The organism is Streptomyces altiplanensis (genome assembly GCF_053591575.1).
Genome location: NZ_JBSFUB010000034.1, coordinates 1 through 55,455, shown reverse-complemented (window position 1 = coordinate 55,455; position 55,455 = coordinate 1). Strand labels below are relative to the sequence as shown.

The following is a 55,455-nucleotide window of genomic DNA, read 5'->3' as shown; positions in this document are numbered from 1 at the left end:
CTTTCCGTGTCGGACGAGGTGCGCGCCCTCGCCCCCGGGCTCCACCCGCCTCGCCGTCGAGTCCCACGGCCTGGCGCGCGGCGTACACGGACGGCCTTCGGCACCAGGCCGTCCCGCAGCCGCACATCCGCCGAAGCGTTCGCCGAGCGCGCCCTGTCGGACGCCGGACTGCCGCGGACCAACCGGCTCGTGGAGGTCCGGCGTGACGACGAAGGCGTCACGTGCCGGCGCTGGAACGGGCGTCAGGGTGTCCGTACGCGGCTGACCGAGGAGTCCGTCAGCGCCGTCTTCCTGCCGGAGGGGAGGGCATGGCTCCGGTGACGCTCGGAGGGCTCGGGGCCGCGGAGGCCGAGCTCTCCGAGCCGCTGGAGAAGCTGAGCCCCGGGGCGCGGAACACGGTCCGCTCCCCGGAGTGAGAACCGCGGGATGCGGTCAGCCGGCCTCGCGCACCTGCGCCGCGGTCGGCGCCGTACCTCCGAGGTGTGCCGGGACCCACCAGGTGTCCTCGGCGTTCTTCGGGTGCACGGGGTACGCGCGCTGGGCGGCTTCGAGCAGTTCCTGCACCCGGCCGCGCAGCCGGCGCGTGATCGCGCCCGCGAACTCGTCCACGGGCGCGTCCATCGGCTCGCCGACCCGGATCGTCACGGGGATGTGGTTGCGGCCGAAATTACGCGGCCTGCCCTTGGTCCAGATCCGCTGGGTGCCCCACAGGGCCATGGGGATCAACGGAACGCCGGCCTCCTGGGCCATGCGGGCAGCGCCCGACTTGAAGCTCTTGAGCGTGAACGACTCGGAGATCGTCGCCTCGGGGAAGACTCCGATGATCTCGCCCGAACGCAGCGAGTCGAGGGCGTGCGCGTACGCCGCCTCGCCGCGCTTGCGGTCCACCGGGATGTGCTTCATGCCGCGCATCAGCGGTCCGGAGATCTTGTGGCGGAAGACCGAGTCCTTCGCCATGAAGCGCACCAGGCGCTTCTGCGGCAGCGCGCCGAGACCCGAGAAGATGAAGTCCAGATAGCTGATGTGATTGCTCACCAGCACGGCGCCACCGGTGCGGGGGATGTTCTCAGAACCCTGCGTGTCGATCTTCAGGTCCAGCGCCTTGAACAGGGTACGTGCGGCACCGATGACCGGTCGATAGACGAGTTCTGCCATGTCAGGGGGGACCCTTCTGTGCCCGGGGGGCTCTCCCCGGCGGAAGCTACGCAGCCGTAGGTTTAGCGGCGTTGGGCAGATCGTGCCCCATGAACGGCCGAGTAGCCAGTCCTGGAGTCCTTCATGCGCGAGATTCTCGTCACGTACGGAAACATGAGGAATCGTCTTCCCGTGGTGAACGCTGGATACGGAGACGCGGGAAGAGACCGAGATCGACGGAGGCGAAGGTGCCGGGGCACGACGGCGGTACACGACTGGGCGCGGCCGAACTGGGTGCGGAGCCGGGGGAGCGCGCGACGCTCGTCCAGTTCTCCAGCGCGTTCTGCCAGCCCTGCCGCGCGACGCGCAGAACGCTCGCCGAAGTGGCGGGCATGGTCGAGGGCGTTACCCATGTGGAGATCGACGCGGAGGCGCGACTCGATCTCGTACGCGAACTCGGCATCCGCGCCACGCCCACCGTGCTCGTGCTCGACCGGGACGGACGGATCGTGCGCAGGGCCTCGGGGCAGCCGCGCCGGGCCGATGTCATCGCCGCGCTCGGCCGCGCCGTATGACCTCCTCCCGCCCGCACCCACCGCAGAAGGACACCAAGGACAACTCCATGACGGCTTCACCCGGACTCGGCATTCCACTCCCGACGCAGACCCGTGAGGTCCCGGCGCAGGCTCGTGAGGCCTCCTCCGACCTGCTCCGTTCGGTCTTCCGGCGCCACGCCGCCGGCGTCGCGGTGATCACCGCACAGGGATCCCGTCCCGTCGGCTTCACCGCCACCTCCCTGAACTCGGTGGCCGCCGAACCGCCCCTGATCTCCTTCGGCGTGGGCACCGGCTCGTCCAGCTGGCCGGTGCTGGCCGAGGCCGAGCACATCGGCGTCCACATACTCGCCGAGGACCAGCGGGAGCTGGCGGCCACGTTCGCCCGCAGCGGCGCCGACCGTTTCGCGCCGCCCACCCGGTGGCGTACGGGGCCCGAGGGAGTGCCCGTGCTCGACGGTGTACTGGCGTGGCTGGTGTGCCGGGTGGTGGCCCGTGTGCCGGCGGGGGACCATCGAGTCGTACTCGGACAGGTCGTCGCCGGGGACCCCTCGGGCAGCGGTCGGCCGCTGCTCTACCACCAGGGACGTTTCAACGCCCTGAGGGACTGAGGGTTCCCGCATCCGCCGATTACGCAGCGTTGGCAAGGTCACAGTTCAAAGCGCTTGCTCAGTGGGCAGGCAGTGGATGTACTGACGAGTAATATTCCAGTCGGAGCGGGGGTCCACCCCGACCGGAATCCGCCCCTTCAGGCGCCTATGCTGCCTGCAACGAGGCAGTCAAGAAATAGACGATGCAGTAGGAGAGCCGGCGTGAGCTTGAGGATCGTTGTCTGTGTGAAGTACGTGCCCGACGCCACCGGCGACCGGCACTTCGCCGATGACCTGACCGTCGACCGCGACGACGTCGACGGCCTGCTGTCGGAGCTCGACGAGTACGCCGTCGAACAGGCGCTGCAGATCGCCGACGAGGCGGACGACGCGGAGATCACCGTGCTGACGGTCGGTCCCGAGGACGCCAAGGACGCCCTGCGCAAGGCGCTGTCCATGGGCGCCGACAAGGCCGTCCACATCGAGGACGACGACCTGCACGGCACCGACGTCATGGGCACCTCGCTCGTGCTCGCCAAGGCCGTCGAGCAGACCGGTTACGACCTGGTCATCACCGGCATGGCGTCGACCGACGGCACCATGGGCGTCCTCCCGGCGATCCTGGCCGAGCGCCTGGGCGTCCCGCAGGTCACGCTGCTCTCCGAGGTCTCCGTCGAGGACGGTGTTGTCAAGGGCCGCCGCGACGGCGACAGCGCGAGCGAGCAGCTCGAGGCGTCCCTGCCGGCCGTCGTGTCCGTGACGGACCAGTCGGGCGAGGCCCGCTACCCGTCCTTCAAGGGCATCATGGCCGCCAAGAAGAAGCCGGTTCAGTCCCTGGACCTGGACGACCTCGGCATCGACGCCGACGAGGTCGGCCTCGAGGGCTCCTGGACCCAGGTCGACTCCGCCACCGAGCGCCCGGCGCGCACCGCGGGCACGATCGTCAAGGACGAGGGCGAGGGCGGCAAGCAGCTGGCCGAGTTCCTCGCGGGCCAGAAGTTCATCTAAGTCCGCGCGCCCTTCGAACGCCCCCAGATTCTTCGCACTCGCCACTCGCAGGAGAGCATTCCCATGGCTGAAGTTCTCGTCTACGTCGACCACGTGGACGGCGCCGTCCGCAAGCCCACCCTTGAGCTGCTGACGCTCGCCCGCCGCATCGGCGAGCCCGTCGCCGTCGCCCTCGGCAACGGCGCCGAGGCCACCGCCGCGGTGCTCGCCGAGCACGGCGCCGTCAAGGTCCTGACCGCCGACGCCCCCGAGTTCGCCGACTACCTCGTCGTACCGAAGGTGGACGCGCTCCAGGCCGCGTACGAGGCGGTGTCCGCCGGAGGCTCCCTGGCCGCCGTGCTCGTGCCGTCCTCCGCCGAGGCCAAGGAGATCGCCGCCCGCCTCGCGGTCCGCATCGGCTCCGGCATCATCACCGACGCCGTCGACCTGGAGGCCGGCCAGGAGGGCCCGGTGGCCACGCAGGCCGTGTTCGCCGCCTCGTACACCACCAAGTCCCGTGTCTCCAAGGGCACCCCGGTCATCACCGTCAAGCCGAACTCGGCGCCGGTCGAGGCCGCCCCGGCCGCGGGCACCGTCGAGGCGCTCACGGTCTCCTTCGGTGAGAAGTCGACCGGCACCAAGGTCGTCTCGCGCACCCCGCGCGAGTCCACCGGCCGCCCCGAGCTGACCGAGGCCGCGATCGTGGTCTCCGGCGGCCGCGGTGTCAACGGCGCCGAGAACTTCCAGGTCATCGAGGAGCTGGCCGACTCGCTCGGCGCCGCCGTCGGTGCCTCGCGCGCCGCCGTCGACGCCGGCTGGTACCCGCACTCCAACCAGGTCGGCCAGACCGGCAAGTCGGTCTCCCCGCAGCTGTACATCGCGTCCGGCATCTCCGGCGCGATCCAGCACCGGGCCGGCATGCAGACCTCGAAGACGATCGTCGCCATCAACAAGGACGCCGAGGCCCCGATCTTCGACCTCGTCGACTACGGCGTGGTCGGCGACCTCTTCACGGTCGTCCCGCAGCTGACCGAAGAGGTCAAGGCCCGCAAGGGCTGACCTGCGCAAGTCTTACCGCGCCGCAAAGCGCCGGGGCCGTGTGGTGATCTTCACCGCGCGGCCCCGGCCGCTTTCCGGAGACCATTGACGCAGGTCATGACCGGCCATTAACTTCGCTATGCGGATTGTTGATTCCGTGAAGCGGAAAACTGGAGGGTTGGAATGGGTCAGCAGGAGAAGGTGGCGACAAGCCTCGCGGGCGCGGTCAGCGAGGGCATCAGCGCCTCCCTCGTACCGGTCGACGAGGAGCTTGCCCGCCGTTACCCGGGAGACCCAGGCACCCGCCAGCCCGTACACACGGTCTACGTACCCGGCGACGTCTTCGCCGCCGACACCGTGCGCTCGTGGGGCGACCGGGCGCTCAAGGCGCTCGACGAGCACGCCCCGGACGCCGCCTCCTTCGCCGCGGTCCTCGGCCTCTCCGACGACCTCGCCGAGCCGGTCTACGGCCGCGTACGGGCCAAGCTGGAGCGCGAGCCCGTCGAGGACCTGCGGGTCGACTTCGAGGACGGCTACGGCGGCCGCACCGACGCCGACGAGGACGCGCACGCCGCCCGCGCCGCCCGGCTGATCAGCGAGGCGTACGCCGACGGCACGGCCGCCCCGTACATGGGCATCCGCATGAAGTGCATGGAGGCCGCCGTACGCGACCGCGGCATCCGCACCCTCGACATCTTCCTCACCGGCCTGATGGAGGCCGGCGGTCTGCCCGACGGGCTCGTCCTGACGCTGCCCAAGGTCACGTACCCCGAGCAGGTCACCGCGATGGTGCGCCTCCTGGAGGAGTTCGAGAAGGCGCGCGGCCTGGACGCGGGCCGGATCGGCTTCGAGATCCAGATCGAGACCAGCCAGTCCATCCTGGCCGCCGACGGCACCGCCGCCGTGGCCCGGATGATCGAAGCCGCCGAGGGCCGCGCCACCGGCCTGCACTACGGCACCTTCGACTACAGCGCCTGCCTCGGCGTCAGCGCCGCCTACCAGGCCAGCGACCACCCGGCCGCCGACCACGCGAAGGCGATCATGCAGGTCGCCGCCGCCGGCACCGGCGTACGCGTCTCGGACGGCTCCACCAACGTCCTCCCCGTCGGCCCCACCGCGCACGTCCACGAGGCCTGGCGGCTCCACTACGGGCTCACCCGCCGCGCCCTGGCCCGCGCCTACTACCAGGGCTGGGACATGCACCCGGCGCACATCCCGACCCGTTACGCCGCCGTGTTCGCCTTCTACCGCGAGGGCTACGAGCAGGCCGCCGCGCGCCTCGCCGCGTACGTCAACCAGGCCGGCGGCGACGTGATGGACGAGCCCGCGACCGCCAAGGCGCTCAGCGGCTACCTGCTGCGCGGCATCGACTGCGGCGCCCTCGACACCGCCGAGGTCGCCCGGCTCACCGGCCTCACCCGCGCGGACCTCGACGGCTTCGCGTCGCCGCGCCGCGGCGACCTCACGGCCACGGCCCAGTGACCAGGAGCTGATTCAGGGCCTGATCCGCTGGACCGTCCACCGCACGACCCCGACGGGCGGCGCCGGATGCCGGGCCGCTTCCTCCGCCGTGCCGAGCTGTCTGCGGGGCCCCGTACTCTGTACCCCGTCTCAGTCGGAACAGAGGAACGGGGCAGCGGTGGCTACGGGGGAGAACGAGCGGTTGGCCGGCCGCTACCGGGTGGTCGAGCAGCTCGGCAGAGGCGGCATGGGCGTCGTCTGGCGCGCCGTCGACGAGGTGCTCGGCCGCGAGGTCGCGGTCAAGGAACTGCGTACGTACAACGACTCGTCGGCGCCGGAACTGGACGGCCTGCGGATCCGGATGCAGCGCGAGGCGCGGGCCGCCGCGCGCGTACGCCACCCCGGAGTCATCGCCGTCCACGACGTCACCGAGCACGACGGCCGCCCGGTCATCGTCATGGAACTCGTCGACGGGCCCTCCCTGGACGACGTACTGAGTGAGCGGGGCCTCCTGGGTCCCCGCGAAGCCGCGTCCATCGGCGCCAGGGTGCTGGAGGCGCTGGGCGCCGCACACGCTGTCGGAGTGCTGCACCGCGACGTCAAACCGGGCAATGTGCTGCTCGACCGCACCAGCGGGCGGGTGGTGCTCACCGACTTCGGGATCGCGGCCATGGACGACCCGGGCGACGGCTCCACAGCCCACCTCACCCGCAGCGGCGAACTGGTCGGCTCCCTCGACTACTTGGCGCCCGAGCGCGCCCAGGGTCAGCAGCCGGGTCCCGCGTCCGACGTCTGGGCGCTCGGTGCGACGCTGTACGCGGCGGTGGAGGGCGGTTCTCCGTTCCGCCGTACCTCGACCTGGTCGACGCTGACCGCGATCGTCCAGGAACCGCTGCCGGAGCCGCGGCGGGCCGGGCCGCTCGGGCCCGTACTCCAGCGGCTGATGAGCAAGGACCCGGCGCGGCGTCCCGACGCCCGGGAGGCGGCCCGGCTGCTCGCGGCGGTCGCCGCCGGCGAGGACCCGTCGGCCACGACGGCGTTGCGCGGCGGTGTTGGTGCCGGGGACAGTGGTGCACAGGCCGGCTCTGGTGCGCAGGCCGGCTTCGCGCAGGGCGCCTCTCCCGCGCCCCGCGCCCCTGACGGCTCCTGCGGTCCGCCCCGGGAAATGACGGTGCACGACGCGCTTGCGCACCGGCCGGAGGGGTTCGGCCCCGTGGCCGGTCCGCCGCCCGCCGGGCCCGGCCCCGCGCCGGGGGACAAGTCCGGGCGCGGCAGGGCTGTTCTGGTGGCGGCGGGCGTCGCGGCCGTCCTGCTGGCCGGCGGCGGTGTGACGTACGTCCTCACCGACCGTACGGAGTCGGTGCCCGCAGGGCAGGCGAAGGTGGCGGGGGAGGGAAGCGCCTCGCCCGGCAGCCTCGGCCGGATGCCCGCGGGGGACGAGCCTTCCGCCACGAAGAAGCCGGCCGGCTCCGGATCCGCCGGGCAGGAGGCCGAGAAGAGCCCGCGACCGGACGCGAAGGCGCCCGCAGGCGATGACGACGGCGACGACGGCAAGGACTCCGGCGGCTCGGGCGACGGCAAGGGCACCGGTTCGGACGACGGCAAGGACGGCGGCGATTCCGGTACGTCGGATTCCGCCGACGGCGCCGACACCTCGGGCGGCCCGGGCCGCCCGGACGGTACGACGACCGGCGGCTCCGGCGACGACGGCTCGACGACCACGGCCGGCGGCGGGAACGGCCCGGACGAACCGGCTCAGGAGCCCGCCTGCCACAGCATCGGCGCGGGCAAGTACAACTGCACGGTCTGGCAGACCGCGAAGTCCTACACGGCGTCCGGCGCCGAGGCCGGTGTGCTGAACGCGGGCACCAACTACTTCTACTGCCAGCAGAACCTCGGCCGCAGGGAGACCTCGGGCCAGTGGACGAACGTCTGGTGGGCCAGGACCGACGACGACAGCGGAAACACCGGTGTCTTCGTCAGCGACGTCTACATCAAGGGCGGCGAGAACGACAAGCCCGTGCCCGGTCTGCCGGTCTGCTGAGGCCGCGCCGGACCGGACCTGCCGGACCGGACCTGCCGGACCGGACCTGCCGGACCGGGCCCGCCGGACCGGGTCCTGGTCCGGCCCGTCGGGTGGCCGGACAGGGCTCAGGGCGTCCACGGCGGGAGCTCGCCCGAGCCGCGCGCGATGAGGCGCGTCGGGAGTTCCACGCGCGCGGGCGGGTCGTCCGCGCCGTCGAGGCGGCGGAAGAGGCGGTCGGCCGCGGCGCGGCCCAGCGTGGCGGCGTCCTGCGCGACGACGGTGAGGCCGGGCCGGAGCAGGTCGGCGAGTTCGATGTCGTCGAACCCGACCAGGGCGACCGGGTGCTCCCGGTCGGCGAGGGCCCGTACCGCCGTCACCGTCACCCGGTTGTTGCCCGCGAAGATCGCGGTGACGGGCTCGGGGGCGTCCAGCATCGTGGTGACCGCGTCCCGCACCCGCTCGGGAGCCGTGGAACCGAGCGACACCCAGGCGTCGTCGGCCGGCAGCCCGGCTTCCTCCATCGCGGCGTAGTAGCCGCGGAGCCGCTCGTTGGCCGTGTGGATGCGCGGCTGGTCGCCGATGAAGCCGATACGGCGGTGGCCGTGCCCGATCAGATGGGCCACACCCTCGCGCGCGCCGCCGAAACTGTCGGAGAGCACCACGTCCGCGTCTATCTTCCCGGCGGGGCGGTCCACGAAGACGGTGGCGACGCCCGCCGCGATCTCCGGCTCCAGGTAGCGGTGGTCGTCCCCGGCCGGGATCACGATGAGACCGTCGACGCGCCGGGCGCAGAGCGCGAGTACCAGTTCCTGTTCGCGGGCGGGGTCCCCGGCGCTCGATCCGTTGATGAGGAGGGCGCCGTGGGCGCGGGCCACTTCCTCCACGGCGCGGTTCAGCGGCCCGTAGAACGGGTCCGCGAGGTCTTCGAGGACGAGGCCGATGCTGGCGGTGCGGCCCTTGCGCAGGACGCGCGCGCTGTCGTTGCGGCGGAAGCCCAGCGCCTCGATCGCCTCCTGGACACGCTGTTCGGTGTCGGGTGTGACGCCCGCTTCGCCGTTCACGACGCGGGAGACCGTCTTGAGGCCGACCCCGGCGCGGGCGGCGACGTCCTTCATGGTCGGCCGATTGCCGTAGCGGGGTTCGGGGCGGCGGCTTTCGGTCTCGGCCACGGTGCGCTGTCCTGTCCTCGTCGGTGCGGTGTCCGGCATGCGGGGCGTGCTCGCCGGTGTGCGAAGGGTGTGGCGTCGAGCATAGGGCCTGGACAACGTTGTCATGTGAATGGAGACTTGCCCTGACCTGCTGCCACCCCCTGCCCGCTGGAGATCAGACACCCATGCACACCGACCTCGTCGCCGCTCTCGACATCGGCGGCACCAAGATCGCCGGAGCGCTGGTGGACGGTGACGGCCGGATTCTCCTGCGCGCGCAGCGGCCGACGCCCGCGCGTGAGGACGCCGAGAGCGTGATGCGTGCGGTCGGCGGGGTGTTCGGCGAGCTGACCGCCTCCCCGTTGTGGGAGCGCGCCACGGCCGTCGGCATCGGCAGCGCGGGACCGGTGGACGCCTCCGCCGGTACGGTCAGTCCGGTCAACGTCCCGGGGTGGCGCGACTTCCCGCTGGTCGAGCGGGTACGCCGGGCGGCAGGAGGCCGGCCGGTCACCCTGGTCGGCGACGGCGTGGCGATGACGGCCGCCGAGCACTGGCAGGGCGCGGCCCGCGGGTACGACAACGCGCTGTGCCTGGTCGTCTCCACGGGTGTCGGCGGCGGCCTGGTCCTGGACGGGCGGCTGCATCCGGGCCCGACGGGCAACGCGGGCCACATCGGCCACATCAGCGTCGATCTGGACGGCGACCTGTGCCCGTGCGGGTCGCGCGGCTGTGTCGAGCGGATCGCCAGCGGCCCCAACATCGCGCGCCGGGCGCTCGACCAGGGCTGGCGGCCGGGCCCGGACGGCGACACCACCGCCGCCGCGGTGGCCGCCGCCGCCCGGGCCGGAGACCCGGTCGCCGTCGCGTCGTACCGGCGGGCGGCCCAGGCCCTGGCCGCCGGAATCGCCGCGACCGCGACGCTGGCCGAGATCGAGATCGCCGTCGTCGGCGGGGGAGTGGCGGGCGCGGGCGACGTGCTCTTCGCACCCCTGCGCAGCGCTCTGCGTACGTACGCCACGCTCTCCTTCGTGCAGCGGCTGAGGGTCGCTCCGGCCCTGACCGGAACCGACGCGGGCCTGGTGGGCGCGGCGGCCGCCGCCTCGCTCGGCGGACGGCCGGGCGAGGCGGCGGCGTACGCCGGCTGACGGGGACGACCGCCCGGCCGGTCAAGACGCCGCCCGGCCAGGACGACCGCCCGGCCGGTCAAGACGCCGCCCGGCCGGGACGACCGCCCGGCCGCTCAAGGCGCCGCCCGGCCCGTGTCCGGACCCACCGGCCGTTGTAGCTTGGGCCGGTGAACGGTGACCACGAGCGGGACACAGCGCTGGTGCAAGCGGTACGGCTGCGGGAGGAGGGCCGGGCCGCCGAGGCCCGCGGCCGGCTGGTGACGCTGGCCGAGCGGTATCCGCGGGACGCCCGGATCGCCTACCAGACCGCGTGGGCGCACGACGTGCTCGGCCTGGAGAGCGAGGCCGTCCCGTACTACGAACGCGCGCTGGACCTCCCCGGCCTGCCGCAGGAGGACCGCCACGGCGCCTTCCTGGGTCTGGGCAGCACCTACCGCGTGCTGGGCCGCTACGAACCGGCCCTGCGCACCCTGCGCCGCGGTCTGGCGGAGTTCCCGCACGACGCGGCCCTGGAGTCCTTCCTCGCCATGGCCCTGTACAACACCGGCGAGGGCCGCGAAGCCGTACGGACGCTGCTCAAGGCCCTGGCGGCCACCAGCGGCGACCCACGCGTGCGGAGCTACCGCCGCGCGATCGAGCACTACGCCGACGACCTCGACGCCACGGAGTAGCCGGCCGCCCCGGCTTCCGCCGCCCGCTCCGCCACGACCACCAGGAAGGCGTCCGACTCCAGGTCCATCACGACCTCCGCCGGGCATCCCTCCGCGCGTCGTGCCAGGGCGAACTCCTCGGCCGGCCGGCTGCCGCGCGGGCCTCCGGCCGGGAACTGTTCCAACACCATGCGACTCATGCCGCACCCCGCTCCCATGCCTGTTGAACTCCTGCTCCCGTTGCCCCAACGAGACTCCGCACAGGTGCGTCACGGTTCCCCGTTCGGGCCGGGCCTTCTCCTGTACGGTCCGACGCCACCCGTGCCCCGTGCGGTTGCCTCCGGCATGCGACAGCAACGGCACGGTTGTGTGCCCAAACGGTCGCGGGCACGATGCGGTGACCCGGGGTTTCCGTGGCAGTGTGTCGCGGACGAACCACTGGGGGCTACGGAAGAGGGGGAACCGTGATCGTCTGGATCAACGGTGCGTTCAGTGCGGGCAAGACCAGCGCCGCGCGCGAACTGATCGATCTGATCCCGAACAGCACCTTCTACGACCCCGAACTGATCGGCGGGGGACTGCGTTACCTGCTGCCCCAGAAGCGGCTCGCGGAGGTCGGCGACTACCAGGACCTCCCCATCTGGCGCCGTCTGGTCGTCGACACCGCGGCCGCGCTGCTCGCCGAAGTGGGCGGCACGCTGGTGGTGCCCATGACGCTCCTGCGCCAGGAGTACCGCGACGAGATCTTCGGCGGTCTCGCCGCGCGGCGCATCCCGGTGTGCCATGTGCTGCTGTCGGCAGACGAAACGATCCTGCGCGCGCGGATCGCCGCCCGCGAGGAGTGGGCGGACGATCCCGAAGGGAGCGAGCGCGTACGGCAGTGGGCGTACGAGCACATCGAGCCGTACCGCGCCGCGCTCTCCTGGCTCGCCGGTGACGCCCATGTCATCGACACCAGTGGACTGACCGCCGCCGAGACCGCCGTACGGATCGCCGACGCCGTACGGACCGGGGCCGCCGGGAACTGCGAGATCGTGCAGACCCCCGCGCCCACCGCCGAAACCCTCGCCGCGGGCGTGCTGCTCTTCGACGAGGCGGACCGGGTGCTGCTCGTCGATCCCACCTACAAGCCGGGATGGGAGTTCCCCGGCGGTGTCGTGGAGCGGGGGGAGGCGCCCGCACGCGCCGGCATACGCGAGGTCAAGGAGGAGATAGGGATAGAACTCGTCGACGTGCCCAAGCTGCTGGTCGTCGACTGGGAGCCGCCGCGGCCACCCGCCTTCGGCGGTCTGCGGCTGATCTTCGACGGTGGCACGCTCGACAGCGCGGCGGCCGGGCGGCTGGTGCTGCCCGGCTCCGAACTGCGCGGCTGGCGCTTCGTCACCGAGGAGGAGGCCGCCGGTCTGCTGCCCCCCAACCGTTACGAGCGGCTGCGCTGGGCACTGCGGGCCCGCGAGAGGTCAGCCGTGCTCAACCTGGAGGCCGGAGTCCCGGTCGGCTGATGCCCGCAGAACGGCAGCCGTGCCGTGCGTCAGCGGGTCGCCGTGGCCGAAGCAGGCGACGGCGGGGGCGAGCGCCGCCAGGCGGCGGAAGGACTCCAGGGCCCGCTCGCGGTCGGTGTTGAACACGCCCAGCATGACCTGGCCGACGCCGGCGACGCAGTCGCCCGTGAACAGCACGCCGTGGTGCGGGAGATGGACGGCCATGCTGCCGTCCGTGTGGCCGGGGGCGTGAACGGCCCGCGCGCCGTCGCCGAAGCCCAGCAGGTCGCCGTCCTCGGCCTCCCGGTCCACCCGGGTGGCCGGGGCCGGCTCCACCGTCAGCCCGTGGGCGTACAGCGGACGCTCCCAGTCCAGCAGCACGGGCTCGGGCACCGGCTGCTCGCCGCGGATCACGGGCGCGTCGAGGCGGTGCGCCACCACCTCGGCGCCGTACCGCCGCGCCAGTTCCCCGGCGGCGCCGACGTGGTCGCGGTGGCAGTGGGTGAGGACGATCCGGCGGATGTTCTCCGGGCGCAGGCCCAGGCCCCGTACCGCCTCTTCGATGTCCGCCGCCGCGTCCTTGTGGCCCGCGTCGATCAGGGTCAGTTCCCCACCGTCGCGCCAGAGGTACGCCTGGCCGATGGGGAAGCGGAACATGTGCAGGCGGCCGGGGAGTATCTCGACAAGGTCCATGCGGCGAACGTACGACGGGCCGGCCGTCCGCCGCACGGGTCTACGCTGTCGGCGATCTCCGCTCCACGCGTAACCGGTCCGGTCAACCCTGCTTCGAGCGCGCGTAGTTGACGAGGAACAGCGCCTCGGCGACGGACATCCGCTCCAGTTCCCCGGGCGAGACGCTCTCGTTCACCGCGTGGATCTGCGCCTCGGGCTCGCTGAGGCCGATGAGCAGGATCTCGGCCTTCGGGTAGAGGGCGGAGAGCGTGTTGCACAGCGGGATCGAGCCGCCCATGCCGGACGTCTGCATCTCCTCGCCCGGATACGCCACGCGCATCGCCTCCGCCATCGAGGTGTACGCCGGGCTGCTGACGTCCGCCTTGAACGGCTGGCCCTGGCCCACCTGCTCCACCGAGACCCGCGCGCCCCACGGCGTGTGCGCCAGGAGGTGCGCGGTCAGCAGCTTCGTCGCCTCGGCGGCGTCCTGCCCCGGCGGCACCCGCAGGCTGATCTGCGCCCGCGCGCTCGCCTGGAGGGACGGCGTCGCGCCGACCACCGGCGGGCAGTCGATGCCGATGACGGTGACGGCGGGACGGGCCCAGATGCGGTCGGCGACCGAGCCGTGGCCGATCAGCCCGACACCGTCGAGGACGCGCGCGTCCTTGCGGAACTCCTCCTCGGGGTACTCCAGGCCGTCCCACGAGGAGTCGGCGGTCAGCCCGTCCACCGTCGTGGAGCCGTCCTCCGCGCGCAGCGAGGCCAGCAGCTGGATGAGCGCGGCCAGCGCGTCCGGGGCGGCGCCGCCGAACTGTCCCGAGTGCAGGTTGCCCTCAAGGGTGTCGATCCGCACGCGCAGCATGGTCATGCCGCGCAGCGTCGCGGTGACCGTCGGCAGGCCGACGCGGAAGTTGCCGGTGTCGCCGATGACGATGGTGTCGGCGGCCAGCAGCTCGGGGTGCGCCTCGGCGTACTGCTCCAGGCCGCCCGTGCCCTGCTCCTCCGAGCCCTCCGCGATGACCTTCACCGAGACCGGGACGCCGCCGTTCGCCTTGAGGGCGCGCAGCGCGAGCAGGTGCATGATGAGGCCGCCCTTGCAGTCGGCCGCGCCGCGCCCGTACCAGCGGCCGTCGCGCTCGGTCAGCTCGAAGGGCGGGGAGACCCAGGCGGACTCGTCCAGCGGCGGCTGCACGTCGTAGTGCGCGTACAGCAGAACGGTCGGAGCGCCTGCCGGGCCCGGCAGGAAACCGTAGACCGACTGGGTGCCGTCGGGGGTGTCGAGCAGCGCGACGTCCTCGAAGCCCTCGGAGCGCAGTGAGTCGGCGACCCAGACCGCGGCCGCCTCGCACTCGCTCTTCGGGAACTGCGCGGGATCCGCCACCGACTGGAAGGCCACCAGCTCGGCCAGCTCCGTCTTCGCGCGGGGCATCAGTGAGGCGATGGTCTCGGCGATCGGATTCGCGTTCATGGGCACGCTCCTCGTGGGTGCGACGTTGTTGTACGTATATGCGTTCGTACGGGGTATGCCGACAAAAGCACGCCCGATCCTCCCACAGCGAGATCGGCGGCTCCTGCGCCGTAGGATGCGTCAGCAGTACGGACCACTGGGCGGATCAGGAGCAGAAGCACATCGTGAGCAGCGAGAACGCAGACGCCGGACGTGAGCGCGAAGAGCCGGTGTGGGACGTCGTGGTGGTCGGTGCGGGGCCCGCCGGGTCGTCGGCGGCCTATGCGGCCGCGGTCGCGGGGCGGCGCGTACTCCTTCTGGAGAAGGCGGAGCTGCCCCGTTACAAGACCTGTGGCGGCGGCATCATCGGACCGTCGCGCGACGCGCTGCCACCCGGCTTCGAACTCCCGTTCAAGGACCGCGTGCATGCCGTGACGTTCTCGCTGGGCGGGAAGCTGACGCGGACACGCCGTTCGAAGCAGATGCTCTTCGGTCTCATCAACCGGCCGGAGTTCGACGCCGGGCTGGTCGAGGAGGCGCGGAAGGCGGGCGCCGTGGTCCGTACCGGAGCGTCGGTCGCGCGCGTCGAGCAGCACGGCTCGGCCGTGCCGGACCGGCGTACGGTGGCCGTCGTCCTGGCGGACGGCGAGACGGTGCTCGCCCGTTCGGTGGTCGGCGCGGACGGCAGCGCCGGCCGGATAGGGGCGCATGTCGGGGTCAAGCTCGACCAGGTGGATCTCGGCCTGGAGGCGGAGATCCCGGTGCCCGCGACGGTCGCCGAGGACTGGGCGGGGCGGGTGCTCATCGACTGGGGGCCGCTCCCGGGGAGTTACGGCTGGGTGTTCCCCAAGGGGGAGACGCTGACGGTCGGCGTGATCTCGGCGCGCGGTGACGGCGCCGCCACCAAGCGGTACCTGGAGGACTTCATCGCCCGCCTCGGGCTGGCCGGCTTCGAACCCGCGGTGTCCTCCGGGCACCTGACGCGGTGCCGCAGCGACGATTCGCCGCTTTCGCGCGGCCGGGTGCTGGTGTGCGGGGACGCGGCGGGGCTGCTGGAGCCGTGGACCCGTGAGGGCATCTCCTTCGCGCTGCGGTCGGGGCGGCTCGCGGGGGAGTGGGCGGTGCGGATCGCGGAGTCGCAGGACGCCGTGGACGCCCGCCGCCAGGCGCTGAACTACGCCTTCGCCATCAAGGCGGGGCTGGGTGTGGAGATGGGTGTCGGGCGGCGGATGCTCGCGCTGTTCGAGCGGCGGCCGGGGCTGCTGCACGCGGCCATAACCGGGTTCAGGCCGGCCTGGAAGATGTTCGCGGGGATCACGCGCGGCTCGACGACGCTGGCCGAGATGGTGCGTACGCGCCCCGTCGTCCAGCGCGCGCTGAGTGCGCTGGACCGGCCGTGAACCGCAGGCCGCAGGCCATGGGGGCGCGGCCCGGCGGTCAGGCCGCAGGCGCCGTCCCCTTCGCCGCGCCCGGCAGCAGCGACGGATCCTGACCCAGCACCGCTGGTGCGGGGAGCGCAGGGCCGGGCCCGCTTCGGCCTGCGGGAGGCTCCGGCGGCGGCCCCCGACGGCCAGGTACTCCGCGGGGAGTACGTGTGATCACGCCGCCCGGCTGACGCCCCGGCCGCCGCCCGCCGTCTAGCGTGGCCGGTATGGAAGCGCAGCGGGAACGGTGGCGCGGCGGTCCCCCCTGGCGGCGGGGCGGGCCGCGGCGCCGGCAGCCCTGGGTGACGTGGCGGGCGGACGGCCGGCTGCCGTGGGCCTCGACGCTGGCCGTGACCGTGTTCGTCCAGGCCGGGTCCGGGTTCGCGGCCCAGGGGCAGCCCGGCCTGCCCCCGCTCGACGTCTTCGCCCGGCTCCTGCTGTTCGCGGGAGCGGCGCTTCTCCTGCTGCGTCACCGGTGTCCCGTGCTCGTGGCGTTCGGCGCGTCGGCGGCCGCGATGGTCTATCTGGGCGCGGGCTATCCGTACGGACCGGTCTTCGTCCCCGTCGTCATGGGCTGCTTCTCCGCCGTCGTCGCCGGTCACCGGCGGGCCGCCTGGGCGGCGCTCGGGATGCTCTGGGCGGGTCACGTCCTCGTCTCCCACTGGCTCTACCAGTGGCTGCCGCCCGCCGGGGACGACGCCGCGCCCTGGGGCCAGGAACTGGTCGTCGCCGCCTGGGTGGTGGCCATCGTCACCGCCTCGGAACTCGTACGTGTACGCAGGGAGCAGTGGGCCCGCGAGCGCGTCGAGCGCCAGGCCGCCGAGAAGCGGCGCGCCGACGAGGAACGGCTGCGCATCGCCCGCGAACTCCACGACGTACTCGCCCACAGCATCTCGGTCATCAACGTCCAGGCGGGCGTGGGCCTGGCCCTGCTCGACTCCGATCCCGAGCAGGCCCGCAGTGCCCTGACCACCATCAAGGCCGCCAGCAAGGAGGCGCTCGGCGAGGTCCGGCAGGTCCTCGACACGCTCCGCGCGCCGGGCGCCGCACCGCGCTCCCCGGCGCCCGGACTCGACCGGCTGCCCGAACTCGTGGAGCAGGCCTCGGGAGCCGGCCTCACCGTGGAGATCACGACCGAAGGGATACCGGCCGCCCTGCCGCCCGGCACCGATCTGGCCGCCTTCCGGATCGTCCAGGAGGCCCTGACCAATGTCGTCAGGCACTCCGGCTCCCGTACCGCCCGGGTCACCCTCGGCTACGCGCCCGGCCGCCTCGGCCTGCGCGTCGACGACGAGGGTCCGGCCACCGGCGGCGGCGCGGGCGGCAGCGGCAACGGTCTGGTGGGCATGCGCGAGCGCGCGGCCTCCCTCGGTGGCACGATCGAGGCCGGGCCGCGCCCGGACGGCGGCTTCCGGGTGGAGGCCACCCTCCCGTTCGCCGCCGCGCGGCACCCGCGGTCTCCGCAGCACCCGCAGCATCCGCAGAAGGAGAGCTCGTGATCCGCGTACTGCTCGCCGACGACCAGGCACTGGTACGGGCCGGCTTCCGGGCCCTGCTCGCCGCACAGCCCGACATCGAGGTCGTGGGGGAGGCGGCCGACGGCGAGGAAACGGTGCGCCTGGTCCGCGAACTGCGTCCCGGCGTCGTACTGATGGACATCCGCATGCCGCTGCTCGACGGGCTCGCCGCCACCCGTGGGATCACCGGCGACGCGTCGCTGGACGGCGTAAAGGTGATCATGCTGACCACCTTCGAGCTCGACGAGTACGTCTTCGAGGCGATCCGCAGCGGGGCCTCGGGATTCCTCGTCAAGGACACCGAGCCGGAGGAGCTGCTGCGGGCGGTACGGGCGGTGGTGCACGGGGACGCGCTGCTGTCGCCCGGTGTGACGCGCAGGCTGATCGCGGAGTTCGCGGCCCGTTCCAGGGAACCGTCCGGGAGCGAGGCGCTGGGGCAGCTCACCGAACGGGAGCGGGAGGTGATGGCCCTGGCGGGCATCGGGCTGTCCAACGAGGAGATCGCCCGCCGTCTCGTCGTCAGCCCGCTCACCGCGAAGACACACGTCAGCCGCGCCATGGTGAAGCTCGGCGCCCGCGACCGGGCCCAACTGGTCGTACTGGCCTACGAGTCGGGGCTGGTACGGCCGGGCTGGCTGGGCTGAGTCCCGGGCGCGCCCCGGTAGCCCCACAGCACATGCACGACCCGCAGGACGAAGACGGCCACCGCCAGGGCGCCCCCGGCGACCAGCATGACCCTGCTCACGGCGGGGGAGGCGCCGAGGAGGTACCAGGGGCCGGTGACGGCCGCGAAGGCGACGCCCGCCAGGACGGCCGCGCTTAGCAGGGCGTACCCGATCTCGACCGTCATCGCGTCGCGCTGTGCCTGCGTCCTCGGCGTCATGTCCCGAAGTCTCACAGCGTGCGCGGCCGGCGGGCAAGAGGCACCCGTCGGCCGCGCACGGTGGAGAGGCCGGCGGCGGCGCCGGCGGGTGGACGGCGAGGGCGTGGCGCGCACCGCGGCCCGGAGCTCTCGTCCCGCACCCGCCGGAGCCGGAGCGCGCTCTCCCGGCCGACCGGGCGGCTGGAGAAGGACGGGCCGGCCCGTCGCGGGATGCGCGGCGGGGACCGCGGGGGAGTGCGGGCGGTGCCCACCGACGCGGGCCGGGCGCGCCACGCCGGGCCGGGGGCGCGGTCAGACGGCTGACTTCTCCTGCCACAGGCGCGCGAGCGCGTCGTCACCGGACACGGTGAGCACGGAGAGCGGCAGCCGGTTCCAGAGGGCCAGGCAGAGCTGTCCGGCGGGCCCGCTCAGCTCGCAGTCGGCGGGCCCTTCGCCGCCCCGCTCCGTGCGCGGCGGGCCGCCGGAGAGCCGCACCGTCCACACGTCGCCCGAGTCCGTCGCCCGTACGCGCAGAACGCGCGGCTCGTCGGTGCGCACCTGGCTGCGGTCGCGGGCATGGAATCCGCGGAGCAGCTCGTCGACGCCGTCCGCCGCGAACTCCGGCCCCAGCGGGGACAGTGCGGTGCCCAGTGCCGACTCCGCGTCCGCGCGGTGGACCGCCGTCTCGTGCGCCTGGCGCCGGGCCCAGAAGGCGAGCGGCGACGGCGCGGGCAGGAAGGTCCAGCACTCCAGGTCCTTGGGGGCCGTGTTCAGCGCGGCCACCAGCAGGCCGTGTCCCTCCCGGAACCAGTGCAGCAGTGCCTCCCCGTCCGGGCCGGGCCCGCTTTCCAGGGGGCGGCGCTCCGTATGGCCCGCTACGACATAGGACGTCGCCCACCGGTGGACCGCGCCCGTGTGCCGCAGCAGGTCCCGCACCTGCCAGTCGGGGCAGGTGGGCACGAGGGCGTCCGGACCCGCCTGTTCGGCGGCGGCGGCCATCAACCGGCCTTGCTGGTCAAGCGTCTTGATGAACTCGGCGGCCTCCATGCGGCAGATTGTGCCAGCTGCCGCATGGAAGTCAGGCGCCCTGTGGTCGGACGGGGCGCGAGACGCCGCGGAGCAGCCGGAGGAACCAGCCGAGTGCGAACGACTGGATGAGCACGGAGACCGGCAGGGCGACGTACAGGAACCACGCGGACTCGCTCACGGTCCCCCCGAAGAGGTCGCCGCCGATGAAGAAGGCGAAGACCGTGGGCGCGCTGAGCAGGAACAGCCACACTCCGGCGAACGAGGCGTCCTCGTGGGTGACGAAGAGGGTGTCGGCCGTGACGAACACCGCGGTCGCCGCGACCAGGCCGAGGTAGACCAGCGAGGCGGGGTTGCGGAACGTCAGGTGTGCGGCGGTGTGCAGCTGTCGAGTGGCCATGGCGGTCTCTCCGTCCGGTGGGTTGCCCCCAGGGTGCGCCCGCGGAGCCGGGCCCGCCTGAGTACGCCTACTCAGACGGGGCCGCCCGGGGACGCATTCCGTGCCGAGTACCCCAGGAGCGCGGAGACGGCGGCCAGTACGGCCACTGTCGTCAGGGCGACGGGAAGGGAGAACCAGTCGGCGAGGAAACCGATGACCGGCGGTCCGACGAGCATGCCGCCGTAACCGAGCGTGGACGCCGCCGCGACACCGCTCGGTCCGGCCAGCTCGCCCGCCCTGGCGACGGCCACGGGGAAGATGTTCGCGAGGCCGAGCCCGGTCACGGCGAAGCCGAGGAGCACCAGCCAGGTGGCGGGCGCGAGCGCGCCGAGGAGCATGCCCGCAGCGGCGAGCGCCCCGCCCGCCACCAGGGTGCGGGTCTGGCCGAGCCGTTCGAGCAGTGTGGTGCCGCTGAGCCGGCCCGCCGCCATGGCCAGCGCGAAGAGGGAGTATCCGGCGGCGGCGACGCCCGGGTGGGCGTGGAGGTCCTGCTGGAGGTGGAGGGTGCCCCACTCCGCGAGCGCCCCTTCGCCGTACGCCGTGCACAGCGCGATCACTCCGAAGAGCGCGACGGCCTTTCGGGCCGTTCCCCGGAGCGGTCGCGGGCCGTTCTCCGGCTGTCCCTGGAGGCGTTCCGGAGAAGGCACCCGGTTGCGCAGCAGTGCGGGAGCGGCCAGGGCGGTCACGACGAGCCCGGTGCCGGTCAGGCCCAGCAGATGGGCGGTGGGGGAGAGGTGGGCGGCGACCAGGCCGCCCAGCCCGGCCCCGGTCATGCCGCCGAGGCTGAAGGCGGCGTGGAAACTCGGCATCACCGGGCGCCGCATGGCCGCGACCAGATCGACCGCGGCACTGTTCATCGCGACGTTGATGCCACCGTACGAGGCACCGAAGACCAGCAGCACCAGACCGAGCGCGAGCGTCGAGTGCGTCTGCGCGGGCAGCGCGATGCTCAGGGACAGCAGCACGCCGCAGGCCACGGTCACCGGGTGGCTGCCGAAGCGCCGGCAGAGCCGCCCGGTGAGCATCATCGTGATCACCGCGCCCCCGGACACCCCCAGGAGGGCGAGGCCGAGGTCGCTCGCGGAGGCCCCCGTCTGCTCCTTGATGGCGGGGATGCGGACCACCCAGCCGGCGAAGAGGAAGCCGTCGAGGGCGAAGAAAACGGTCAGCGCGATACGGAGGCGGGACAGGGAGGCTGCGGCGGTGTTCCCGCCCCGGCCTCCGGGAGCGGCCGTCCCTGGTTTGTTTAGTTGCGGCACAAAGTCAGCATAGGGGCCGCGCCCCGATCCGTACAAGGCGGGCGACGGCGCCGCGGACCGGCGGAGCCGGGCCCGGACGATCTTTTCCGGCATGGGAGACTCGCCCCCATGAACGGGAAGGCGACCACCATCAGAACGAGGCTGGAGAGGGGCCGGAGCGCGCTCGGGCCCGCCCTGGAACTGGTGCACACAGGACGGGCGCCGACCCGTGCCGTCCTCACCGCCGAACTCGGCGTCACCAGGGCCACCGCCGGCGCGGTCGCCGCCGAACTGGAGTCCCTGGGGCTGATCCAGGTCGACTCCCGGCCGGGTGCGGCGGCCGGCTCGCAGGGCCGCCCCTCGCACCGGCTGGCCGTCAACGACTCGGGCCCCGTCGTCCTCGCCGCGCAGATCCACGCCGACGGCTACCGCGCGGCGCTCGTCGGCCTCGGCGGCCGGACCGTCGCGACCGCGCCCGGCTGCGAGACGGTCTCCGCCGACCCGGCGCAGGTCATCGGGGCGGCGGTCGAGGCCGGCGCCGGACTGCTGCGCGAGAGCGGCCGTCGCTGCGTCGGCGCGGGCCTCGCCGTGCCGTCCGCCGTCGCCGAACCGGAGGGCACCGCCCTCAACCCGCTGCACCTCGCGTGGCCCGCGGGCTCCCCGGTCCGCGACATCTTCGCCGAACAGGTACGCGCGGCGGGCATCACGGGCCCCGCCTTCGCCGGCAACGACGTCAATCTCGCCGCACTCGCCGAACACCGCCACGGAGCGGGACGCGGCGCCCAGCACCTCCTCTGCGTCGCCACCGGCCACCGGGGCGTCGGCGGCGCACTGGTCGTCGACGGCCGCCTGCACACCGGCAGTTCGGGCCTCGCCCTCGAAGTCGGCCACCTCACGGTCAACCCCGACGGCCGCCCCTGCTACTGCGGCGGCCGCGGCTGCCTCGACGTCGAGACCGACCCGCTGGCCTTCCTCACCGCGGCCGGCCGCCCCCCGGGACCCGAGGTCTCGCTGCTCCAGCAGTCCCGCGAACTGCTGCGCGGGAAGTACGACGACCCCACGATCCGCAGGGCCGGCGAGGAGCTCGTCGACCGCCTCGGCCTCGGCCTCGCCGGACTCGTCAACATCCTCAACCCCGACCGCATCATCCTCGGCGGCCTCCACCGCGAACTGTTCGACGCCGACCCGGAACGGCTGCGCGCCGTGGTCGCCGACCGCAGTCTCTGGGGACGCAGCGGCGGCGTACCCATCCTGCCGTGCACGCTCGACCACAACAGCCTCGTGGGAGCGGCCGAGCTGGCGTGGCAGCCGGTGCTCGACGACCCGCTCGCCGCGCTCGCGAGCGCGAAGGGAACGGCGTGACCGGCCGCTATCCGCCCATCGACCCCTACGACCAGGGCATGCTCGACGTCGGCCACGGCAACCTCGTCCACTGGGAGGTCTGCGGCAACCCCGGGGGCAAGCCCGCGCTCGTCGTCCACGGCGGCCCCGGCTCCGGCTGCGCCCCCGGCGTACGCCGCTACTTCGACCCGGAGCGCTACCGGACCGTCCTCTTCGACCAGCGCGGATGCGGCCGCAGCACGCCGCACGCGAGCGACCCCGCCACCGACCTCACCCACAACACCACCCACCAGCTGGTCCGCGACATGGAACGGCTGAGGGAACACCTGGGCATCGACCGCTGGCTGCTCTTCGGCGGATCCTGGGGTTCCACGCTGATCCTCGCCTACGCCGAGGCCCATCCGGACCGCGTCTCGGAGATCGTCATCTCCGGTGTCACCACGACCCGCCGCTCGGAGATCGACTGGCTCTACCGGGGCGTCGCACGGTTCTTCCCCGAGGCGTGGGAGCGGCTGCGGGCGGGCGTTCCCGGGGACGCCCGCGACGGCGACCTCGTCGCGGCGTACGCACGGCTCGTCTCGGACCCCGACCCGGACGTACGGGCCAGGGCGACCGCCGACTGGTGCGCCTGGGAGGACGCGGTGCTCTCCCTGGAACCGGGCGGCGACGCCAACCCCTACGGCGGTCTCCCCGACACCGCCCGCACCGCGCTGGTGCGCCTCGCCTCCCACTACTTCGCCCACGGCGCCTGGCTGGACGAAGGACAGCTGCTGCGCGACGCGGGACGGCTGGCCGGCATCCCGGGCGTACTGCTCCACGGCCGCCACGACCTCAGCAGCCCGCACGGCACCGCCTGGGAACTCGCCCAGGTCTGGCCGGACGCGGAGCTGACCGTCGTCGACGACGCGGGGCACAAGGGCAGCGAGACGATGCGGGCACTGGTGATCGGCGCACTCGACCGGTTCGCGGGACGCCGGATCAGCCGCTGAGCCGCTCCACCCCGAACGCGCGCGCCGCGTTTGACCGACCGCCCGGCCGCCCGACCGCCCGACCGGCGGAAGGCGTTGAGCCGGGCTCGCGCCTCCTCCGTGTCGTCGAGTTCCCGGCCGGGCAGCCGAGGCGTACGCAGAAAGAGGTGGTCATGGGCGTCGCAGACGCCCAGCCCGGTCGCGGGAACCTCCCCGAGGACGGTACGGACGAAGCTCACCACTGCCTGCCCCGGCCGAGTCCGGCGCGCTCCGGAGCGGACAGGTGCAGCACCTGGAAGGGGTCGCCGGCCTCCTTCGGGGCGTCCTGCGTCCAGAGCGCGAAGTGCAGCATCTCCCAGTGCCGGGGGTCGACGGCCACGGCGGCCGCCACCGCACCGTCCGTGCGCGCCAGCCGCCGGTGCGCCGTCAGGGCCCGCTCGACGGCTTCGGCCGGCTTGTCGTTGTCGGGCAGCCGCACCCGTCGGCGGGTGGCGGTCCGCGCAGCGGCCCCCGCCGCTGGCCCCTCCTCGTACGCGAGACCTGTCCAGTGCTGCACCTCCGGCCGTCCGAAGTCGTTGACGACGCCCTCGAACCCGCGGCCCCACAGGAAGGAGTTCATGCCCGCCGGAGTGCTCCAGAGGTAGAACGGCGCGTACTGGTTCACCGGGGAGTCCTTTCCGCGCTCCCGTATCAGGTACGCCTTGAGGCCGAGTCCCGGGAAGTCGTCGAGGAGGTGGCCCTTCGTCGCGACGCGCTCGCGGACGATGCCCATGTCGTAGTCGGCGGGGAGGGTGATCTCGTACTGCATGGCGTGCATCGCGGACTCCTCAGGCAGTCGGGCCGGTGGCGGCGAGGAGGGCGAGCAGGCCCCGGACCCCGGCGTCGAATACGGCCGTCGAGCCCGAGGCGCGGGCCAGCACGTAGCCGCCCTGTACGGTCGCGACGATCGTGGCCGCGACGTCGGCGGGCTCGACGCCCGCACCGAACTCGCCGGCCGCCACACCCTCTTCGACGATTCCGGCGAGCCGCCCGCGCAGCCAGTCGAGGGTCTCGTCGACCGGCGCCCGCAGCGCGTCGTCGGCGATGACGTCCGGATCCATCGTCAGCCGCCCGACGGGGCAGCCGCGCAGCACGTCGCGCTCGCGCAGCAGATACGCCGAGATCCGCCCGTACGCCGGCCCGTCACCGCCCAGCACCCTCTCTGCAGCGGCCCGCATCTCCTCGGCCGTACGCCGGATCGCGGCCAGCGCCAGGTCCGGCTTGCCCGTGAAGTGGTGGTACATGCTGCCCTGGCCCGCACCCGCGCGCTGTTGGATCGCCTTGGGGCTCGTTCCCACGTAGCCGCGTTCCCACAGCAGGTCGCGGGTGGCTTCGACGAGTCTCTCCGGTGTGCTCATGACCTCACTGTACATACCAGTAGGTACAGAAAGTGGGTCGCAGGCGGAAGGAGCCGCGAAATCCCTGCCTGCTCCCCGCGTGGTACACGCACTGCCGCCGGCCGTACGACGACCGGGACCCCCTCACGGAGCGACGCTCGTAGCGCCGCACGACGAGACGCACAGCGAGGAGCTGACCCGGTATGAACACCCTGGCGCACGAAGGACCCGGCCCGTGGGTCCTCCTCTTCCCGCTGTTCTGGGCGGCCGTCGTCCTCGGCGTCGTGACCGTGCTGCGCCGCACCGGCGTACGGCGCGGAGGGACCGGGCGGCGCGGACCCGGGCAGGAGCGGGCGTCGTACGGCGAGAGCTCGCCGATCGCGATGCTCGGCCGCCGCTTCGCCTCCGGTGAGATCGACGAGGAGGAGTACTGGCGCCGGCTCTCCGTCCTGGACGAGCAGTTCGGCCGTACCGCGCCGAAGGGCGGCGCCGCATGACCGTCGCCGGGCGGCGCGCCCGGCCGTACCGCGTGGCATCGTCACGCGGTACGGCCGGTGCCCCGCCGCGGCGGGGCGCCTGCCGGTCAGCCCACCGCGGCGGACCGGACGGCGGGTACCTGCGTCGAAGGGACGGCTTCGGGACCGGTCCCGATGTGCGGGAACGGCCCGTCGGCCGTCGCCCCGCGCACGGGACGCTCCGGCAGTGCCGCGGCGGGGAACGGCGTGGGCAGCGTGAACCACACGACCTTCCCGGCGTCGCCCCGCGGGCGCACACCCCAGCTTTCGCTGACCGCCTCGATCAGCGCGAGACCGCGCCCGCTCGTCTCGGACGCGCCGGCCTCACGGACCGTGGGCGGGCGCGGATCGTGGTCGTGGACGGACACCGTCAGGCGGTCGAGCAGCAGCTCGATCTCCACGGTGCACGTCTTGTCCGGCTCTGCGTGCCGGTGGACGTTGGCCAGCAGTTCGGTGACGCCGAGCGCCGCCGGTTCTATCAAGGAATCGAGATGCCAGTAGCGCAATTGCGCCGATACGATTCTGCGGACCTGACCGATCCGCGACGGCAGGGCCTGGAGCTCCACCGTGCAGTGCCTGCTTGGCTCGCTGATCACGGCTGCGACTCCCCGAATAGGTCCGGAAGAAGACGGAGAACGGATCCAGCAGTGGCTGTCTGCTGTCTGGTCCGGCGGGGCTGGTTCTCAGCGTAACCGCCGCTGCACCCTGAGTGATGTGAGACCAGGGTCACCCAGGTGGTGCCGCCGCGCAACTCGCATGCCATCAGTCCCGCGAGTCCCGTACGCCGCGTGCGTTCCGCGCGCCGCGGACCGCCTCCAGGAACTGCCCGGCCAGCTCCTCGCCGTCCTTGGCGTGGCCCTGCTGCCCCATGGTGAGCCGGTACCGGGTGCCGTTGACCCTCGCCACCGTGCTGTCGTCCCCGGCGTACCAGGGCTTCTCCGCGGTCACGGAGCCCAGCGGCGCGCTGTCGATCTCCCGTCCGTTGCTCGTCAGCAGGACCAGCCTGCCGTCCTGGACCAGTACCTGGCCGGCCTTGGTCAGTGAGCGGGGCCAACGCCCTATCCGTACGCCCGTAGCGTTGAACTCGGGCTCCGCCATGTCACTTCGCCCCCTTCGCACGGTTTCCTGATGGGCAGTCTGCACAAACCCGGGCCCGCGCACCAGAGTCCCTCGGCGACCGGCCGGCGGGGCGCGAGGCCGTGGGCCACTTCCGTGCCGTACCGCCCGGCCCCGCCCCACAAGCCATCCCTATGGCTGCCCAAAGTCAACGTTTGTGCAGGTGAGAGGCATAAAGTGGCAGCTGGGGGACCGGAGTTCCCGGAGCGGAAACCAGCTGCCCCGGGGGACGCTACGACAAGGAAGTGGCCCACATGAGCACCGCTGACCAGGCACGTACCGGCAACGCCGTGGCGACCATCGACGTGGACCGCAGCGATCCGGAGTACCGGGCCTGGCTGAAGGAGGCCGTCCGCAAGGTCCAGGCGGACGCCAACCGCTCCGCGGACACGCACCTGCTGCGCTTCCCGCTGCCCCAGGAGTGGGAGATCGACCTGTACCTCAAGGACGAGTCGACCCACCCGACCGGCAGCCTCAAGCACCGGCTCGCCCGCTCGCTCTTCCTCTACGGCCTGTGCAACGGCTGGATCAGGCCCGGCAAGCCCGTGATCGAGGCGTCGAGCGGCTCGACCGCCGTCTCGGAGGCGTACTTCGCGAAGCTGATCGGCGTGCCCTTCGTCGCGGTGATGCCCCGCACCACCAGCCCCGAGAAGATCCGGCTGATCGAGTTCCACGGCGGGCAGTGCCACTTCGTCGACGACTCGCGGAAGATGTACGAGGAGTCGGCCGCCCTCGCGGCCAGGACCGGCGGCCACTACATGGACCAGTTCACCTATGCGGAACGGGCCACCGACTGGCGAGGCAACAACAACATCGCCGAATCCGTCTACCAGCAGATGAGGCTGGAGCGGTATCCGGAACCGGCCTGGATCGTCGCGACGGCCGGGACGGGCGGCACCTCGGCGACCATCGCGCGCTACGTCCATTACATGCAGTACGACACCCGTATCTGCGTACCCGATCCGGAGAACTCCTGCTTCTTCGACGGCTGGACCAACGGCGACCCGCTCGCCACGAGCGACTGCGGTTCGCGCATCGAGGGCATCGGCAGGCCCCGCATGGAGCCGAGCTTCGTGCCCGGCGCCGTCGACCGCATGATGAAGGTCCCGGACGCGGCGAGCGTGGCGGCCGTACGGGCACTGGACGGGGCCATCGGCCGCAAGGCGGGCGGTTCCACCGGCACCGGACTGTGGAGCGCGCTGAAGATCGTCGCGGGAATGGTCGCCGAGGGGCGCAAGGGCAGTGTCGTCACGCTGATCTGCGACCCCGGCGACCGCTACCTCGACAAGTACTACTCGGACGCCTGGCTCGCCGAACAGGGCCTGGACATCGCTCCGTACAGCGCCGCGATCGACCAGTTCCTGGCCACCGGCACCTGGCCGTGCTGAACGTTCCGGTCCAGGCCCGGCCCCAGGTCCGGGCGCACGCTCCGGCCGCCGGCGGTCCCTCAGTCGCCCGCGGTGTCCGGGGACTCGCCCGCGACCACCAGGCCCGGGAGATGCTCCGCGATCTCCTCACGGGCCCGGGCGGGCAGGCCGCCGTCCGTCACCAGGGTGTCGACCTCTTCGAGCGTCGCGAACGAACTCAGCCCCACCGTGCCCCACTTGGTGTGGTCCGCGACCACGACCACCCGGCGCGCGGACCGCACCAGCCGCCGGTTCGTCTCCGCCTCCGCCAGATTCGGCGTGGAGAGCCCCGCCTCGGCCGAGATCCCGTGCACCCCGAGGAAGAGCACGTCGAAGTGGAGCGAGCGGATCGCCTGGTCGGCGACCGGGCCCACCAGTGAGTCCGACGGCGTCCGTACGCCGCCGGTGAGCACCACCGTGGCCGAGCCGGGGCGCGGCCCGCTCCCGCCGCCCGCGCGCTGAGCGGTGTGGAACACATCGGCGACCCGCACCGAGTTGGTCACCACCGTCAGATCCGGCACCTCCAGCAGGTGCCGGGCCAGCGCGTACGTCGTCGTACCGCCGGACAGCGCGATCGCGCTGCCGGGCACCGCCATCGCGGCGGCCGTCCGCGCGATGGCCTCCTTGGCGTTCGGCTCCAGGCCCGACTTGGCCTCGAAGCCCGGCTCGTGCGTACTCGCCTCGACCACCGGCACCGCACCGCCGTGCACCTTCTCGACCACGCCCTGCCGCGCCAGCGCGTCCAGGTCCCGGCGGACCGTCATGTCGGAGACGTTGAGCTTCCTGGTCAGCTCTTGGACCCGGACACCGCCGCGCCGCCTGACCTCGTCGAGGATCAAGGCACGGCGCTGCTCCGCGAGCAGGTTCTGACTGTCGGTCACGGTCGGTCCGGTCCCTTCGTACGGCAGTACAGGCATGAGGGCCGTTCATCCTCGCACGGGTGCGCGGCGGCCGGACCTCGGGGAGATTCGGTGAGATTCGGCGAGACCGGTGCGGCGGCCGCCCATGATCCGGGATCCTTGAACGCCGCGCCACGCCGCACTGTGCGCGGAAGACGATCCTCCCGATCCTCCCACCACGAGAGCGAGCCACAGAAGTGCCCCGTGTCACACCGACACCGACACCGCCTCGCGACGACAGCGGAGCCGCGCTCGAACTCCTGGTCCACGGAGTCGGCGGCACCACCCCCCAGGAGATGCTCGGCGACCCGCGTACGGTCCGTGTCACCGGCGACGAGACCGCCGCCGTGTACCGCCGTACCGAGGACGCCGAAGCGGAACTGCGCCCGGGAGATCCGGACGGCGGCCCCCGCGACCGGCCGGTCCCCGAGGCGTACGTCTGGTGCAACCTCACCTCCGGCAACGGCGCCCGCGCGCTGTGGCTGCTCCTGCTGCCCTTCATGGTCGCCAACCTCACCCACTGGATGCAGCCCACCACCCGCGGCCTCACCAGGACCGTGCGCATGTACGGCGTGCTCGTGCGGCTCCTGGCCCTCAGCCTCACCGTGCTGCTGATCGCCGCGGCCTGCGAGGTGGCGCTCGACCTCACCGCATGGCAGTGCGCGGGCTCCTCCCGCTGCTCCGGCGACAAGTCGTGGCTCGGTTTCCTGTCCCCCGAGCGGGGCGGCTGGTGGGCCCAGCCGGGCCGGCGCCTCGCCCTGGCCGCCGTCGTACCCGCCGCGCTGACCGGCCTCCTCTGGTACCTGTCCCACCGCACCTGGAGCGCGTACGAGTCCCAGCGCCCCCTGCCCGCCGGCGCCGAGCACGACCTCGACGAGCCGACGGCCCGCCCCGTCCTCGGCATGCCCGGCTTCTGGTACGGCCGCCGCCTCGTCGCCCGGCTCCGCGCCGCCCACACCGCCGCCGGTTTCCTCACCGTCGCCGCCGCCCTCGCCGTGGCCGGGGCCCGCCACGACCGCCGGGCCTCCGGCCCGCTCCTGGAAGCGACCGGCCGGGCGCTCGAACTGGCCCTGCTCGCGGGGGCCGCCGTGGTGGTCTGGGTGGTCTGCCGCAGGGGCCGCTGCGAAAGCCGCCTCGACCTGAAACTCGACCGGGCCGCCGTCACCCTGCTGCCCGGCTCCGCGCTCGTCCTGCTGGCCCTGACCGTGCTGTACACCGCCTGGTCCCGCCCCGGCTGGGTCTCCGAGGGCCGGCTCCCCGGCGACCGTGCCTTCGGCATCATCGTCCTCGCCCAGGGCGCACTGATCGTCGTGCTCGCCGCCGTCGCGCTCACCATGTTCCGGCGGGCGCCCGACGCCCGTACGGTGATGCGCGGACTCGGCGGCCCCGCCGTCGCCATGCTCGCCTGCGCGCTCGGCGGCGTCATGACCGGCGGCGTCGCCCAGCGCGTCGCCGACTGGCTCGACGGGGCGGGCACACCGGGGGAGTCCGGCGGCGTCATCGTGGGCCCCCCCGTGCTGCTGACCTGGCAGGCCTCCGTCATCCCGCCCCTGCTGGTGCTCCTGCTGGTACTCGGCGCCTTCCTCGCCGTGCGCACCCGGCGCGCCCGGCGGGCGATGTCCGACGAGATCGAGGCGGAGTACCCGGACGCCGAACCCGACTCCGTGCGCACCCGCCGCATCGCCCGCACCCGCGCCATGGCCGCGCTCACCGACCGGGCCCCCGCGATCCTCGGTGTCGTCTCGGGCGCCACCCTGCTGCTGGGAGCCGCCGCGCTCGTCGGCGCCTGGGCGACCGGGAAGGTGCCGGGCAGGGCCGCGGCGGGCGCCCCCGACTTCGTCGCGTCGGCGGCGCAGGCCGCGCAGGCACTCGGCTCCTGGCTGATCGGCGTCGGCTTCATACTGTTCGTCACCTGGGGCCGCCGCGCCTACCGCGACCCCGCGGCCCGCCGCACCATCGGCATCCTCTGGGACGTCGGCACCTTCTGGCCGCGCGCCGCCCACCCCTTCGCGCCGCCCTGCTACGCCGAGCGGGCCGTCCCCGACCTGACCTGGCGCATGGCCGGCTGGACCGACCGCACCGGCGGGCGGCTCGTCATCTCCGGCCACTCGCAGGGCAGCGTGCTGGCGGCGGCCGCCGTCTGGCAACTGCCGCTGCGCGCCAGGCGCCGGGTCGCGCTGCTCACGTACGGATCACCGCTGGAGCGGCTGTACGGGCGCTGGTTCCCGGCGTTCTTCGGCACCGCCTGCCTGGAGGCCCTGAGCGGCGAGGTGCACTGCTGGCGCAACCTGTGGCGCCGTACCGACCCCATCGGCGGCCCGGTACGCGTCAAGGGGGGCGACCGGGGGCCCGAAGTGGACCGGGCCGCGCTCCAGGACCCGCTCGCTTACGGACGCACCAGGGAACAGCCGTTGCCCGCTCCCGTGCTGGGACATTCCGACTACCAGGCGGATCCCGAGTTCGACCGGGAGAGGGCCGCGCTGCTCGACCGGCTGCCGCCGTCCGCGGTGCCCCGGCAGCGGCCGGACGCCCCGCTGGATCAGGGAAGTTCCGGCAGGTCCTCGGGGTAGAGGAGGGTCAGGTCGTCCGTGTTCATCTCGGTGAGCCGGGCGACCCGCCCCGCATGCCGCTCCACCATCGACTCGAAGGTCTGGCGCGCGGTGCGGCCGTTGCCGAACGCGGGCCCCTTGGGCAGCGCCGTGAAGTACTTGAGGAGCGCTTCGCCCGTTCCCGTACCGAGCCGGTACTCGTGCTCCTCGGCCTGCTGCTCGACGATCCGCAGCAGCTCCTCCGGTTCGTAGTCGGAGAAGGTGATCGTGCGTGAGAAACGGGACGCCACACCGGGGTTGACGTTCAGGAAGCGCTCCATCTCCGCCGTGTACCCGGCGACGATCACGACGACCGCCTCCCGGTGGTCCTCCATCAGCTTCACCAGCGTGTCGATGGCCTCCTTGCCGAAGTCGCGCCCGGAGTCCTCGGGGGACAGCGCGTACGCCTCGTCGATGAACAGCACACCGCCGCGCGCCCGGTCGAACGCCTCCTGGGTGCGGATCGCCGTCGAGCCGATGTGCTCTCCCACCAGGTCCACCCGCGACACCTCGACGAGATGACCGCGCTCCAGCACCGCGAGCGAGGCCAGGATCTCGCCGTACAGCCGCGCGACCGTGGTCTTCCCGGTGCCGGGGGAGCCGGTGAAGACCAGATGGCGGCGGACCGAGGCGGCCTTGAGCCCGGCCTCCTGACGGCGCCGGCCGATCTCGATCATGTCGGTGAGGGCGCGCACCTCGCGCTTGACGCTCTCCAGGCCCACCAGCGCGTCCAATTCACCGAGCACCGCCTTCGGCGTACGGACCGGCTCCGCGTCCGCGAGAGGGGCGGCCACGGGCTCTGTGGCGCGCTGCCCGGGGACCGCGCCGAGCAGCCCGGTGGTCTGCGTCGCGGTCAGCACGGCGGGGACCTCCGGGGCCGGGGCCCGTACGCCGCTCTCGTCGCTGGTGCAGTCCTCGACGAGCGGGCCGTCCTCGGCGAACTCGTAACCGCCGCGCGCGCAGCGCTCCGTGCGGCAGCGGGTCAGCGTCGTACGGCAGCCGTCGATCACGTGGAAGCCGTAGCCGCTGCTCCCCGTCACCCGGCAGCCGTGGAAGGTGCCGCGGCCCTCCGCGGAGACGTAGAAACCCGCTTCGGCGGGCGAGGTGACCGTGCAGCGCTCCACGCGCGGGTCGGCGCCCTTGGTGACGATGACACCGGTCTGCGCCCCGTCGATGGTGCAGCCGGAGAGCGTTCCGCCACTGCCGTGGTCGCGGAACCACGCGCCGGTCGCCGTCTCACGGATCCGGCAGTCGTCGAGCTGCGCGGTCGCGCCGTCGCTCACCGAGACCGCCGTGTTGCGGACCTGGGACAGGTCACTGTCGACGACATCGACGCGCGAGCCGCGGTCGAGGACGAAGAGCGCGTCGGGGACGTCGTGCACCCGGCAGGCCTCCAGGACGGCGGTCGCGCCGTCGCTGATCCAGACGGCCGGGTAGTCGCCCGTACTGTCGTGGATCTCGCACTGGTTGGCGTCCACGCGTGTGCCGGGGTCCCAGACGGACAGCCCGTTGCGGCCGAACCGGCGCACCGTGGAGCGGGTGAGCGTGAGGACCGCGCGCGAACGCAGGTCGATCGCGTTCTCCGGGATGTCGTGGATGTCGCAGTCGGAGAGCGTCAGCACGGCGTCGGTGTCGAGGGTGACGCCGTCGGCCGAAGTGCGGTGCACCGTGCAGTCGGTCAGATGGGCCGATCCCCGGGCGGCGACCTGTACGCCGCTGCCCTTGACCTCGTACACCTCGCATCCGACGGCCTCCAGGCCGCTGCCCTCGCCGTTCACGGACAGGCCCGAGCCCGAGGTGTGGTGGATGCGGCAGCGCTCCAGACGCGGGTGCGCGCCGCCGCGCACCGAGACGCCCGACTGGCCGGCCGCGACCACCTCACACTCCTCGAACAGCCCGCCCGCGCCCTCCAGTACGCCGATGCCGACGCCCGCCGGGTTGTCCACGGTGCAGCGGCGCACGGTCGGCCGGGCCGCGCCGCGCACCTCTATGCCGACGGCGGAGCGGGTCACGATGCGCAGGCCGACGAGCTCGGGGGTGCCGTCCTCGACGAGCAGGGCGGGGGAGGCCGTGTCCTGCCCCTCGACGTGCAGGTCCTGGAGGACGGCGGAGGCGCGCACGGTCAGTGCCACACCGTCCACGGGGGCGATACGGACCGAACCGACCGTTCCCTCGGGGCCGCGCAGGGTCACGGCGCGCTGGACGACGAGGTTCTCCCGGTACGTGCCGGGAGCGACGGTGAGCACGTCACCGTCCCCCGCGGCCTCCAGGGCTGCGGCGAGGGAGGCGTATTCGCCTGTGCGGCGCCGCCACCGCGATGTGCCGGTGTGCGTCACCTGGACCGTGCCCTGTGCCATGGCGTTGCTGTGCCCCCACCTTGTGCTGACGATCTGGCCGCTCCACCGTAGCGCGCGGGAGGGCGGCGAGTTGACCGGTCAGCCGTGGTTCAGCTGCCCGTACCCGTACGTCCCCAGTCGGGACCGGCCCCGGCCCACGCCCGGTCGAGCCGGGTGTACCGACGCAGCATGAGCCGCCATACGAACAGGCGCCTGCCGCCCTCGAAGAACGCCGCTGCCGCCGCCGCCGCGCCGATGCCCGCGAGGGTGGCGTGGGTGGAGGCCGTGACGCCGTCCATGGGGCGCCCGACCACCCTGCCCTGTTCGTCCGTCCAGACCGGGAAGCGGTCGCCCGGCTGTACGGCCGGCCGGGAGGTGGACACGGTCCCGGTGTGACGACTGCCGTCGGGCGCCGTCCAGTCGGCCACCACCCGGGTGTGGGCCGCGCGCTCCGAGGAGATCTCGGGGTCGGCGACGACGGCCGGGCCGGGCGCGGTCCGGACGACGAGGGCCGTCGTCCGGTGGCGCTGCTCGTGCTGCACGCGCACCGACTCCCGCAGTGCCGCATGGGTGAGCGTGCCGCAGAGCCAGCCCGCGGCGGGCGCGACGAAGACGATCAGCAGCACGGTGGCGAGGGCCACCCATGCCTCGACGAGATCGGTCGTACGGCACAGCGGATTGCCCCGCCAGCGCCACACACCGGCTGCCGCCCGCACAGTCCCGCACCCCCTTCCCCTTCCGTGCCCGCCCCTTCAACGCGCCTGTCGATCCGGCGGGTTCCCACGGCCACGAGGTCCTACCCGAGCTTCTGCCCGAGGATCCTGACGGGATCACCGACCCGGAGGGTCCCGGTACCTTCCGGCACGAGATTCTGCCCGAAGATCAGCTGGTCGCCCGAGCGGCGGTGCCTGGCGAGCGTACGCAGGGGCTCCTTGCCGCGCTCCGCCGTCCGCTGGTCCGTGGTGGTGACGACACAGCGGCCGCACGGCTTGGCGACGCGGAAGGTGACCTCGCCGATCGCGATCCGCTGCCAGCCGTCCTCCGCCCAGGGGGCGGTGCCGTCCAGGACGACGTTCGGCCGGAAACGGCTCATCGGGAGCGGTCCCTCGTCGGGGTGGTCGCCCTGCGCGATGAGGGAGTTGAGGGCGTCGAGGGAGGCCAGAGTGGTGACCAGCAGGGGAAAGCCGTCGGCGAAGCTCACGGTCTCGCCGGGCTTTGCGTAGCCGGGGTCGACGGGGCGGCGGCGTGCCGGGTCGTCGAGATGGACAAGACGCACTTCGGTGCCCAGGTAGTCGCTGAACCAGGCGTGTGCCCCCGCGTCCGCCTCGACCGCCTCGACCTTGTCCTTCCAGATGTGCACCACCGTGGTGGCCGCCGGCCCGGGCACGGCGACACTCAGCGCCTCGCGGCCGGGCGCGGACAGCCGTATCCCGCCGTCGGGCAGGAGCTCGGCCCGCGCCAGGGCGAGATGTGGCTGCGGACGCTGCGTGACCACCTTGCCGGCCGGGTCGACCAGCATCCATCTGCGGTCCCCGGCCGGACCCCACGGCTCGACCTTCACTTCGTTCGGCGCACACCCTGCCACCGACTTGACCGGGTAGACATGGACCGCATGGAGAAGTGAATTCGGCATGCGGCCAATCCTGCCAGCCGGGTCGGACAGTCGTGCGGCCGGTCAGTACCCCCGGCTCTGGTACTGGTGGTTGTACGGGTCGTCGTACGGCGTGGCCGCGGGCACCGGGCGCGCCGCCGCGGGGCGCATGGCCTCGTACCCGGTGGCGGCGGGCTGGCGCGGCGGCTGCTGCTGGTACTGCTGCTGGTACTGCTGCGGACCCGGGTAACCACGGGGGCCCGTGGCCTGCTGCGGGATGTACGGCGCGGGCGCGTGCTGGAGCGGCGCCGGCTGGGGCGCGGCCTGCTGCGGGTAGCCGTACGAAGGGGCGGGAGTGTAGTGGGAAGGTGCCGAAGGAAGCGCGGGAAGCGCCGCCGGGAGAGCCGGCAGATAGCTGTTTCCGGTGTCGTACGCGGAAGGCACCCGGATGGGAGCGATCTGGGGCGTGCCCCGCTCTGCGACGAGGGAGTCGTAGATCGGAGTGTCCGTGAAGGACGGGGCGGAGGAGTAACCGCCGCCGTAGGTGGCGCGGGGGGAGGTCATGACACCTAAGTTAAGCCGAAGATGTTCTGGTTGGGGAGCCAGATAAGAGGGTTGTTTTACGAGTTGTGAGTGATGACGGATCCCCAATACGAGCGAACTTGGGAAAAACGGTCGCCGCGCGGTGTTGGGATCATGTAAAGGGTGCACTGGCCATGGGTTACCCGGGGTTGCCAGGTGATCTTCGGGTCGCCGCCGGAGGGCCTGTGGAGCGCAGAGGAATAGGTTGACCGTACGTAAATCCTCAGACACTCGGACCCGCGACGGGGGCGATCATGTCCATGCTTAAAGGAACCAATGTGCCGGTGCCGGCACAGGCTGTGCGCGTCGAATTGGGATGGCGTTCAGGCCCCGGAACACCGGACGTCGACGCTTCGGCCCTCCTGCTGGTGTCGGGAAAGGTCCGCTCCGACGCGGACTTCGTCTTTTACAACGAACCCGCCCACGTCTCGGGCGCGGTCCGGCACGAAGGGAAGAGGGCGTCCGGGCACAGCGTGACGGACACGCTCTCCGTCGATCTCGCGCGCGTGGAGGCCGCGGTGGAGACCGTGGTGGTGGCGGCCTCGGCGGACGGCGGCAACTTCGGACAGGTGCCGGGACTGTACGTACGTGTGCTGGACGCCGCGAACGGCACCGAGATCGCGCGTTTCGACAGCCAGGACGCGAGCGTCGAAACGGCTTTCGTCCTCGGTGAGCTCTACCGGCGGCAGGGTGCCTGGAAGTTCCGCGCCGTGGGACAGGGCTACGGCAGCGGCCTGGAGGGTCTGGCGAGGGACTTCGGCATCAGCGTCGACGAACCCCAGCAGCAGGCCCCGGCCTCGGTCCCGGCCCCGGCTCCGATCGCGGCTCCGGCCCCGGCGGCCCCGCCCTCCGCTCCTGTACGCCTCACCAAAGTCACGCTGACCAAGGAAGCCCCGACCGTCTCCCTCACCAAGCAGGGCGGTACCACGGGCACGATGCGCGTGAACCTCAACTGGGAGGTGCGCAAGCAGTTCAAGGGATGGGGCGCCAAGCTCGGCAGGGCCATCGCCCTGCACGGCGACCTCGACCTCGACCTGTGCGCCCTCTACGAGCTCACCGACGGCCGCAAGGGAGTCGTCCAGGCCCTCGGCAACGCCTTCGGCTCGTTGCACCAGCCGCCGTACATCCACCTGGACGGCGACGACCGCACCGGGTCCGTGAGGACGGGCGAGAACCTGACCGTCAACCTCGACCACAAGGACGAGCTCCACCGCGTCATCATCTTCGTCGCCGTCTACGAAGGGGCGCGTTCCTTCGCCGACCTGCACGCCACGGTCACGCTCACACCGCAGCACGGCGCCCCCGTCGACTTCTCGCTCGACGAGTGCACCGTGCCGTCCACGGTCGCCGCGCTCGCCCTCATCACCAACGAGGGCGGCGATCTGACCGTGCGCCGCGAAGCGCGCTACCTCGTACCGGAGCGCGGCGTCAGCCCGCAGCGCACCATCGACCACGCCTACGGATGGGGCATGAACTGGACGCCCGGCAGGAAGTGACGGTCCCGGAGCCTGCGCGGGTCCCGGGGACTGCACGGGTCCCGGCGGCCGGCGAGGCCCGGCGACCGGCGCGGGGACCGGTCAGCGCTCCGGTGCGGTCTCGGGACGGGGGTACGTACGCCCCTTCCAGGCCGCGCCCCGCCCCCGGTAATGCTGCACGGCGGAGTCGACGGTCATCAGCAGATAGAGGACCGCGGTGAACGGCAGCGCCGGGGCGAGCCACAGCGGCTGCCGGTGGTAGCGCAGTACAGGAAGGTACGTGGCGGTCATCACCGCCCAGGCCAGGCCGCCGGCCCAGGCCGCCACACCGTCGACCGACAGCAGGCCGGCGCACAGCGTGAGCGGGGGAGCGAGATACACCAGCGCGAGCCCCGCGACCGTTCCCGCGAGCAGCGACGGGCTGTGCCGCAGCTGGGCGTACGCACTGCGGGAGACCATCCGCCACAGATCACCCAGGCGCGGATACGGGCGCACGCTGTCCACCCGCTCGGCGAGCCCCAGCCAGATCCTGCCCCCACCGCGCTGCACGGCTCCGGCGAGCGACACGTCGTCGATCACCGCCTGCCGGATCGAGTCGGGCACGCGCGCGCGTGCCGCGGCCCCGGTCCGCAGCAGCACACAGCCGCCCGCGGCGGCCGCCGTCCGCGCCCCCGCCCTGTTGACCCACCGGAACGGATAGAGCTGCGCGAAGAAGTAGACGAACGCGGGAACGACCAGCCGCTCCCACCCACTGACGACGCGCAGCCGCGCCATCTGGGAGACCAGGTCGAGACCGTTGGCGCCGGCCGCGGCCACCAGTTCGCGCAGACTGCCCGGGGCGTGTGCGATGTCGGCGTCCGTGAGGAGCAGGTACTCGGGTTCGCTGCCGGGTTCCCGCGCGCTGGCCAGCGCGATGCCGTGCCGCAGGGCCCAGAGCTTTCCGGTCCAGCCCGGCTCCGGGGCGCCGGGTGAGACCACGGTCAGCGGCAGTCCGCCGTGCAGGCCGGCCAGCTCCCGCGCCAGTGCTCCCGTACCGTCCTCACTGCCGTCGTCGACGAGAAAGACCTCCGCGCGTCCCGGATAGTCCTGCGCGAGGAGCGACGGCAGGCTCACGGGCAGCACTTCGGCCTCGTCGCGCGCCGGTACGACGACGGCGACATCCGGCCATCCGTCGGGCTCCTCGCGCCGCGGCAGCCGCTGGTCCGTACGCCAGAAGAAACCCCGGCCCAGCAGCAGCCACAGCCACGCGGCCAGCGATCCCACGGCGATCCAGGCAATGGCGCTCATCCGCCGAGTCTGCCCCACCCCGGAGCCGCCGCGAGGGCGGTCGACTATGGTGACCGGGTGAAGATCGCGCTCATGGACTCGGGAATCGGCCTGCTCGCGGCGGCCGCCGCGGTACGTCGGCTGCGGCCCGACGCCGATCTGGTCCTCTCCTCCGACCCCGACGGCATGCCCTGGGGGCCGCGTACGCCGGCCGATGTCACCGAACACGCGCTCGCCGTGGCGCGGGCCGCCGCCGCACACCGGCCCGACGCGCTGATCGTGGCCTGCAACACCGCTTCCGTGCACGCTCTGCCCGCCCTCCGCGCGGAGCTGGAGCCCGGCATCCCGGTCATCGGCACCGTGCCCGCGATCAAGCCGGCCGCCGCGGGCGGCGGCCCCGTCGCCATCTGGGCCACCCCCGCCACGACCGGCAGCCCCTACCAGCGCGGCCTCATCCGTGAGTTCGCCGACGGCGTCGACGTCACCGAAGTGCCCTGCCCGGGTCTCGCCGACGCCGTGCAGCAGGCCGACGAAGAGGCCGTCGACCGGGCCGTCGCCGCGGCCGCCGCCCTCACCCCCCGCGAGGTAAGGGCCGTCGTCCTGGGCTGCACCCATTACGAACTGGTCGCCGAACGCATCCGTACCGCCGTCCGGCCGCACGGTCTGCCGCCCGTCGTGCTCCACGGGTCCGCCGAAGCCGTGGCCGCCCAGGCGCTGCGCCGCATCGGCGCGCAGCCCGCCCCCGCGGCCGCGCCGGGCGCCGGCCTCACCGTGCTGCTCAGCGGCCGGCACTCCGCGCTGCCCGGCCCCGCCCTCGCGTACGCCGAAGGCCGTCTGCTCGACACGGTCGACGCCGCGCGCTGACCACCGCCGGGCCGGGCCGGTCCGGCGCTGCCCCGAACGCGGAACGTGAGTACGCTGCTCGTATGAGTGACCACTCCTCCGGCAAGGCGCGCAGGACAGAGCCCACTCCCGTGATATGGAGCGGCCGTGCGACCAACCGCGCGCAGTGGCTGCTCGCGGTCGCCGGCGGCGGCTGCCTCGCGCTCGGTGTCCAGCTGGCCTTCGGCTCTCCCTGGAGCGTTCCGCTGCTGATGTCGGTCGTGGGCTGCCTGGCGGCCGGCCTGCTCATCCTGTTCGGGACCGTCGCTTTCGTCCATGTGGCGGTCAAGGTCGACAGCGAGACGTTCGAGGTGCGCTGCGGCCACATGGGCCTGCCCCGTCGGCGTATCCCGCTCGCCCATGTGGTGGGCGCGGAATTCGATCCGAGTGTCACGCCACGGCAGTGGGGCGGCTGGGGCTACCGCTGGCGCCCCGAGAAGGGGATGGCCGTGATCGTCCGCAGGGGCGAGGGAGTCGTCCTGCGCCTCGGTGACGGCCGGATCTTCACGGTGACCGTCGACGACGCGGAAACGGCGGTACGCGTCATCCGCGCGTGCCTGCGCGCCGCCGCGACCAGCAAGACCCCGTAACCGGGGCCCGTAACCGGGGGAGGAACCCCCGGGCGGGCTCTACGGCTGACGGCTGCGTGCCCGCGTCTTCGCGCCCACAGCGGCCGCGCCGTCCTCCGCGCCGTCCTCAGCGGAGTCCCCCGTTGCGCCCGCCGCGCCGTCGTCCAGCTGCCGCGCCGTGGCCAGCCCCGCCAGCAGCCCCGCGCCCGCCGTCACCGCCGTGAAGCTGAGCGCGTTGCCGGTGCCCGCGAGGGCCGCCAGTGCGGTGAGCGCGGCCGCCGCGGTCAGCACGACCGGCGTGGACCGCGGCGAGCACCACAGCCCGTACAGCATCCAGCCGAAGGCGGCGCCCAGCAGCACGACCCCCGGCACGCCCTGCTCGGCGGCCTGCTGCAACGGCGCCGAACGGGGTGTGCCGTCGGAGTGCGGCATCTGCCGGGCGGTGGGGCTGAGCCTGCCGAACCGGTCGGGGCCCGCGCCGCGCACCGGATGCTCCTTGGCCAGATCCATCGCGTCCCGCCACAGCAGCACCCGGTCCACCGTCAGCCGGCTCTCCAGCGAGACCGTGAGACCGTCCGGCAACGCGCCCTCGGCCACCGCCCACGAACCGCCCGTCACGAGCCCCGCGACCAGGGCGAGACCCGCCAGCCCCACCGCCCGGCGGCGTATCCGGGCCGCTGCCAGGGAGCACAGCAGCACGCCGAGCGCCGCCGCGAACCCGGCGGCCGAACCGAGGACCAGCGCCGTACCGGCCACACCGAGCGCCGGCAGCCACAGCGCGAGCCGCGGCGGACACGGCCGCGCCGCCCATGCCGCACAGCCGGCCGCCCCCGAGGCCAGCGCCAGCAGTGCGGCGGTCGCGCCCGGGCTCCCCGGGCCCTGGCCGGCGGCCGCACCCGACAAGTCGCCCGGCAAGCCCTGGTCCGGGCGCAGGGCGACGGCCAGGGCGAGCGCGGCGAGGGCCGCGGCCGAGGCGGCGGCGACCGGAAGCAGCGAGCCGCAGATACGGCCGCACGCGTAACCCCCGGCGACGGCGAGCACGGCCAGCAGGACGCCTTCGGGCCTGGCCTCCCGGCCCGTCGCGGTGATCAGCGACCAGACGGCGCAGCCACCGAGGATCACGACGCCGGCGGCGTCGGTGAGGGCGCCGCGTTCGCGCGCGGCGGACGGTACAGCCGGTGCAGCCATCCCGTCGACCCCCCGACGACAAGAGACGGATCCCGTCGGCCACGGCCCGAACCGGCCAGGTGCCAGGGACTGGCGCACACGGTAACGGCAGGGGCGGTGATGTGTGTACGGGTTGCGCAGGAATGTTGCCTCAGTCGCCGGGACCGCCCTCTCCGGACCCCGCCCGGCCACCGTAGACTCCGCTGCGTGAGCGCCACCCCCACCGCCGTGGACCAGCCCGCAGAACAGCTGGCCCCGCACTCCGACGCCCCCTCGCGCGGGAGAAGCATGCTGACCCGGCTCGCGGCCCCCGTGGCCGCCGTACTCTCCGGTCTGCTGCTGTACGCCAGCTTCCCGCCCCGCCCGCTGTGGTGGCTGGTGCTGCCGGGCTTCGCCCTGCTCGGGTGGTGTCTGCACGGGCGGCGGGCCCGGGCCGCCTTCGGCCTCGGCCTCCTCGCCGGTCTCGGCTTCCTGCTGCCGCTGCTCAGCTGGACGGGAGAAGAAGTGGGCCCGGTGCCGTGGCTCGCGCTCGCCGCCGCCGAGGCCCTGTTCGTCGCCGCGTGCTGCGCCGGTATCGCCGTGGTGACCCGGCTGCCGCTCTGGCCGGTGTGGGGCGCCGCCGTGTGGGTCCTCGGCGAGGCGGCACGCGCGCGCGTACCGTTCGGCGGTTTCCCCTGGGGCAAGATCGCCTTCGGCCAGGCGGACAGCGTCTTCCTGCCGCTTGCGGCGGTCGGCGGCACGCCCGTCCTCGGTTTCGCGGTCGTGCTGTGCGGCTTCGGACTTTACGAGGCGCTGCGGCAGTTCCGCACGTACAGCTCGGCCCGCCGGACACCGCGCGGGGGAGCGGCCCTTGCGGCACTGAGCGTCGTCGTGCCGGTCACGGCCGCCCTGGCCGCCCTGCCGCTCGTCGACAACTCCGCGCAGGACGGCACCGCGACGGCCGCCGCGGTCCAGGGCAACGTGCCGCGGCTGGGCCTCGACTTCAACGCCCAGCGCCGCGCGGTGCTGGACAACCACGCACGGCGTACGGAAGAGCTCGCCGAGGACGTCGAGGCCGGCAAGGTGCCCCGGCCCGACTTCGTCCTGTGGCCGGAGAACTCCTCCGACCTCGACCCCTACCGCAACAGCGACGCCCGCACGGTGATCGACCGCGCCGTGCGCGCGATCGGCGCCCCGACGGTCGTCGGAGCGGTGCTCACACCGGAGACGGGCAAGCTGCGCAACACCCTGATCGAGTGGGACCCGGAGCGCGGCCCTGTCGCGACGTACGACAAGCGGCACGTCCAGCCGTTCGGCGAGTACATCCCGATGCGTTCCTTCGTGCGGCTCTTCAGCTCCGACGTCGACCGCGTCCGCAGGGACTTCGGCCCCGGCGACAAGGTGGGCGTCTTCGACCTCGCCGGTACCAAGGTCGGGCTCGCCACCTGCTACGAGGCGGCCTTCGACTGGGCGGTGCGGGACACCGTCACGGGCGGGGCCCAGCTCATCACCGTACCCAGCAACAACGCCACCTTCGGGCGCAGCGAGATGACGTACCAGCAGCTCGCGATGTCGCGGGTGCGGGCGGTCGAGCACAGCCGGGCCGTCGTCGTTCCCGTGACCAGCGGGGTCAGTGCCGTCATCCGGCCGGACGGCGAGGTCGTGCAGAAGACGCGGATGTTCACGCCGGACGCCCTGGTCGCCGAGGTGCCGCTGCGCTCCTCGCTGACCCCCGCGACGCGCCTCGGCGCGCTTCCCGAGGGCGTGCTGGTGGCGCTCGCCGGAGCCGGTCTCGGGTGGGCCGTTCTCCGTGGCGTACGGGCCCGCCGGCGCACGTCGGAGTGAGCCCCCGGCGAGTTCCGGGTGGGTTCCGGGTGAGTTCCGTCCCGGAAACGCCCCGTTAGGGTCGGACCATGGCAACTCCCGAATTCATCCGCGAGCTCCGGGCCACCGCGGGTCACCAGCTCCTCTTCCTGCCGGGCGTCAGCGCCATCGTCTTCGACGAGGCGGGCAGAGTGCTGCTCGGACGCCGCACCGACACCGGGAAGTGGTCGGTCATCGGCGGCATCCCCGACCCGGGGGAGCAGCCGGCGGTGACGGCCGTGCGGGAGGTGTACGAGGAGACCGCCGTGGAGTGCGTGGCGGAACGCGTCGTTCTGGTACAGGCCCTGAAGCCGGTCGAGTATCCGAACGGCGACCGGTGCCAGTACATGGACATCACGTTCCGGTGCCGGGCCGTCGGCGGTGAGGCGCGCGTCAACGACGACGAGTCGCTGGACGTGGCCTGGTTCCCGGTGGACGCGCTCCCGGACCTCAGCGAGTTCTCTCTCCTGAGGATCAAGCAGGCCGTCACGGACGAACCCACATGGTTCGAGCCCACCACGCAGTTCTGAAGTATGGGCCGCGACCACATGGGTGGTGTGGTGGGCTCTGCTTAGTGTCGTGGCTATGACCGCGCCCACCACACCCTCACCGCACGTACCCGGACCCGGACCCGGACCCGGACCCGGCCTCGGCGGCCGTACCGCGCTCGTCACCGGCGCGGCGGGCGGCATCGGCCGCGCCTGCGTGCTGCGGCTCGCGGCCGCCGGCGCCAAGGTCAGAGCCGTGGACCGGGACGCGGAAGGGCTCCGCACCCTCACCGGGCAGGCACGGGGCCTGGCGGGCACGGTGGAGCCGCGGACCCTGGACCTCACCGACCTCGACGCGGCGGAGCAGGTGGCGGCGGGCACGGACATCCTGGTGAACAACGCCGGACTGCAGCTGGTCCGCCCCATCGAGGAGTTCCCCCCGGACGTCTTCCACACCGTCCTGACCGTGATGCTCGAAGCGCCGTTCCGGCTGATCCGGGGAGCGCTGCCGCACATGTACGGGCAGGGCTGGGGGCGCATCGTCAACATCTCCTCCGTGCACGGGCTGCGCGCCTCCGCGTACAAGTCGGCGTACGTCGCCGCCAAGCACGGCCTCGAAGGGCTCTCCAAGACCGCGGCGCTCGAAGGCGCCGAGCACGGCGTCACATCGAACTGCGTCAACCCCGGGTACGTCCGCACCCCGCTCGTCGAGCGGCAGATCGCCGACCAGGCCGCCGTCCACGGGCTGCCGGAGGAGCGCGTACTCGCCGACGTACTGCTCAAGGACTGCGCGCTCAAGCGCCTCCTCGAACCGGACGAGGTCGCCGAGGCCGTGGCGTACCTGTGCGGCCCCCAGGCGTCGTTCATCACGGGAACTTCGCTGCCCCTCGACGGCGGCTGGACCGCTCACTAGCTGGTTGAGTGTGCCCATGTCCCACGACCAGCCACAGAGCGGCAGCGAAACCCCCTACCTGGAGCTCCTCGCGCGCGGGGCCGCCGCCGACGCCTACGAGCGGCCCGTGCTGGTCGCCCGTGCGGACGGCGCGACGCCCGAGACACTCGCCGCGCTCGAAACCGCAAAGCTCCACGCGCTGCGGGTACGTGCCGAACTGGAGGGGCGGCGGCGCCGCGAGGCCGAGCTGTCCGCGCTCTACGAGACCGCCCACGACCTCGCCGGGCTGCGTGATCTGGACGCCGTACTGGCGGCGATCGTGCAGCGGGCACGGTCGCTGCTCGGCACGGAGGTCGCGTATCTGAGCCTCAACGACCCGGTGGCGGGGGACACGTACATGCGGGTCACCGAAGGGTCGGTGTCGGCGCGCTTCCAGCAGCTGCGCCTCGGCATGGGGGAGGGGCTCGGCGGGCTGGTCGCCCAGACCGCCCGCCCCTACGCGACCGAGAGCTACTTCGACGACCCCCGTTTCCAGCACACCTGGACCATCGACTCGGGCGTACGCGACGAAGGGCTCGTCGCGATCCTCGGCGTACCGCTCACCCTCGGCAGCCAGGTGATCGGTGTGCTCTTCGCCGCCGACCGCCGCGCCCGCGTCTTCGAGCGCGAGCAGATCGCCCTGCTCGGGTCGTTCGCCGCGCATGCCGCTGTCGCCATCGACACCGCGAACCTGCTGGCGGAGACGCGCTCCGCGCTCGCCGAGCTGGAGAAGGCCAACGAGATCATCCGCGACCGCAGCGGCGTCATCGAGCGTGCCTCGGACGTGCACGACCGGCTCACCGAACTGGTGCTGCGCGGCGGCGGCGTCGACGACGTGGCGCGCGCGGTGTCCGAAGTGCTGGACGGAACGGTGGAGTTCACGGACGCGGAGGGGGAGCCGACGGGAGCGGACGGCCATGCGGTGCGGCGCGGTGACGACTGGGTGGCCACCGTCTCGGCCGGCGGGGAACTCCTCGGCGCACTCGTCCTGCACGGTCACCCCGGCCTGGACCCCGTCGACCAGCGCACGCTCGAACGCGCCGCCATGGTGACGTCGTTGCTGCTGCTGGCCAGGCGTTCGGCGGGTGAGGCCGAGCAGCGCGTACGGGGCGAACTCCTCGACGACCTCCTCGACGCCCCCGACCGCGACCCCCGCCTGCTGCGCGAACGCGCCGCCCGGCTGCGCGCCGACCTCGACGCCTCCCACGTGGTGCTCGCCGCCCGCATCGAAGCGCCGCGGACGGTCAGCGTCGAGCGGGAGAGCGCGGACCGCAGGCGGCTCTGGTCCGCGGCCTCGCACCTGGCGGCGACCGGGCAGGGCCTCGCCGCGGCCCGCGACGGCGGCACCGTGCTGCTGCTCCCGCTGGACAGCGGTGACAGCGCCGCGGCCCTCGCACGCCGGACGGCGAAGCACCTGGGAGGCGCCCTGCGCGAGCCCGTCACGGTCGGAGCCTCGGGACCGGTGGACGCGCCTGCGGCCCGCCCCGGTGCGGTGGCGGGGGCGTACGAGGAAGCACGCCGCTGCGTCGACGCGCTGCGGCTGCTCGGCCGCTGCGGTGAAGGCGCCGCGGCGGAGGATTTCGGCTTCCTTGGCCTGCTGCTCGCGGACAGCGGGGACGGCCGTTCCGGCGGCGCCGTCGAAGCGTTCGTACGCCGCACGATCGGCGAGGTCGTCGCGTACGACCGGCGGCGGGGAACCGACTTGGTGCGCACCCTGGACGCGTACTTCGCGTGCGGGATGAGCCCTGCCCGTACGAAGGACGAACTGCACGTCCACGTCAACACGGTGGCGCAGCGCCTGGAGCGCATCGGCAGGCTGCTGGGGGCGGACTGGCAGTCGCCGGAGCGGGCGCTGGAGGTGCAGCTGGCGCTGCGGCTGCACGGGCTGTTGTCGGCGATCACGCGCTGACAGCCACGCGCGGGAACGTCCGAAGACCGTTCCCGCGCGTGGCTGTTCCTCTGCCGCTCGCGTCCGCTCGGCTCGCGTCCGCTCGGCTCGCGTCCGCTCAGACGGTACGGGCGCCGGCGGCCCGTACGGCGGGGCCTTCCTCTCCCTTGCCCGACCCGGCCTCGATGTCCGCCAGATCCCGGTGCCGGGTCTCCTTCGCGCATCCGACCGCGACCACTGTGAGGAGCGCGGCGGCGATGACGTACAGGGCGATCGGTGTGGAGCTGCCGTAGTCGTTGAGGAGGGCGGTGGCGATCAGCGGCGCCGGGGCGCCGGCCGCGACCGAGGAGAACTGCGCGCCGATCGAGGCGCCGGAGTAGCGCATCCGGGTCGCGAACATCTCCGAGAAGAAGGCGGCCTGCGGCGCGTACATCGCCCCGTGGAAGACGAGCCCGACCGTGACGGCGAGGAGAAGGCTCCCGAAGCTGCTGGAGTCGATGAGCATGAAGAACGGGAACATCCAGAGCCCGATCCCGACCGCACCGAGCAGGTAGACGGGCCTGCGCCCGAACCGGTCCGACAGGGCGCCCCAGACAGGGATCACGGCGAAGTGGACGGCCGATGCGATCAGTACCGCGTTGAGCGCCGTCTGCTTGCTCAGATCCGCCTTCGTCGTCGCGTAGACGAGGATGAAGGCGGTGATGACGTAGTAGCTGATGTTCTCCGCCATACGGGCGCCCATCGCGATCAGCACATCGCGCCAGTGGTGACGGAGGACGGCGACCAGCGGCATCTTCTCGGTGGCGGCGGAGGCGCTCTTGCGGGCCTCCGCCTGGGCCAGCGCGGCCTTGAAGACAGGGGATTCATCGACAGAGAGACGAATCCACAGACCGACGATCACGAGTACGCCCGACAGCAGGAACGGTATGCGCCAGCCCCATGCGAGGAAGGCGGACTCCGACAGCAGCGCGGTCAGCGCGGACAGCACCCCGGTGGCGAGCAGTTGCCCGGCGGGCGCCCCGGTCTGCGGCCAGGAAGCCCAGAACCCACGCCGCTTGGCGTCGCCGTGCTCCGACACCAGCAGCACCGCCCCGCCCCACTCGCCACCGAGCGCGAAGCCCTGGACGAGCCGCAGCACGGTGAGCAGGACGGGCGCGACGGAGCCGATCGAGGCGTGCGTCGGTAGCAGACCGATGGCGAAGGTGGCACCGCCCATCAGCAGCAGGCTCAGCACCAGCAGCTTCTTACGGCCGAGCCGGTCACCGTAATGCCCGAAGACAAGAGCTCCGAGCGGCCTGGCGGCGAAGCCGACCGCGTAGGTCAGGAAGGCCAGCAGGGTTCCGACGAGAGGGTCGGAGTCGGGAAAGAAGAGCTTGTTGAAGACCAGCGCGGCAGCTGACCCGTAGAGAAAGAAGTCGTACCACTCGATTGTGGTCCCGATGAGGCTCGCGGCGACGATGCGCTTGAGGGAACTGGGCGCTGGTGGGGCGGATGCTGGGGCGGCCATGAGTACCACTTCCGGACAGTTGGCGGGGACGTTTCCGTGTCGCCACACCGTAGGAACGCGCAGGTCAGTGTCACATGTGGCGGGACACCATAGTTGCGGGGGCGGCTGTGCCCGCGGCCACCATGACAGACACGTGGACGCTGCTCCGAGCAGTGCGCGGCCGGAACTCCCACCGGCCGAAGCCGCCGCCCGCAGAACCGGCGGGATCCTGTCGGCGATGCCGGACAGGGGCCGCGGCGGTCCGAAGCCGCGCCCAGGGCTCTCAGCCCGTACACGGAGTTCAGCAGGTACGGGGCCGTGCCCCGGGGGCGTGGTTCCTGTCGAGCGTTCCTTCGGTCCGGCCTGCCGGTTCCGGGGCGGACTTCACCGTCGGGCAGCCCCCCGGCCCCCGGGCACGTTCGCCGACCCCTCATCACACCTTCCGATCGCGGACCGGAGTACACCTCTGATGAACTCCGCCGGGAAACAAGCAAGTCGGGACTGCGGCAGAGCACAGGGCGAACCGGATCGTGCCAGGACAACGCCGCCGCCGAGAGTTTCTTCGCACTGCTCAAATCAAAGAGGAGACCGGAACCCGCCGCTGGCCCGGCCGGACCACCGCCCGCACGGAGATCTTCACCTTCACCGAGACCTTCTGCGACCGCAGACGGCTGCGGAAGCATCCGGCCCGGGGGCGCCTCACCCCGCTGGAGATCCGGCAGCGACACAAGCAGGAGCACGGCCTCGCGGCGCAAAGAACGAGCGTGCAGCATCACGGGGAAAGTCCAGTTCATGGCGGCTCATCACCCGACCGTGATCTGCGATCGGAGATCAGCTGGCGACAGACGCTAGACGTCCCCGCCCGGGGCGATCAGCCCCGTCTCGTATGCGAAGACGACGGCCTGGACCCGGTCGCGCAGGTCCAGCTTCGACAGGATGCGGCCGACGTGGCTCTTGACCGTGGTCGGGCTGAGGAACAGCCGGGAGGCGAGTTCGGCATTGCTGAGGCCCGTCGCGAGCAGGCGGAGCACCTCGAGCTCGCGCGGGGTCAGGCCGGACAGATCGCGGTGCGGGGCGATGGTCTGCGGTTCGTCGTGAGGGGCGAAGCGCTCGATCAGCCGGCGGGTGATCGTGGGCGCGAGGAGGGCGTCACCGGTCCGCACGAGGCGTAGGGCGCAGACCAGGTGCTCGGGGGTGACGTCCTTGAGCAGGAAGCCGCTGGCGCCGGCCGTGAGCGCGGCGTAGACGTAGTGGTCGAGGTCGTATGTGGTGAGGATGATGACCCGCGGTCCGTCCGGGCCGGCGTCGCCGATGATGCGCCTGGTGGCCTCGATGCCGTCCATCTCCGGCATCCGGATGTCCATGAGGACGACGTCGGGCCGCGTGCGGCGGACCGCTGCGACAGCCTCGGCCCCGTCGGCCGCCTCGGCCGTCACTTCGATGCCGTCCGCGGCCAGGATCATCTTGAAACCGGTGCGTACGAGGGCTTGGTCGTCGGCGATGACGGCGCGCAGCGGTGGTTGCTTCATGTTCATACGGTGCTCCGTGGGATACGGGCCGTGACCCGGTAGCCGCCGGTGTCCGTCGGCCCGGCCGTCAGCTCGCCCCGGTAGACGGCCAACCGTTCGCGCAGCCCCAGGTGGCCACGGCCGTTGCTCTCCACCGGCGGGGAACCCTTGACGCCGCCGGTGTCCGTGACCTCGATCTCCAGACAGTCGTCGGTGTAACCGACGGCGACGGACGCCCGCGCGCCGCGCGCGTGTTTGACCGTGTTGGTCAGAGCCTCCTGTACGACGCGATACGCCGCGAGGTCCACCCCCGGTGGCAGCGGGCCCGGCGGCAGTGACACCCCGGCGCTCACGGGCGTACCGGCGGCGCGTACGCGTGCGACGAGCGCGTCGAGCTGCGCGAGCCCGGGCTGGGGCTCCAGGCCGTCGGGCCTCTCGTAATCCGGGGCGGTCAACAGGCCCATCACATGGCGCAGTTCGGCCATGGCGGCCCGGCCGCCCGCCTCGACGGCCAGCAGTGCCTCCTTCGACTGCTCGGGCATCACGTCCATCACTTTGCGGGCCGCACCGGCCTGGATCACCATCACGCTCACATTGTGGGTCACCACGTCGTGCAGTTCGGCGGCGATGCGGGCACGCTCCTCCTCGACGGCGCGGCGCGTGGCCTCCTCCTGAGCCGACCGCAGTGCTGTGATCCGGTCCCGGCTGGAGGCCAGTCGCAGGTGCAGGAAGCGGACGAGGCTGGCCAGCATCCCGGCCACCAGGAGCACGAATCCCGGGCTGGACCATCCGGGGAGCACGGGTTCCGCGTCGCGGAAAGCGAAACCGGACAGCGCGGCGGCGATCACCAGGACGGCGATCGCCGTTATCCGGTAACGGCTGTACACGACGGCGCTGTAGGCACCGATGACACAGGCCAGGACGGTGATCCAGGAGGCGGAGCCGCCGATGGCCAGTGCCGCGCCCAGCACCACCACGAACAGGGTCAGCGGATACCGGCGCCGGGCTGCCAGTGGCAGCGTCGCCAGGACGACCAGGGCCCAGGGCACGGAGGAGGGTTCTTCCTCCACGGGCGCCTGACCAGGGCCGGGCGGCGAGGGCGGGGTCGGGACCCCGGTCCCGGTGTCCACCGTAGGGGGGTTGATGTTCACCGGCCCTTCGCCGGGATAGCGCACCGCCACGAACAGGGCGACGACGGTCAGTACGACCGCCAGCACCACATCGGCGCGCACCGCTCGCCGGGACAGCGGGGCGGCCTTCGCCTCCGGGCGTAGCGCGTCGATGAGCTGCTGGTGCCGGCCGCGCCGGCCTTCCGTCTCCATCCGCACATTGTGCTGCGCTCTCCGCCCGGCCCGCGTCCGCCCGTCCGGCCAGGGCGTTGCCCCGGAGGACTACTTCTCAGGTAGGACTCCGCCGCCGAATCCTCCGCGGGGACGGCCTGATGTCGGTTCCGCGGCCGACGCGCCCCTGCGCGGCCGCCCCTAGGTTCACGGGACCGGCAACGGCATGTGCCTCCCGCGACCGTAAGGACGGACAACTCGTATGCATCAGGTGATCGAACTGGAGGGTGTGGCGAAGCGTTACGACAGCGCCGGCACACCGGCGCTGGGGCCGCTCACGCTCGGCGTCGCCAAGGGTGAGGCCCTTGCCGTCACGGGCCCTTCCGGCAGCGGCAAGTCCACGCTGCTGAACCTCGTCGCCGGTCTGGACAAGCCGACCGACGGCGCCGTGATCGTGGCCGGGCGACGGATCGACCAGCTGAGTGAGCACACCCTCGCCACGTTCCGTCGCGAGTACATCGGCATGGTCTTCCAGTTCTTCAATCTTCTCGACGACCTCACCGTCACCGACAACATCCAGCTCCCGGCCCAGCTGACCGGGACCGGCCGGCGCAAGGCCGCGGCCCGCGCGGGTGAGCTCATGGAGATGCTGGGGATCCAGAGGCATGCCCGCGCCTACCCGGGCCGGCTGTCCGGAGGGGAACGCCAGCGGGTCGCGGTCGCCCGGGCGTTGGTCAACCGGCCCGCGCTGCTGCTCGCCGACGAGCCCACCGGTGCGCTCGACACCGCCTCGGGACACGACGTCCGCGATCTGCTGATGGATCTGCACCGTGCCGGACAGACCATCGTGCTGGTGACGCACGACCTGACGCTGGCGGAGGAATGCGCGAGCCGCACGATTCACCTGGTCGACGGTCACGTCGCCCTCGACTCGTCCGCGCAGGCCGTCCGATGAGCCTGTTCGGTACCGGCGCGATGGGCCGGGTCGTACGCTCCGGGGTGGGCCGGCGGCGGGTGCAGACCGTGGTGATCGCCGTGGCCACGATGATGGCCGTGGCGTCGGCCGTGGTAGCCGGGTCGCTGATGGTCGCCGCGGCCGCGCCCTTCGACCGCGCCTTCGGGGAACAGCAGGGTGCGCACATCACCGCCCAGTTCGATCCGGCCAGGGCGAGTGCGGCGCAGCTGGCGGAGACCGGGAAACTGGCCGGCGTCACCGCGAGCGCGGGACCGTACCCGTCCACGGCGCTGCGCCCGGTGGATCGGACGGACTTCCCCCTGCCGGCGCTGACCCTGGTAGGGCGGTCCGGTCCGGACGGCGACGTGGACCGCGTGGATCTGAAGTCCGGCCGGTGGGCACGGAAGCAGGGCGAAATCGTGCTCGCCGCGTCGTTCGAGGGGCCCGCCATCGGGATCGGCGCCACCTTGAGGGCCTCGGACTCCGAGAACGCCCCAGTCCTTTCGATCGTCGGCTTCGCCGTGTCGGCCGGCCGGACCGCCGACGCCTGGGCGACCCCCGCACAGGTCGACGCGCTGGCGTCGGAGGGCAGCCCGGTCACGCGTCAGATGCTCTACCGCTTCGACTCCGCGAGCACGAAGGAGCAGATCCTCGCCAGCCGGAAGAAGATCGCCGCCTCAGTGGAGCCCGGGGCGCTGCTGGGCACCCAGTCCTGGCTGGACACCAAGCGCGCCGCTGATCAGGGCGCGGCGGCGACCGTCCCGTTCGTGATGGCGTTCGGCGTGCTCGGCATCGTGATGTCGGTGATCATCGTCAGTGGTGTGATCAGTGGGGCGGTCGGCACCAGCCGGCGCAGAATCGGCATTCTCAAGGCCATCGGCTTCACTCCACGCGAGGTCGTACGCGCCTACGTGGCCCAGGCGCTGATTCCGGCCGGTGCCGGCATCGCCCTGGGGGTCGTCCTGGGAAACCTCCTGGCAGTGCCGCTGCTGGCGGACACCGGGGCGTTGTACGGAACCGTCTCTCTTGCGGTGGCCTGGTGGGTGGACGTCACGGTGCCGGCCGCCGCCCTGGTCATCGTGGGGCTCGCGGCGCTGGTCCCCGCACTGCGGGCCGGAAGGCTGCGTACGATCGAGGCCATCGCGGTCGGCCGGTCGCCGCGCACGGGGCGCGGCCAGTGGGCGCACCGGGCGACGGGGCTGCTGCCGCTGCCGCGCCCGGTGACCTACGGTCTCGCCACCCCCTTCACGCATCCGGTCCGTACGCTCGCGATGCTGCTCGCGGTGGCGTTCGGTACGGTCGCGGCAACCTTCGCGGTGGGGCTGACCTCGTCCCTGACCGAGATTGGCGCCTCGCAGGACCCCGACAGCCGTGCCGCGGTGACGGTCACGACCACCAGGCTGAACAACGTAGCTCCCCCTCCGCCTCCTCCCGCGGGGGGCAGCGCGGCAAGCACGTCCCCCGCGGGCGGCAGCGCGCCAAGCCCCTCACCCGTAGCCGGACCCGAGGTCGCCGACCCGGCGAAGGTGCGGTCTGCCATCACGTCGCAGGCGGGCACGGGGTCGTACTACGGCAAGGCCCGGACCGAGGTCGCCGTGGCCGGGATCTCCGGATCGGTTCGGGCCAGCCTCTATGAGGGCGACGCGCGCTCCGGCAGCTACGAGATGCTCTCCGGGCACTGGATCACCGGTACGGGGCAGGCCGTGGTGCCCACGCGCTTCCTGGAACGGACCAGCACCAAGGTCGGTGACACGGCGCGGGTGACCTACGAGAAGGAGACCGCGAACCTGCGGATCGTGGGCGAGTCCTTCGACACCTCGGGCAGCGAACTGGAGATCCACGCGGACATGGCCGACTTCGCATCGGCCGAACCCAGTGCCTTCTTCGTCGAGACGAAGTCCGGCGTCTCCGCCGACGAGTACGCCCGGAAGATCGCCGCGGTCGTACAGCCGCTGGGCGGCGACGCCACGGCCAACGCCCCCTCGGGGCAGGAGGGCGTCATCCTCATCATGTCCGCGATGGCGGTGCTGCTCACCCTGATGCTGGTCGCCGTGGCCGGCCTCGGCATACTCAACTCCGTGGTCCTGGACACCCGGGAACGCATCCACGACCTGGGCGTCTGCAAGGCGATCGGCATGTCGCCGCGGCAGACCATGAGCCTCGTGCTCGCCTCGGTGGCCGTGATCGGTGTGATCGGCGGACTGATCGGCGTGCCGGCGGGGTACGCGCTGCACGGCCTCGTCATGCCGGTGATGGGGCGTGCCGTGGGCACCAGTCTGCCGTCGCCGGTCCTCGATGTGTACGAGCCTGTTCAGCTGCTCCTGCTGGGGCTGGGCGGGGTCGTGATCGCGATGCTGGGCGCGCTGGCCCCGGCCGGCTGGGCGGCCAGGGCGCGTACGGCCGTGGCGCTGCGCACCGAGTAGCGTCCGGCGGAGCGCGAGCCGCTGGGGCAGTTCCGCCAGGTCCGCGGGGCCGGGCCGCCTCTGCCTGGCACCGGACCGCCCAATCGTCGTGTTCCGGCCCCGGAACCAGCCGCGGAACGGCGCGTACTCCGGCCCGTCAGGGCCTGGTACCGCAACAGTGCTTGCGCTGACGTTCAGTTGGTTTCGTGGGCTGTGTCCGCGTTGTTCGTAGTGACTGATGCGGCCGGCGGTGGGTGAGGCGGGTGATCAGGCGTCTGGTCTCGGCGAGGCTGGAGTGAATGAGCGGGGAGGGCGGGGCCCGGCGCCGCGGACTGCCGCACCGCGGCGAGGGAGCGGACGGAGTCGCGCGTCAGCCCCGGCCGAGGACGCAGAACTCGTTGCCCGCCGGGTCGGCCAGGACGACCCAGGAGACGTCCCCCTGACCCACGTCGGTCCGTACCGCGCCGAGGTCTTCGAGCCGGGCGACCTCCTTCGCCTGATCCTCGACGGGGTCGGACATCACGTCGAGATGGATGCGGTTCCATACGACCTCGTCGTCGGGCGTGCGACGGAACTCCAGATACGGCCCGACGCCCTTGACGGAGCGCAGCAGAGCGCGGTCGTCGGTCAGCTCGTGGACGGTCCAGTCGATCGCCTCGCCCCAGAACCGGGTCATGGCCCGTGGGTCTGCGCAGTCGACGACCACGGCGGCTACCGGCCCGGTGTCCCGGTAGAGCTCCCGGGGCTCCAGGACGCTGAACACGTTGCCCTCCGGGTCGGCCATCACCGTCCACGGCGCGTCGCCCCGGCCCACATCGACGGGCGTCGCCCCGAGCTCCTTCAGACGTGCGACCAACTCCGCCTGATGGGCGTCGGAGGTGGTGGCGAGCTCGATGTGCACGCGGTACTTCACCGTCTCCGGATCCGGGACGCGGACGAGATCGACGCAGACGGCGGACGGGTCCGGCCAGTCGAAGCCCACGGGTTCCAGGTTGGTGACGCCGGGCCCTTCGCTGGAAACACCCCAGCCGAGCACCTCAGCCCAGAACCGGCCGAGCGCCGAGTCGTCCCGGGCCTTGAAGTTCACCTGAACAAGCTGCAATGTCATGCCGCACACCCTAGGTGATCCCCCATCGGACAGGCGTGCGAGTCCAGGCTCTCCTGCTGCACATATGGCAATCGGTTGATCGCGAGTGGGTGGCCCTTCCCGTCGGTGATGAGGGTGGCTTTCTCGGTGTGCGTCTTCTTCATTTTTCTTGCCCGAGACGAAGGCGCGGAGGCCGGGATTGTCGGCCCGTGGGCGGCGTACCTGGACTTCCGTGCCGTCGACGCGCAGCTCGACACCTTCGGCCGCCGCGTACGCGAAGACGTCCGCCGGGGTACGAAGGCGCAGGCCGGGGTGGCCGGTGACGGCGAATCCACGGGCCGCCAGGAGCGGCCGGACCTCGTGGACGGTGCGGGTGGCCGTCGAACACGCCAGAACGATACGAAGGTCAGGACCCCGAGTGCCGGGTGCGCGGCGCACGGCTCACTCGTACAGCGATCAGGTGCCGCCACTGTGCTGTCCACGGCGCGGCCGGTGTTGTCCGTGAGCCGTGCGAGCCGTGCCGGTCCTGCGGGAACTGCCTCGCGTCCGGTTCTCCGTTTTCCGGGTGACTACATGAGGGCGTGGGGGGTACTCGGCGGGGTTTTCCTTCCCTGGTTAACGGGCGGCGGCCGGGGCACGTGCTCAGGTATGAACGGCGACCAGAACCTCCACCGTCCGCAGGCCCGGCGA

50 protein-coding genes and 1 pseudogene (1 of these 51 only partly in view) are annotated in these 55,455 nt (G+C 72.7%); 27 read left to right on the top strand and 24 right to left on the bottom strand.

From position 1 onward, the window contains the following. Positions 1 to 416 (top strand): annotated as a pseudogene (locus tag ACWD0Y_RS17310) (hypothetical protein); it begins 12 nt to the left of the window's first position. A gap of 16 nt (positions 417 to 432) precedes the next feature. Here ACWD0Y_RS17310 and ACWD0Y_RS17305 read toward each other — a convergent pair. Next, on the bottom strand, positions 433 to 1,155 hold the full coding sequence (locus ACWD0Y_RS17305) for a lysophospholipid acyltransferase family protein (protein WP_450261194.1): 723 nt from the start codon (positions 1,153 to 1,155) through the stop codon (positions 433 to 435). Between the two features lie 227 nt (positions 1,156 to 1,382). Here ACWD0Y_RS17305 and ACWD0Y_RS17300 point away from each other — a divergent pair, with 227 nt between their 5' ends. The 6 genes from ACWD0Y_RS17300 to ACWD0Y_RS17275 all read left to right on the top strand — a co-directional run bounded on the left by ACWD0Y_RS17300 (position 1,383) and on the right by ACWD0Y_RS17275 (position 7,808). Further along, positions 1,383 to 1,709 (top strand): thioredoxin family protein, encoded by a 327-nt coding sequence (locus ACWD0Y_RS17300; RefSeq protein WP_450261193.1) that lies wholly within the window; start codon positions 1,383 to 1,385, stop codon positions 1,707 to 1,709. A 47-nt stretch (positions 1,710 to 1,756) separates the two neighbouring features. Continuing rightward, positions 1,757 to 2,299: a flavin reductase family protein gene (locus ACWD0Y_RS17295; protein WP_450261192.1), complete on the top strand. Its 543-nt coding sequence runs from the start codon at positions 1,757 to 1,759 to the stop codon at positions 2,297 to 2,299. A 201-nt stretch (positions 2,300 to 2,500) separates the two neighbouring features. Further along, entirely contained in the window at positions 2,501 to 3,286 is a 786-nt protein-coding gene (locus ACWD0Y_RS17290; protein ID WP_450261191.1) for an electron transfer flavoprotein subunit beta/FixA family protein, read from the top strand. A gap of 63 nt (positions 3,287 to 3,349) precedes the next feature. Beyond that, positions 3,350 to 4,324 carry an electron transfer flavoprotein subunit alpha/FixB family protein gene (locus ACWD0Y_RS17285; RefSeq protein ID WP_450261190.1) on the top strand — a complete coding sequence of 325 codons (975 nt, stop codon included), beginning with the start codon at positions 3,350 to 3,352 and terminating at the stop codon, positions 4,322 to 4,324. A 162-nt stretch (positions 4,325 to 4,486) separates the two neighbouring features. Next, the gene (locus ACWD0Y_RS17280; protein ID WP_450261189.1) at positions 4,487 to 5,785 is read left to right on the top strand and encodes a DUF6986 family protein; all 1,299 of its coding nucleotides are present in this window, start codon (positions 4,487 to 4,489) and stop codon (positions 5,783 to 5,785) included. A 157-nt stretch (positions 5,786 to 5,942) separates the two neighbouring features. Continuing rightward, on the top strand, positions 5,943 to 7,808 hold the full coding sequence (locus ACWD0Y_RS17275) for a serine/threonine-protein kinase (protein ID WP_450261188.1): 1,866 nt from the start codon (positions 5,943 to 5,945) through the stop codon (positions 7,806 to 7,808). A gap of 107 nt (positions 7,809 to 7,915) precedes the next feature. On the opposite strand, the gene ACWD0Y_RS17270 is transcribed toward ACWD0Y_RS17275, so the two are convergent. Then, complete coding sequence (locus tag ACWD0Y_RS17270; RefSeq protein WP_450261187.1) at positions 7,916 to 8,998, bottom strand: LacI family DNA-binding transcriptional regulator; 1,083 nt, start codon at positions 8,996 to 8,998, stop codon at positions 7,916 to 7,918. Between the two features lie 125 nt (positions 8,999 to 9,123). Here ACWD0Y_RS17270 and ACWD0Y_RS17265 point away from each other — a divergent pair, with 125 nt between their 5' ends. Together ACWD0Y_RS17265 and ACWD0Y_RS17260 are read left to right on the top strand one after the other, a co-directional pair. Beyond that, positions 9,124 to 10,083, top strand: coding sequence for an ROK family protein (locus ACWD0Y_RS17265; protein WP_450261186.1), 960 nt, complete (start codon positions 9,124 to 9,126; stop codon positions 10,081 to 10,083). 149 nt (positions 10,084 to 10,232) lie between these two features. Then, positions 10,233 to 10,736, top strand: coding sequence for a tetratricopeptide repeat protein (locus tag ACWD0Y_RS17260; RefSeq protein WP_450261185.1), 504 nt, complete (start codon positions 10,233 to 10,235; stop codon positions 10,734 to 10,736). Here ACWD0Y_RS17260 and ACWD0Y_RS17255 read toward each other — a convergent pair. Next, positions 10,706 to 10,915 (bottom strand): hypothetical protein, encoded by a 210-nt coding sequence (locus ACWD0Y_RS17255; RefSeq protein ID WP_093803757.1) that lies wholly within the window; start codon positions 10,913 to 10,915, stop codon positions 10,706 to 10,708. The two genes, ACWD0Y_RS17260 and ACWD0Y_RS17255, sit on opposite strands and share 31 nt — an antisense overlap. A 264-nt stretch (positions 10,916 to 11,179) precedes the next feature. On the opposite strand from ACWD0Y_RS17255, the gene ACWD0Y_RS17250 reads away from it, so the two are divergent. After that, a complete protein-coding gene (locus ACWD0Y_RS17250; protein ID WP_450261184.1) occupies positions 11,180 to 12,217 on the top strand; it encodes an NUDIX hydrolase in 1,038 nt (345 codons plus the stop codon). On the opposite strand, the gene ACWD0Y_RS17245 is transcribed toward ACWD0Y_RS17250, so the two are convergent. Together ACWD0Y_RS17245 and ACWD0Y_RS17240 are read right to left on the bottom strand one after the other, a co-directional pair. Next, positions 12,176 to 12,889 carry an MBL fold metallo-hydrolase gene (locus ACWD0Y_RS17245; protein ID WP_450261183.1) on the bottom strand — a complete coding sequence of 238 codons (714 nt, stop codon included), beginning with the start codon at positions 12,887 to 12,889 and terminating at the stop codon, positions 12,176 to 12,178. The two genes, ACWD0Y_RS17250 and ACWD0Y_RS17245, sit on opposite strands and share 42 nt — an antisense overlap. An 82-nt stretch (positions 12,890 to 12,971) precedes the next feature. Then, complete coding sequence (locus tag ACWD0Y_RS17240; protein WP_450261182.1) at positions 12,972 to 14,336, bottom strand: M20/M25/M40 family metallo-hydrolase; 1,365 nt, start codon at positions 14,334 to 14,336, stop codon at positions 12,972 to 12,974. A gap of 164 nt (positions 14,337 to 14,500) precedes the next feature. On the opposite strand from ACWD0Y_RS17240, the gene ACWD0Y_RS17235 reads away from it, so the two are divergent. From ACWD0Y_RS17235 to ACWD0Y_RS17225, 3 genes are all read left to right on the top strand, one after another. Continuing rightward, positions 14,501 to 15,715, top strand: coding sequence for a geranylgeranyl reductase family protein (locus ACWD0Y_RS17235; RefSeq protein WP_450261181.1), 1,215 nt, complete (start codon positions 14,501 to 14,503; stop codon positions 15,713 to 15,715). A 251-nt stretch (positions 15,716 to 15,966) separates the two neighbouring features. Then, positions 15,967 to 17,238, top strand: coding sequence for a sensor histidine kinase (locus ACWD0Y_RS17230; RefSeq protein WP_450261180.1), 1,272 nt, complete (start codon positions 15,967 to 15,969; stop codon positions 17,236 to 17,238). After that, positions 17,235 to 17,900 (top strand): response regulator, encoded by a 666-nt coding sequence (locus tag ACWD0Y_RS17225; RefSeq protein WP_450261179.1) that lies wholly within the window; start codon positions 17,235 to 17,237, stop codon positions 17,898 to 17,900. The genes ACWD0Y_RS17230 and ACWD0Y_RS17225 overlap by 4 nt, the downstream gene beginning before the upstream one ends. Here the strand turns inward: ACWD0Y_RS17225 and ACWD0Y_RS17220 are convergent. The 4 genes from ACWD0Y_RS17220 to ACWD0Y_RS17205 all read right to left on the bottom strand — a co-directional run bounded on the left by ACWD0Y_RS17220 (position 17,861) and on the right by ACWD0Y_RS17205 (position 20,842). After that, entirely contained in the window at positions 17,861 to 18,139 is a 279-nt protein-coding gene (locus ACWD0Y_RS17220; RefSeq protein ID WP_450261178.1) for a DUF6332 family protein, read from the bottom strand. The genes ACWD0Y_RS17225 and ACWD0Y_RS17220 overlap by 40 nt on opposite strands. A 291-nt stretch (positions 18,140 to 18,430) precedes the next feature. Further along, a complete protein-coding gene (locus tag ACWD0Y_RS17215) occupies positions 18,431 to 19,165 on the bottom strand; it encodes a maleylpyruvate isomerase family mycothiol-dependent enzyme (RefSeq protein ID WP_450261177.1) in 735 nt (244 codons plus the stop codon). 31 nt (positions 19,166 to 19,196) lie between these two features. After that, complete coding sequence (locus ACWD0Y_RS17210; protein ID WP_450261176.1) at positions 19,197 to 19,544, bottom strand: SCO4225 family membrane protein; 348 nt, start codon at positions 19,542 to 19,544, stop codon at positions 19,197 to 19,199. A 71-nt stretch (positions 19,545 to 19,615) separates the two neighbouring features. Beyond that, positions 19,616 to 20,842 carry an MFS transporter gene (locus tag ACWD0Y_RS17205; protein WP_450261175.1) on the bottom strand — a complete coding sequence of 409 codons (1,227 nt, stop codon included), beginning with the start codon at positions 20,840 to 20,842 and terminating at the stop codon, positions 19,616 to 19,618. Between the two features lie 108 nt (positions 20,843 to 20,950). Here ACWD0Y_RS17205 and ACWD0Y_RS17200 point away from each other — a divergent pair, with 108 nt between their 5' ends. Beyond that, entirely contained in the window at positions 20,951 to 22,183 is a 1,233-nt protein-coding gene (locus ACWD0Y_RS17200; RefSeq protein ID WP_450261174.1) for an ROK family protein, read from the top strand. Continuing rightward, positions 22,180 to 23,151, top strand: a complete 972-nt coding sequence (gene pip / locus ACWD0Y_RS17195) for a prolyl aminopeptidase (protein WP_450261173.1) — start codon at positions 22,180 to 22,182, stop codon at positions 23,149 to 23,151. Before ACWD0Y_RS17200 ends, pip begins: the two co-directional genes overlap by 4 nt. Before the next feature lie 214 nt (positions 23,152 to 23,365). Here the strand turns inward: pip and ACWD0Y_RS17190 are convergent, their stop codons facing one another. Together ACWD0Y_RS17190 and ACWD0Y_RS17185 are read right to left on the bottom strand one after the other, a co-directional pair. Next, positions 23,366 to 23,947 carry a DUF4865 family protein gene (locus tag ACWD0Y_RS17190; protein ID WP_450261172.1) on the bottom strand — a complete coding sequence of 194 codons (582 nt, stop codon included), beginning with the start codon at positions 23,945 to 23,947 and terminating at the stop codon, positions 23,366 to 23,368. Positions 23,948 to 23,957: 10 nt separating this feature from the next. Next, entirely contained in the window at positions 23,958 to 24,542 is a 585-nt protein-coding gene (locus tag ACWD0Y_RS17185; protein ID WP_450261171.1) for a TetR/AcrR family transcriptional regulator, read from the bottom strand. A gap of 167 nt (positions 24,543 to 24,709) precedes the next feature. Between ACWD0Y_RS17185 and ACWD0Y_RS17180 the strand changes: the two genes are divergently transcribed. Continuing rightward, positions 24,710 to 25,003, top strand: a complete 294-nt coding sequence (locus ACWD0Y_RS17180; RefSeq protein ID WP_450261170.1) for an SHOCT domain-containing protein — start codon at positions 24,710 to 24,712, stop codon at positions 25,001 to 25,003. Between the two features lie 86 nt (positions 25,004 to 25,089). On the opposite strand, the gene ACWD0Y_RS17175 is transcribed toward ACWD0Y_RS17180, so the two are convergent. Beyond that, positions 25,090 to 25,617, bottom strand: coding sequence for an ATP-binding protein (locus ACWD0Y_RS17175; RefSeq protein WP_450261169.1), 528 nt, complete (start codon positions 25,615 to 25,617; stop codon positions 25,090 to 25,092). Positions 25,618 to 25,783: 166 nt separating this feature from the next. Beyond that, on the bottom strand, positions 25,784 to 26,119 hold the full coding sequence (locus tag ACWD0Y_RS17170) for a hypothetical protein (RefSeq protein WP_450261168.1): 336 nt from the start codon (positions 26,117 to 26,119) through the stop codon (positions 25,784 to 25,786). Positions 26,120 to 26,391: 272 nt separating this feature from the next. Here ACWD0Y_RS17170 and ACWD0Y_RS17165 point away from each other — a divergent pair, with 272 nt between their 5' ends. Beyond that, on the top strand, positions 26,392 to 27,525 hold the full coding sequence (locus ACWD0Y_RS17165; protein ID WP_450261167.1) for a PLP-dependent cysteine synthase family protein: 1,134 nt from the start codon (positions 26,392 to 26,394) through the stop codon (positions 27,523 to 27,525). A gap of 59 nt (positions 27,526 to 27,584) precedes the next feature. On the opposite strand, the gene ACWD0Y_RS17160 is transcribed toward ACWD0Y_RS17165, so the two are convergent. Beyond that, positions 27,585 to 28,424: a DeoR/GlpR family DNA-binding transcription regulator gene (locus ACWD0Y_RS17160; protein ID WP_450261208.1), complete on the bottom strand. Its 840-nt coding sequence runs from the start codon at positions 28,422 to 28,424 to the stop codon at positions 27,585 to 27,587. Positions 28,425 to 28,639: 215 nt separating this feature from the next. Here ACWD0Y_RS17160 and ACWD0Y_RS17155 point away from each other — a divergent pair, with 215 nt between their 5' ends. Next, on the top strand, positions 28,640 to 31,012 hold the full coding sequence (locus tag ACWD0Y_RS17155) for a hypothetical protein (protein ID WP_450261166.1): 2,373 nt from the start codon (positions 28,640 to 28,642) through the stop codon (positions 31,010 to 31,012). On the opposite strand, the gene ACWD0Y_RS17150 is transcribed toward ACWD0Y_RS17155, so the two are convergent. From ACWD0Y_RS17150 to ACWD0Y_RS17135, 4 genes are all read right to left on the bottom strand, one after another. Further along, positions 30,982 to 33,387, bottom strand: coding sequence for a right-handed parallel beta-helix repeat-containing protein (locus ACWD0Y_RS17150; RefSeq protein ID WP_450261165.1), 2,406 nt, complete (start codon positions 33,385 to 33,387; stop codon positions 30,982 to 30,984). The two genes, ACWD0Y_RS17155 and ACWD0Y_RS17150, sit on opposite strands and share 31 nt — an antisense overlap. Before the next feature lie 89 nt (positions 33,388 to 33,476). Then, positions 33,477 to 34,082, bottom strand: a complete 606-nt coding sequence (locus tag ACWD0Y_RS17145; RefSeq protein ID WP_450261164.1) for an Rv1733c family protein — start codon at positions 34,080 to 34,082, stop codon at positions 33,477 to 33,479. An 80-nt stretch (positions 34,083 to 34,162) separates the two neighbouring features. Further along, positions 34,163 to 34,999, bottom strand: a complete 837-nt coding sequence (locus tag ACWD0Y_RS17140) for an MOSC domain-containing protein (protein ID WP_450261163.1) — start codon at positions 34,997 to 34,999, stop codon at positions 34,163 to 34,165. Between the two features lie 42 nt (positions 35,000 to 35,041). Next, positions 35,042 to 35,521 (bottom strand): DUF6643 family protein, encoded by a 480-nt coding sequence (locus ACWD0Y_RS17135; protein WP_450261162.1) that lies wholly within the window; start codon positions 35,519 to 35,521, stop codon positions 35,042 to 35,044. 272 nt (positions 35,522 to 35,793) lie between these two features. On the opposite strand from ACWD0Y_RS17135, the gene ACWD0Y_RS17130 reads away from it, so the two are divergent. Next, positions 35,794 to 37,035, top strand: a complete 1,242-nt coding sequence (locus ACWD0Y_RS17130) for a TerD family protein (protein WP_450261161.1) — start codon at positions 35,794 to 35,796, stop codon at positions 37,033 to 37,035. 81 nt (positions 37,036 to 37,116) lie between these two features. Here the strand turns inward: ACWD0Y_RS17130 and ACWD0Y_RS17125 are convergent, their stop codons facing one another. After that, positions 37,117 to 38,301 carry a glycosyltransferase gene (locus ACWD0Y_RS17125; RefSeq protein ID WP_450261160.1) on the bottom strand — a complete coding sequence of 395 codons (1,185 nt, stop codon included), beginning with the start codon at positions 38,299 to 38,301 and terminating at the stop codon, positions 37,117 to 37,119. Positions 38,302 to 38,358: 57 nt separating this feature from the next. On the opposite strand from ACWD0Y_RS17125, the gene ACWD0Y_RS17120 reads away from it, so the two are divergent. Continuing rightward, the gene (locus tag ACWD0Y_RS17120) at positions 38,359 to 39,144 is read left to right on the top strand and encodes a glutamate racemase (protein WP_176710178.1); all 786 of its coding nucleotides are present in this window, start codon (positions 38,359 to 38,361) and stop codon (positions 39,142 to 39,144) included. Between the two features lie 62 nt (positions 39,145 to 39,206). Beyond that, the gene (locus ACWD0Y_RS17115; RefSeq protein ID WP_450261159.1) at positions 39,207 to 39,752 is read left to right on the top strand and encodes a hypothetical protein; all 546 of its coding nucleotides are present in this window, start codon (positions 39,207 to 39,209) and stop codon (positions 39,750 to 39,752) included. A 39-nt stretch (positions 39,753 to 39,791) separates the two neighbouring features. Here ACWD0Y_RS17115 and ACWD0Y_RS17110 read toward each other — a convergent pair whose 3' ends face one another. Then, positions 39,792 to 40,919 (bottom strand): O-antigen ligase family protein, encoded by a 1,128-nt coding sequence (locus tag ACWD0Y_RS17110; RefSeq protein WP_450261158.1) that lies wholly within the window; start codon positions 40,917 to 40,919, stop codon positions 39,792 to 39,794. Between the two features lie 186 nt (positions 40,920 to 41,105). Here ACWD0Y_RS17110 and lnt point away from each other — a divergent pair, with 186 nt between their 5' ends. The 4 genes from lnt (at position 41,106) to ACWD0Y_RS17090 (ending at position 46,068) form a co-directional block, all read left to right on the top strand. Then, positions 41,106 to 42,722 (top strand): apolipoprotein N-acyltransferase, encoded by a 1,617-nt coding sequence (gene lnt, locus ACWD0Y_RS17105; RefSeq protein WP_450261157.1) that lies wholly within the window; start codon positions 41,106 to 41,108, stop codon positions 42,720 to 42,722. Between the two features lie 68 nt (positions 42,723 to 42,790). Further along, on the top strand, positions 42,791 to 43,270 hold the full coding sequence (locus tag ACWD0Y_RS17100; protein WP_093802375.1) for an NUDIX hydrolase: 480 nt from the start codon (positions 42,791 to 42,793) through the stop codon (positions 43,268 to 43,270). A 55-nt stretch (positions 43,271 to 43,325) separates the two neighbouring features. Next, a complete protein-coding gene (locus tag ACWD0Y_RS17095; protein ID WP_450261156.1) occupies positions 43,326 to 44,141 on the top strand; it encodes a 3-hydroxybutyrate dehydrogenase in 816 nt (271 codons plus the stop codon). Between the two features lie 16 nt (positions 44,142 to 44,157). Further along, positions 44,158 to 46,068 (top strand): helix-turn-helix domain-containing protein, encoded by a 1,911-nt coding sequence (locus tag ACWD0Y_RS17090; RefSeq protein WP_450261155.1) that lies wholly within the window; start codon positions 44,158 to 44,160, stop codon positions 46,066 to 46,068. A gap of 97 nt (positions 46,069 to 46,165) precedes the next feature. Here ACWD0Y_RS17090 and ACWD0Y_RS17085 read toward each other — a convergent pair whose 3' ends face one another. The 3 genes from ACWD0Y_RS17085 to ACWD0Y_RS17075 form a co-directional block, all read right to left on the bottom strand. Further along, on the bottom strand, positions 46,166 to 47,554 hold the full coding sequence (locus tag ACWD0Y_RS17085; RefSeq protein ID WP_450261154.1) for an MFS transporter: 1,389 nt from the start codon (positions 47,552 to 47,554) through the stop codon (positions 46,166 to 46,168). Positions 47,555 to 48,381: 827 nt separating this feature from the next. Further along, on the bottom strand, positions 48,382 to 49,062 hold the full coding sequence (locus ACWD0Y_RS17080; protein WP_450261153.1) for a response regulator: 681 nt from the start codon (positions 49,060 to 49,062) through the stop codon (positions 48,382 to 48,384). Positions 49,063 to 49,064: 2 nt separating this feature from the next. Further along, positions 49,065 to 50,363 (bottom strand): sensor histidine kinase, encoded by a 1,299-nt coding sequence (locus tag ACWD0Y_RS17075; protein WP_450261152.1) that lies wholly within the window; start codon positions 50,361 to 50,363, stop codon positions 49,065 to 49,067. 220 nt (positions 50,364 to 50,583) lie between these two features. Here ACWD0Y_RS17075 and ACWD0Y_RS17070 point away from each other — a divergent pair, with 220 nt between their 5' ends. Next, positions 50,584 to 51,276 carry an ABC transporter ATP-binding protein gene (locus tag ACWD0Y_RS17070; protein ID WP_450261151.1) on the top strand — a complete coding sequence of 231 codons (693 nt, stop codon included), beginning with the start codon at positions 50,584 to 50,586 and terminating at the stop codon, positions 51,274 to 51,276. Continuing rightward, positions 51,273 to 53,699, top strand: a complete 2,427-nt coding sequence (locus ACWD0Y_RS17065) for an ABC transporter permease (protein ID WP_450261150.1) — start codon at positions 51,273 to 51,275, stop codon at positions 53,697 to 53,699. Before ACWD0Y_RS17070 ends, ACWD0Y_RS17065 begins: the two co-directional genes overlap by 4 nt. 349 nt (positions 53,700 to 54,048) lie before the next feature. Here the strand turns inward: ACWD0Y_RS17065 and ACWD0Y_RS17060 are convergent, their stop codons facing one another. Further along, positions 54,049 to 54,786 (bottom strand): VOC family protein, encoded by a 738-nt coding sequence (locus ACWD0Y_RS17060; RefSeq protein ID WP_450261149.1) that lies wholly within the window; start codon positions 54,784 to 54,786, stop codon positions 54,049 to 54,051. Between the last annotated feature and the right edge of the window lie 669 nt (positions 54,787 to 55,455).

What these genes read in the sequence shown, in the direction of transcription:
- ACWD0Y_RS17305 (WP_450261194.1), bottom strand. Translation starts at nt 1,155, where the DNA reads ATGGCAGAACTCGTCTATCGACCGGTCATCGGTGCCGCACGTACCCTG.
- ACWD0Y_RS17295 (WP_450261192.1), top strand. Translation starts at nt 1,757, where the DNA reads ATGACGGCTTCACCCGGACTCGGCATTCCACTCCCGACGCAGACCCGT.
- ACWD0Y_RS17285 (WP_450261190.1), top strand. Translation starts at nt 3,350, where the DNA reads ATGGCTGAAGTTCTCGTCTACGTCGACCACGTGGACGGCGCCGTCCGC.
- ACWD0Y_RS17280 (WP_450261189.1), top strand. Translation starts at nt 4,487, where the DNA reads ATGGGTCAGCAGGAGAAGGTGGCGACAAGCCTCGCGGGCGCGGTCAGC.
- ACWD0Y_RS17270 (WP_450261187.1), bottom strand. Translation starts at nt 8,998, where the DNA reads ATGCCGGACACCGCACCGACGAGGACAGGACAGCGCACCGTGGCCGAG.
- ACWD0Y_RS17265 (WP_450261186.1), top strand. Translation starts at nt 9,124, where the DNA reads ATGCACACCGACCTCGTCGCCGCTCTCGACATCGGCGGCACCAAGATC.
- ACWD0Y_RS17255 (WP_093803757.1), bottom strand. Translation starts at nt 10,915, where the DNA reads ATGAGTCGCATGGTGTTGGAACAGTTCCCGGCCGGAGGCCCGCGCGGC.
- ACWD0Y_RS17245 (WP_450261183.1), bottom strand. Translation starts at nt 12,889, where the DNA reads ATGGACCTTGTCGAGATACTCCCCGGCCGCCTGCACATGTTCCGCTTC.
- ACWD0Y_RS17240 (WP_450261182.1), bottom strand. Translation starts at nt 14,336, where the DNA reads ATGAACGCGAATCCGATCGCCGAGACCATCGCCTCACTGATGCCCCGC.
- ACWD0Y_RS17230 (WP_450261180.1), top strand. Translation starts at nt 15,967, where the DNA reads ATGGAAGCGCAGCGGGAACGGTGGCGCGGCGGTCCCCCCTGGCGGCGG.
- ACWD0Y_RS17220 (WP_450261178.1), bottom strand. Translation starts at nt 18,139, where the DNA reads ATGACGCCGAGGACGCAGGCACAGCGCGACGCGATGACGGTCGAGATC.
- ACWD0Y_RS17215 (WP_450261177.1), bottom strand. Translation starts at nt 19,165, where the DNA reads ATGGAGGCCGCCGAGTTCATCAAGACGCTTGACCAGCAAGGCCGGTTG.
- ACWD0Y_RS17210 (WP_450261176.1), bottom strand. Translation starts at nt 19,544, where the DNA reads ATGGCCACTCGACAGCTGCACACCGCCGCACACCTGACGTTCCGCAAC.
- ACWD0Y_RS17200 (WP_450261174.1), top strand. Translation starts at nt 20,951, where the DNA reads ATGAACGGGAAGGCGACCACCATCAGAACGAGGCTGGAGAGGGGCCGG.
- ACWD0Y_RS17190 (WP_450261172.1), bottom strand. Translation starts at nt 23,947, where the DNA reads ATGCACGCCATGCAGTACGAGATCACCCTCCCCGCCGACTACGACATG.
- ACWD0Y_RS17185 (WP_450261171.1), bottom strand. Translation starts at nt 24,542, where the DNA reads ATGTACAGTGAGGTCATGAGCACACCGGAGAGACTCGTCGAAGCCACC.
- ACWD0Y_RS17180 (WP_450261170.1), top strand. Translation starts at nt 24,710, where the DNA reads ATGAACACCCTGGCGCACGAAGGACCCGGCCCGTGGGTCCTCCTCTTC.
- ACWD0Y_RS17170 (WP_450261168.1), bottom strand. Translation starts at nt 26,119, where the DNA reads ATGGCGGAGCCCGAGTTCAACGCTACGGGCGTACGGATAGGGCGTTGG.
- ACWD0Y_RS17165 (WP_450261167.1), top strand. Translation starts at nt 26,392, where the DNA reads ATGAGCACCGCTGACCAGGCACGTACCGGCAACGCCGTGGCGACCATC.
- ACWD0Y_RS17150 (WP_450261165.1), bottom strand. Translation starts at nt 33,387, where the DNA reads ATGGCACAGGGCACGGTCCAGGTGACGCACACCGGCACATCGCGGTGG.
- ACWD0Y_RS17140 (WP_450261163.1), bottom strand. Translation starts at nt 34,999, where the DNA reads ATGCCGAATTCACTTCTCCATGCGGTCCATGTCTACCCGGTCAAGTCG.
- ACWD0Y_RS17135 (WP_450261162.1), bottom strand. Translation starts at nt 35,521, where the DNA reads ATGACCTCCCCCCGCGCCACCTACGGCGGCGGTTACTCCTCCGCCCCG.
- ACWD0Y_RS17130 (WP_450261161.1), top strand. Translation starts at nt 35,794, where the DNA reads ATGTCCATGCTTAAAGGAACCAATGTGCCGGTGCCGGCACAGGCTGTG.
- ACWD0Y_RS17125 (WP_450261160.1), bottom strand. Translation starts at nt 38,301, where the DNA reads ATGAGCGCCATTGCCTGGATCGCCGTGGGATCGCTGGCCGCGTGGCTG.
- ACWD0Y_RS17115 (WP_450261159.1), top strand. Translation starts at nt 39,207, where the DNA reads ATGAGTGACCACTCCTCCGGCAAGGCGCGCAGGACAGAGCCCACTCCC.
- ACWD0Y_RS17110 (WP_450261158.1), bottom strand. Translation starts at nt 40,919, where the DNA reads ATGGCTGCACCGGCTGTACCGTCCGCCGCGCGCGAACGCGGCGCCCTC.
- ACWD0Y_RS17100 (WP_093802375.1), top strand. Translation starts at nt 42,791, where the DNA reads ATGGCAACTCCCGAATTCATCCGCGAGCTCCGGGCCACCGCGGGTCAC.
- ACWD0Y_RS17095 (WP_450261156.1), top strand. Translation starts at nt 43,326, where the DNA reads ATGACCGCGCCCACCACACCCTCACCGCACGTACCCGGACCCGGACCC.
- ACWD0Y_RS17090 (WP_450261155.1), top strand. Translation starts at nt 44,158, where the DNA reads ATGTCCCACGACCAGCCACAGAGCGGCAGCGAAACCCCCTACCTGGAG.
- ACWD0Y_RS17085 (WP_450261154.1), bottom strand. Translation starts at nt 47,554, where the DNA reads ATGGCCGCCCCAGCATCCGCCCCACCAGCGCCCAGTTCCCTCAAGCGC.
- ACWD0Y_RS17080 (WP_450261153.1), bottom strand. Translation starts at nt 49,062, where the DNA reads ATGAAGCAACCACCGCTGCGCGCCGTCATCGCCGACGACCAAGCCCTC.
- ACWD0Y_RS17075 (WP_450261152.1), bottom strand. Translation starts at nt 50,363, where the DNA reads ATGGAGACGGAAGGCCGGCGCGGCCGGCACCAGCAGCTCATCGACGCG.
- ACWD0Y_RS17070 (WP_450261151.1), top strand. Translation starts at nt 50,584, where the DNA reads ATGCATCAGGTGATCGAACTGGAGGGTGTGGCGAAGCGTTACGACAGC.
- ACWD0Y_RS17065 (WP_450261150.1), top strand. Translation starts at nt 51,273, where the DNA reads ATGAGCCTGTTCGGTACCGGCGCGATGGGCCGGGTCGTACGCTCCGGG.
- ACWD0Y_RS17060 (WP_450261149.1), bottom strand. Translation starts at nt 54,786, where the DNA reads ATGACATTGCAGCTTGTTCAGGTGAACTTCAAGGCCCGGGACGACTCG.